We start from the raw sequence: 53,605 nt of genomic DNA on the forward strand, positions 1-53,605 counted from the left end.
CCATGGAGGGCGTTGGTACGCTGGCTCACAAGTACATCATGCATGGCTGGGGCTGGTGGCTGCACCGATCGCACCATGAGCCACACCTGGGCATGCTCGAAACCAACGACCTGTACCTGGTGGCCCTGGGGCTGATCGCCACGGCGCTGGTGGCGCTGGGCAAAAGTGGTTATGCGCCTTTGCAGTGGGTGGGCGGTGGTGTGGCAGGCTATGGGGCGCTGTATGTGCTGGCCCACGACGGCTTCTTTCACCGGCACTGGCCGCGCAAGCCGCGGCCGGTCAACCGCTACCTGAAACGCTTGCACCGCGCGCACCGCCTGCACCATGCGGTGAAGGGGCGCACGGGGAGCGTGTCGTTCGGGTTCTTCTATGCGCCGCCGCTTAAGGTGTTGAAGCAGCAATTGCGCAGCAGGCGCAGCCAATCGTGACGCATCCCTGACAGGCCCGGCACCTGCCGGGCATCGGGTGACGTCAGTTCACTGGTTCGCCCTTGGGCTCTTCCGCCACATGCCCGCGGCTCACCCACCAGCCAAACCCGGCCGCGGTAAAGAACATGATCAAGCTGTACAACGCAGCCGGCACCGCCATGGTCGCGTTGTTCAGCAGCGAAGGGCTCAACGCCAGGGCAATCGCCAAGGTCCCGTTATGGATGCCAATCTCCATACCAATGGCAATCGCCTGGCGCTTGGGAATGTTCAACAGCCGCGGCACCCAATAGCCCACTGCCAGGCTCAGCAGGTTGAACAGCAGCGCCGCCAGGCCCACCACCGGTGCGTACTCGACCACCGTCTGCCAGTCCTTGGCCAATGCCAGGACGATAGTGAAGGCCAGGAACAGCGCAGCCACCAGCTTCATCGGTTTTTCCATGCGCGCAGCGAATGCCGGGGCGAAATGGCGAATCAGCATGCCCAGCGCCACCGGCAGCAAGACGATGGCGAACACCTGCATGACCTTGGCGAACTGCAGTGGAATAGCCTGGTCCGAGGCCATGAACCAGCTCAGCGACAGGTTCACCAGCAACGGCATGGTCAGGATCGCGATCAGTGAGTTGACCGCCGTCAGGGTGATGTTCAACGCCACGTCACCGTGGGCCAGATGGCTGAACAGGTTGGCCGTGGTACCGCCCGGCGAAGCAGCCAGCAGCATCAGCCCCACTGCCAGGGCTGATTCCAGGCCAAAGCCATTGGCGATCAGAAAGCACACCAGCGGCAACAGCAGGATCTGGCACACCAGGCCCACCACCACGGGCTTTGGGTACTTCACCACGCGAGCGAAGTCAGCCAGGGTCAGTGACAACCCAAGGCCAAGCATGATGATGCCCAGGGCAAGCGGCAGAAACGCAGTGAGCAGGGGCGAGGCAGTCATGAGGGCGTTCTCGGGCGAAGGATCTGAAGCAGTGTAGGTCGGCCCTGATTGATAGCTAATTGCAAAGGGCCAGCTCTTGGTAACCGTTTGTTACCACGTGCAGCAGCTGGCGAGGCTGCATGCCGCATTGCAGCAGGCATGCAGGCGAAGTAGCATTCCGTTTTTACCTTAGGATTAGCCTGATATGCCGTTCCAGCAAGGTCTGCTTGCCACCCCGGTGCCGGCCCACGCCCGTCACCTGTTCTTCACCCTGCAGTCGCCCGAGGCGTTGCCTGCCGCGCTGGATGCCTTGCTGCCGCAGGTCGATGGCGAACAGTTGCTGCTCGGCGTAGGCGCCCCGCTGGCCAAGGCCCTGGGCCTTGAAATACCAGGCTTGCGCCCATTCCCACTGCTGGATGCCGCAGTGGAGAACCCCAGCACTCAACACGCCCTGTGGCTGTGGCTGCGTGGCGACGAACGTGGCGACCTGCTGCTGCGCGCCCAGGCCCTGGAGCAGGCGCTGGCACCGGCCCTGCAACTGGCCGACAGCGTTGATGGCTTCCTGCACAGGGGTGGCCATGACCTTACCGGTTACGAAGACGGCACCGAAAACCCGGTGGACGAAGATGCCGTACAAGCGGCCATTGCCGCCGATGGCTCCAGTTTTGCCGCGTTCCAGCTGTGGAAGCACGACCTGGAATACTTCAAGTCGCTGCCCCAGGCTGACCAGGACAACATCATCGGCCGCCGCCTGAGCGACAACGAAGAGCTCGACGACGCCCCCGAGTCCGCGCACGTCAAGCGCACCGCCCAGGAAAGCTTTGAACCCGAGGCGTTCATGGTCCGTCGCTCGGTAGCCTGGGCCGACCAACGCGGCGCCGGCCTGGCTTTCGTCGCTCTGGGCAAAAGCTTCGAGGCATTCGAAGTGCAGTTGCGGCGCATGAGTGGCCTGGAAGACGGCATCATCGACGGACTGTACCGCTTTAGCCGCCCGCTGACGGGTGGCTACTACTGGTGCCCGCCGATGGGCGAGACGGGTGTTGATCTGAGCCTGTTGCTGCGGGCCTGATCACTAAACATCCAGATACAGAAACACCCACAGGCGAGTGACAGAGCGGCTAGCCTTGAAAGTTTCCGGTTCATGACGGGAGATTTTCCGTGTACGCACGTCGTGATGTCCTACGCGCAGGTGCAGCATTGGGGTTGCTGGCTGCTGCCAGCCCTTGGCTGCGCGCTGCCGTGCCGGCTGGTTTGCTAGCCCGTAAAATACCGTCCACCGGCGAAGCGTTGCCGGTGATCGGTGCCGGTACTTCCGGCAGTTTCGAGGTAGTAAGCGGTTCACCCCAATACCTTCAGCTCAAAACCGTGCTGAAGGCGTTCTTCGAAGGCGGCGGCCGGGTGATCGACACCTCGCCCAACTACGGGGGGGCCGACCGCATTCTCGGCCAGTTGCTGGAAGAGGGCGGCTGGCACCGCCAGTGCTTCATTGCCACCAAAATCGCCGCCAATAGCCGGGCTGAAGCCCAGGCGCAGTGGTTCGGCAGCCTCAAGAGCCTGCGTACCGACAAGGTGGACTTGCTGCAGATTCACAACCTGCGTGACTGGCAGACCCAGCTGCCTTATGCCCGCGAGTTGAAGCAGCAGGGCGGGACACGTTATGTCGGCATCACCCATTACCTGAACAGTGGCCACGACGACGTCGCCCGTATCGTGCGCAGCGAGCCGCTGGACTTCATCCAGATCAACTACGCGGTCAACGCCCCCGACGCCGCCCGTGAACTGCTGCCACTGTGCCAGGACAAGGGTGTTGCGGTACTGATCAACCGGGCCTTCGACGATGGCCGGCTGTTCGCCCGGGTCAAGGGCCAGGCCTTGCCGGGCTGGGCCGCCGAAGCAGGCATCGGCAGCTGGGCACAGCTATTTCTCAAGTTCGCCATCAGCCACCCGGCAGTGACCACGGTCATACCTGCTACCAGTCGGCCTGACCGACAGCTCGATCAGCTCAAGGCCGGGCATGGGCCAATGCTCACCCAGGCGCAGCAACAGGCGCTGATCAAGCAGTTTGCCTGACACCATGCAAGCCTGGCGGCGGCGCCTGGACCAAGCGCTGAACATCCAGCCTGGTGAGGGGGCGGCGGTAGTCGCCGGCTTGTTGCTGTTCTACCTGTTGTTCACCGGTTACTTCATGCTGCGCCCGGTGCGCGAGACCATGGGCGTTGCCGGTGGCGTGGAAAACCTGCAGTGGTTGTTCACCGGCACCTTCATTGCCACGTTGGCGTGCCTGCCGCTGTTTGGCTGGCTAGCATCCAAGGTGCAGCGCAGGCACATCCTGCCTTGGACCTATGGCTTTTTCGTCAGCAACCTGTTGCTGTTCGCGGCACTGTTGGCCGGTAACCCTGACGATCTGTGGACCGCCCGGGCTTTCTACATCTGGCTGTCGGTGTTCAATTTGCTGACGATCTCGCTGGCCTGGAGCGTGCTCGCCGATCTGTTCTCCACCGCCCAAGGCAAGCGGCTGTTCGGCCTGCTGGCAGCCGGGGCCAGCCTGGGCGGGCTCAGTGGCCCCGTGCTTGGCACCTTGCTGGTGGCGCCGCTCGGACATGCCGGGTTGCTGGTGCTGGCGGCGGTATTTCTGCTGGGCAGTATCGGCGCGACACTGTTCCTGCAACGCTGGCGAGCACGCCAACCCATTGCGATGCAAACCAAACACCAGGACGCGCGGCCACTGGGTGGCAACCCGTTTACCGGCGCCACCGCCGTCCTGCGCTCGCCCTATCTGCTAGGCATCGCTTTGTTCGTGGTATTGCTGGCCAGCGTCAGCACATTCTTGTACTTTGAGCAGGCGCGTATTGTCAGCGAAACCTTCACTGACCGCACCCGGCAGACACAGGTATTCGGGCTGATCGACACGGTTGTGCAGGCCCTGGCCATCCTTACCCAGGTCTTTCTTACCGGGCGCCTGGCCCGTCGGCTGGGGGTCGGTGTGTTGCTGGTTGCAGTGCCGCTGGTAATGGCTGCCGGTTTCTTGTGGCTGGCACTGGCCCCGGTTTTCGCCCTGTTCGTGGTGGTAATGGTGGTACGTCGGGCGGGTGAATACGCATTGGTACGGCCGGGGCGGGAGATGCTGTTCACCGTGCTGCCCGCCGAGGACAAGTACAAAGCCAAGAACTTCATCGACACGGTGGTCTACCGCGGCGGCGATGCCCTGAGCGGCTGGGTCAAGCGTGCACTGGACGTGATGGGCGAGCACCCGCAATTGGCAATGCTCATCGGCGCGCTGCTTGCCGTGGGCTGGGCCGCGACGGGTGGCTGGCTGGGCCGGCGCCAGGCGCGCATGGAGAGCCCGCCGCACCACTGACAAGCGCACCCAATATGGCAATGTCGTTGAACGCCACCGGCCCGAACCTCTCGTAATAAAGCGAATCTGCCGATATCGCCGGGACTTGCATTTAGGCTGTGTTGGCCGACAATGACCGCGCCCTTTGCAGCCACTCGGAAACACCTGCTCCATGATGCTGATCAAGCAATTCCCCAACATTTCCCTGGATGACACGCTGTTCGTCTTTGCCCTCGAGGCGGAGGCTGGCGATGTCTTTACCGAGGTGAACACCGTGTTCACCGGCATTGGCAAGGTCAATGCCGCGATCGCCCTGACCAAGGCGATCGCAACGCGCAGGCCCAGGCTCATCGTCAACCTGGGCTCGGCTGGCAGCCAGCGTCATGGCAAGGGCGAAGTCGTGTGCTGTAACCGCTTCGTACAACGCGACATGGATGTGACCGCGCTGGGCTTTGCCCGCTATGAAACGCCCTTGTCCGATACCCCGGTGGTACTCGAGCATGGGGCGGTAATTCCCGGCCTGGCTGTGGAAACCTGTGGCAGCGGTGACAGCTTCGAGATCAACCATGGCGACGCACCTTATGACGTGGTCGACATGGAAGCCTACGTGCTGGCATTGATCGCGCGTGACGAAAGTATTCCGTTTCTGTGCCTGAAATACATTTCCGATGACGCCGGCAGCGATGCCGCGGGGGATTGGGCGGTGCAAGTGCACCTGGCGGCCGAAGCGTTCAAGCGGGTGCTGTTCAGCCAGGCGTGACGGTTGCCGCAGGGCAGGGCAGCTAAACCTTTGTCGCCCGGCGCAGTCACTTCTGGTATCAGCAGGCAACCCTGGGAGCACCCTCATGGCTCGGGCAATCTGGAAAGGCGCCATCAGTTTTGGCCTTGTGCACATCCCCGTGGCACTCAATACCGCCGTGCGCACCGAGCGTGTGGACTTCGACTGGCTGGACAAGCGCAGCATGGAGCCGGTCGGCTACAAGCGGGTGAACAAGGTGACCGGTAAGGAAATCGACAAGGACAATATCGTCAAGGGCGTAGAGTTCGAGAAGGGCCGCTATGTGGTGATCAGTGAGGAGGAGATCCGCAAGGCCCGGCCCGAAGCGACCCAGACGATCGATATCTTTTCCTTTGTAGAAGCGGGCGATATTCCGCTGCAGCATTTCGATACGCCGTACTACCTGACCCCGGACCGCCGTGGCGGCAAGGTGTACGCCTTGCTGCGCGAGACGCTGGAAAAGACCGGCAAGGTGGCACTGGCCACTGTGGTACTGCATACCCGGCAGCACCTGGCGCTGCTGCGGCCGCTGGAGGATGCGCTGGTGATGATCACCTTGCGCTGGCCTGAAGAGGTGCGCGGGCTGGAAACGCTGGAGCTGGATTCCAGTGTGACCGACAGCAAGGTGGAGAAGCGCGAGCTGGAGATGGCCAAGCGCCTGGTAGAAGACATGAGCGGGCCCTGGAAGCCTGAGGATTATCATGACGCCTTCCGCCAGACGATCATGGACCTGGTGGAAGAGAAGGCCAGCAAGGGCAAGATCGAGGCGGTGGAGAAGGGCGACGCAGGGGGGAGCGAGAAAGGTGCGGACATCCTCGACCTGACCGAACTGCTCAAGCGCAGCCTGGGTGGCAAGAAACCGGTAAAGAAAACGCGCAAGGCTTCATGAACACCGCCGAAATCCATTGATTTCAAGGCTGCGCCTGCAACCCGGCCAGGTAATCACCAAACCCCTCGCGGGCGCGGCTATCGCGCCGGCTGCTGGTGGCCACGCTATGCCTGGCGGTCCAGATGATCTGTGCGCCACTGGCCTGCAGGTCGCTGACCAATTGCACATCTTCATGCGCCGCCAGGGGCTGGAAGCCACCCACACGCTCATAAGCATCGGCACATACCCCCAGGTTCGCGCCGTGCACATGCCGATGCCCTTCGCACGCCTGGTAGCGGCTCTGGTACAGCTTGCGCAGCGCGGCGGTCTGCCAGGGTTGCCAGTACTCGACATGCACGGTGCCGCAAACCACCTCGGCGCTACAGGCCAGCTGCGACAGCAGCCAGTGCGCCGGGACCCGGCTGTCCGCATCGGTGCATGCCAGCCACGTGGCGCCACGCTCGACCATGTGCGCCGCCCCCACACGACGTGCCATGCCGACATTACCGGCATCCACCTCCAGCATGTGTACAGCGAAACGCCGCGCCACGGCAGCGCTGCCGTCGCTGCAGCGGTCCAGTACCACCAGCACTTCCACGTGCAGCCCCGTTTGCTGCGCCTGCTGGGCAGCCACCAGCACCGCCCGCAGGCATCGCCCAAGGCGGCGGGCTTCGTTATGCGCAGGGATGACAACGGCGATCATGGGCACGTCTCATCGAGATCGACGACGCTTGGCTGGCATGACCAGCACTCCAGCAAAAAGTCCGCCTCCTCATGCCGGAACTGCTGATGCAACGGCAAATGCCGGGTCAATAGGCGGTGCACTTCGCGACCGTCCTGAGGGCAACCCGGGATAGGGTGCTTCCAGTGGCAGGCCAGTAGCGTGCCGTCGTAGCCAAGGCTGGCCACCGATTGTTCGATCACTTGCAGCCAGTCAGTGGGATCAAGGTAATAGCCCACCTCGCTGAGCACGATCAGGTCAAAGCGCCCGCCCGGCCAGTCCCCCGGTAGCCGGGCCCGCTCGACCGTAGCATTGTGCACGTGAGCCAGGCGTTCGCGGGCCAGGCCTACGGCTGTCGGGTCCAGGTCTTGGCACAGCAGTTCGGCGCAACGCTCGGCCAGCAGCGCACTGAGCTCACCATTCGCGCAGGCAGGCTCGAACACACGCTGATAGCACTGCCGTGGCAGGCTGGCCATCACCAGCTCGCGTTTGCGCTTCTCATACCAGCGGGTGCGGAAGGCCCAAGGGTCTTCATTGGTGGCGTATAGCTCGGCAAAATACTGTGGATCAAGGCTCATGACAGCTCCATTCAAAGGAACACCAGTTCGAAAGGTTGCAGAAGGCAATCCAGCAGGTGTGGCGGTAGCACCGGCGGCTGCTCGCCGTCCGGCTGCAACTGGCTGACGTGGGCGGCCAAAGCCTTGCGCTTGCGTGCCAGACGGCTTTCATCGAGCTGCATGCGGTGCGCACGGGGCCATGGCAGGCGCGGGTCGTCAGGCTCAGCCCAGTGCCAGGCCCAGACTGGTACCTCAGCCAATTGCACCCCACGGCTTGCCGCCGCATGCGCAGCGGCGCGGCCAACGGCCTCGTGATCGCAATGGCCGTCACTGCGCCAGGTGGCCATCAGCAGGTCATCGGGGCGCAGTAACTGCGTGAGGTGACTGACCAGAAACGCTTCTTCGCGCGGCAACTGGCCGTCCTTCAGATGGAGCCTGCGCCAGTCCAGGCGCTCAAGGTCCAGGTCGAGCTGTTGCAGGGCCTGTCTGCTTTCCTGGGGGCGCTGGCGGCGCAAGCGATGTTCGGTCCAATGGCTGGAGCCGGGGTGGCTGCCTTCGCCGTCGGTGGCGGAGATCAGCACCAGCTCATCCTCGCGCCCCTTGAAACCTGCCAGCAGGCCGCCGGCCATGAGAATTTCGTCATCCGGATGCGGCGCAATCAATACCAGCCGGCGCCCCGGCGGGCACAGTTGGCGTGAGTCGAGCCAGGTCGCACGCGCCAGGTGCGCGCTTTGCTGCCAGGCGGCCCACGGCGTGCCATCCGCGGACTGGATGAGGTTCTGGCTCATAGCTGCCACACCCCGGCTGGCAAACGGGCCAACTGCTGGCCGAGCATCGCCAGATCGCGCTCGGCATGGCTTTGGCGCAGGAACACCGGCAGGTCGGCGCTCAGCCGGGCAAAATGACTGCAGCGACAGAACGGCGAGGCCCCCAAGGCACGCCCGACGTGGCTGATGACCTGCTCTACGGCCTGTTCTACCTGGGCGCGGGTGCGGCGAACTTCGAAACTGGCATCCACTCCGGGGTGCTGATCGATCCAGGCAGCACACTCACGCAGTGACGCCCGGGCGCCCTGCAACGCAGCATCCACAGCGCCCAGATGCGCATCGGCATGCGGGTCTGGGCGGGGTTTGCGGCAATGTTCACGCAGGTAATCCGCCAGCGCCTCGGCCGCGCCGTACCAGCAGGCGGCGATACCCGCACCGCCTTGCCAGAAGCCAGGGCGCGAAAGGTATTGGCCTGGCGTGCCGATGAGCGTGCCTGGGGTATCGTTGAACGCCACCTCGACACTGGCGGTAGTGGCCATGCCAACGGCCTGCCAGTGTTCGATGTTCAGGCCCTGGCTTGGCTGCGACAGCTCGATTGCCACCAATTGCGGCTGCTCGGCCTCATCCCAGGCGGTAATCAGCGCGCGATCGATCTGCAAGGCACCGGAACACCAGGCTTTGGTGCCGTTCAGGCGCACCTGGTCGCCTTCACGCGCAGTGATGAGGACCCGTGCATCGGGCGGCTCTGCCGCCCACACGCCCCAGATGCCGTCGTTGGCGTGGTGCGCTGCGCCGCATTCCGCCAGGATCGCCAACGCATCGGTATGGCCCTCATAGAGCTTGGCCAACGCCAGGTCGCAACCGGCCACCCGTGCCAAGGTCTGCCAGCGCAGCAAAGTGTTGCCTTGCCCCGGCAGCGGTAGCAGGTCGAGGTGATCAGCTTGCAGCGCCTGGATCAGTTGCGGCAATTGGCTGTCGAGGTTGAGCGGTAACTGGCGTTCGCCAAAGGTGCGTAACAGGCGGTCAAGGGTGGTCAGGTTGAAGTCCTGAACGATGCTCATGGGCGGGCCTCCCGGTTCGTGTCCAATCGCTGTGGCGTCATCATTCGAGCCCTAGCTGCTTGCGCATGCGCGCGGTGATCGACTGGCGTACCTTGCCCATGTCGGCCCAAGGGTCGTCGACCTCCGCCAGGCGCTCGCGCAGGTTGGTGATGTTCCATTGATTGGCGCTTTTTATTTGCGCCAGTTCCTCACGCCAGACAGGTACCGATACAGGCAGCCCGTCACGGGCACGCAGTGAATAGGCGCACGCCGTGGTGGCGCCCTTGCCATTGCGCAGGTAGTCGATGAAGATGCGTCCCACGCGATTTTTCGGCCCCGACACCGCGCTCAGGCGCTCCGGGAACAGCTTGGCCAGGTAATTGACGATGGCGTGGCTGAAGTCCTTGACCTCGTCCCACCCGGTTCGCCGGGTCAAGGGCACGACCACGTGAATACCCTTGCCACCACTGGTTTTCAGAAACACCTTCAGGCCCAGCTCGTCCAGCAGGGTGAGGGTCAGTTGGGTCGCCTCCACCATTGCCTTCCAGGGCAGCGCGGGGTCAGGGTCCAGGTCGAGCACGAAACGGTCCGGTTTGTCGAAGTCCTTGTCCGTGGCGTTCCAGGTGTGCAGCTCCAGCATGTTCATCTGCACCGCGCCCAGCAGCGTGTCCGGGCGATTGATGACCATCGCCGCCTGGCCTGCCTCGGCCTTTTCATGGCTGATTAGGTTGGGTATGTGCAGCTGGCCCGCGTTTTTCTGGAAGAACAGCTCGCCGCCCAGGCCGTCCGGGGCGCGCACCAATGCCACCGGGCGGTGCTTGAGCTGGGGCAGGATCCACTGGCTGATGCCGGCGTAATACTCGGCGACCTCGCGCTTGGTCACCCCAGTGGTGGGATCAATGACCCGGTCGGGGTGGGTCAGGCGAAGTTCACCCAGGTTTTCAGACGCCTTGGCCTGCTTGTTGTGGTTGGATACAGTCGTTGCGGGCATGGCGCGCTCCAGGTCAATGGCGGTTGCCGCCTTGTCATCGCGCAGTCCGTGGAACACCGAGTGGCGCACGATGCCGTCACGGGTCATTTGGGCATAGGCGACTTCGGCCAACAGCTGCGGCCGCAGCCAGTGCACACCACGCGCCTGGGCACCGGCAGGCGGCGAGGGCAGGGCTGGCCTGGCGATTTCCAGGGGCTTGAGCCGCGCGTGGATGCTGGCCAGTGTCGTGGTATTGAAGCCGGTACCTACCTTCCCGGCATAGCGCAGCTCGCCACTTTCGTTGTCGTGCAGGGCCAACAGCAGGGCACCAAAGCCGCTGCGGCTGCCTTTGGGGTCGGTGTAGCCGACGATCACGAATTCCTGGCGTTGCTTGCACTTGAGCTTGATCCAGTCTGGGCTGCGGCGGCCGCTGTAAACACTGTCAGCTCGCTTGCCGATCAGACCTTCCAGCTTCAGCCGGCAGGCACTGTCGAGCAGTGACCCGACAGGTTGGTCGAAGTCGGCGGAATACTTGATGACGTCGGAATGGTTGTGTTCAAGCAGTTGGCGCAATGTATCGCGGCGGTTCTGCAGCGGTAGCTGTCGCAGGTCCTGACCGCCCAGAAATGGCAGGTCGAACAGGTAATAAGTGATGTGTTCGTCGTGCTCGGTATCGAAGGCGTTCTGCAACGCCTGGAAGTCAGCCATGCCATTCTCATCAGCCACCACCATTTCGCCGTCGAGCCAGGCCGAGTCGATACTGAGTGCGCGCAGGGCAGCAACCTGCCGGGGCATCTTGCTGCTCCAGTCATGGCCGTTGCGGGTGAACAGGCGGATGTCCTGGCCCTCGATACGGGCGAGGAGACGGTAGCCATCGAACTTGACTTCGTAGCGCCAGTCGCCGCTGGGTGGAGAATCCACTAGCGTGGCCAGCTGCGGCGGCAGCTGCGCTGGCAACGGTGCAGTCTGAGCTTTGCCAGGGCGTTTACGGCTGCTGCGCGGTGTAGCGGCTTTTTTCGCAGCGGGTTTGCGTGGCACCAGCGTGCGCTCGCTGAGCACACTGTCGGGCAGGGCCTCGACAATGCTGTACTCCGCTTCGCTGCGCGCCTGGGCGTCGTGCGACTTGACCAGCATCCATTGCTCTTTCTTGCCGGCCAAGTGGGTGCGGAACAGGTTCCACACGCCGCCAAGCTTCTCACCTTGCAGGCGGAAACGCAGCTTGCCTTTGGCGTAGCCTTCATGGGCATCGCCTTCAGGCTCCCAAGTGCCACGGTCCCAGACGATCACGTCCCCTGCACCATAGTGGCCTTCCGGGATATGGCCCTCGAAATTGGCGTAGTCCAGCGGGTGGTCCTCCACATGCACTGCCAGGCGGCGCACCTTGGGGTCCAGCGAAGGGCCTTTGGGGATTGCCCAGCTTTTCAAGGTGCCATCGAGTTCCAGGCGGAAGTCGTAGTGCAAGTGACTGGCGTCGTGTTTCTGGATGCAGAACTGCAGCGCATGAGCCCGCTTGCCACGGGTGCGTTTGCCGGCGGGCTCGGGTGTGGCGTTGAAGTTGCGCTTGCGCGCGTATTCCTGCAGGGGCTTGGCCATGGCGGGCTCCGGGCAGATCACAGTCTCTAAGGTGGGAGGCGTCGGCCGAGGCGGTAGTTCAAAAAACTCTGAATCTTCCCTGAGCTGGCGCAGTCGACCGAATGAAGCCAACTGATGGAGAACGCACATGACCCGACCCGATGAACCTCAGCCGTACACCCCCAGCGAAATCGATGACACCGAAGACCGCATGGGCAGCGTGCATGAGCTGGATTTCGACGAACGCCTGGATGAGCGTGAAGGGCGTGTGGGCGACGAACGACCGGCCGCCGAGGTCGCCCGTGAGTTTCCCCCCCGACGCGTGGCGCAGAGTGGCATGACCGGCGGCGAGGCGCTGAGTGACAGCCTGCATGAGGACAATGCTACCGATGACGATTTGAGCCCGGACACGCTGCTTGACGAAACCGGTGCCCGCGATCCCCACGAGCCGGGCGGCAGAGGCGGTCCGGCAGACCAACGCCTGCGGCAGGTGGATGCCGATGAGATTGGTGGCGGCATTGGCCTGGACGAGGCCGAACTGGCCCGATCCGCGCCGCTGGATGGGGTGCCCTGGACCGATGATGATGACGACGAGGAGAGCAAGCCATGAACGATCAACGCTGCGCGTGCACGCACTGTTCCTGCACGGTGGATGCCAATGCCATGGAACGCGACGGTAAGGCATATTGCTGCGAGGCCTGCGCCACCGGCCACCGCAAGGGTGAGCCATGCCGGATGCAGGACTGCCATTGTGGTGAAAAGCCGGGCGAGAATGCGGTGGACAATGCGCTGGATGAAACCTATCCGGCGAGTGACCCCATTTCGCCCTGAGGCCGATAGGCGGGCTGCCCTTTCACCCGGGCGCCAGTCATTGGGGCCTCGGGTGTTGCGTTGCCTGCTTCGCGGGTAAACCCGCTCCTACATTTACGGCGCATGGCTTGCGCGGGGTTGGTTTCTTGGCGCGCGCCCCCGTAGGAGCGGGTTCACCCGCGAACACCGGCGCAGCCGGTGCCACGCAACGCGTCGCATTTGTCACCTCCAGCGCACATGGCCCCTTTCAGGTCTGGGCAGGCTTGTCGCGCCGGCGCATGGCCTTGGCGCGCTTTTCCAGGATCAGGTAGGTCACCACCGCCAACAGCAGCGGAATCAGGTAGTACAGCGTGCGGTAGCCGAGCAGGGCAGCCACCAGCGTGCCTTGGGCCATCTGCCCATGCAGCAGGGCCAGAAACACCGCCTCCAGCACGCCCAGCCCCGCAGGGATGTGCGCAACCACCCCAGCCACACAACTGATCAGCAGGATGCCGAGAATCGACGGGTAGAAGGCTTCGCCCGGTAGCAACCAGAAGATCAGCAGCGCCATCAGCGCCCAGTTGCTGGCACCCAGCACCACCTGGCAAAGCGCCAGACGCAGCGAGGGCAGCGTCACTTCGTGGTCGCGCCAGCACCAGGTGCGCTTCTTGGCAAAACCACAGGCCAGCAGGTAGCCTCCAGCAATCGCCAGCAGCAGCAAGCCGATCAGGCGCAGGCCTGTAGTGCCTACCGCCCAGTTGCCGGGCATCTCGACCAGGCCCAGGGCGAAGACGGTGCCGGCCAGCAGCATGTAACCCATCCAGTTGGTCAACAGGCCCAAGGTGAGGATTCGCGTAATGGTCGCGGTATCCAGGCCCAGTCGGCCATAGAGCCGGTAGCGCAAGGCAACCCCGCCTACCCAGGTAGTGAAGTTGAGGTTGAAGGCATAACACACGAACGCGACTGGCAATACCTGACGGGCAGGTAGTGTATGGCCGGTGTAAGCCCGGGCGAGCAGGTCGTAACTGGCAAACGCGAAATAGCTGCACAACGCGATCGCCAAGCCGATGACAAGGGTGCCAGGTTTGTAGGCCAGCAAAGACTGGCGCACTTCATTCCAGTCCAGATTGCGCGCCAGCAGGTACAACAGCACAGGGATCAGGATCAGGAACGCAAGCGTAAACAAGCGTTTGCCCCAGGTTTGCCAGTTTTTGCCCGCCATCAGGAATTGCCCTCGTGCAGTTTGCCCTGGGGTTCGGCGTCCGGCTGCAGCGAGCGTAATCGCTGCCGGTGCGCAGGGAACCAACCCGCAATGCGCGGGAAGTGACGGATCACGTGGAAACACACGAAGATCAACGGTGCTCGCCACCAGTAGCCGCGAATCATCCGCTCCAAGGTAACCGGTTTGCATTGCTCGCTGGCCAGTGCTTGCAAATGCTGGTGCAGTTGCTGGTTGAAGGCTCGATCACGAATGAACAGGTTGGCCTCCAGGTTGAACGACAGGCTCAGAGGATCGAGGTTGCTGGAGCCAACGGTGGCCCACTGGTCGTCTACCAGTGCCACCTTGCCGTGCAACGGCCGCTGGCAGTACTCATGAATCATCACGCCGTCGCGCAGCAGGTAGTTGTACAGCAGGCGCGACAGCGCACGTACCCAGCGCATGTCAGGCTGGCCCTGCAAAATCAAGTGAACCTCCACGCCACGCCGGGCCGCGTTACGCAACTCTCGCATCAACCGATAGCCTGGAAAGAAGTACGCATTGGCGACCACGATGCGTTGCCTGGCCTTGCGAAAAGCCTGAAGGTAGTACGCTTCTATATCGTTACTGCGCATCCCGTTGTCGCGCTCGATCAACACCGCGTCGCTCCCCCCGGCAGGCTCGGTAACCGGGCGCACCGCACTGGGGGGCTGCAACACGGGGGACATCAGGCGCTTGCTGGAGGCATGTACCTGCGCCACCACCGGGCCGGTGACCTCCACGGCATAGTCCTGCTTGGCCATGGCACCAAAGTCACCCAAATGGTCGGCGCTGTAGTTGATACCGCCGATGAAGGCCCGCTCGCCATCGACCACCACGATCTTGCGGTGCAAACGGCGGAACAGGTTAGTGCGCATGCCTAACAACCGGGGTTGTGGATCGAACGCGTGAAAGCTTACGCCCGCATCGGTCATCGCTGAAATGAATGCAGCCGGCAGGTCGGCTGTGCCGTAGCCGTCCGCAGCCACTTCCACGCGCACACCACGCCGGGCAGCGTCGATCAACACCTGCTGCAATTGCTGGCCCACCTTGTCGTCGAAGATGATGAAGGTTTCCAGCAGTATTTCTTCCCGCGCCTTGGCCATGGCCTCGAACACGCGGGGGTAGTACTGCTCGCCATTGATCAGCAACTGCACGCTGTTGCCCTCTACCCAAGGTCGGTTCACAGGTTGATCTCCGCAGCCAGTGGTACGTGGTCGGACAGATGCGACCACGGGTATTTCGACAGCACCTGGGCAGCGCCCGGCATGGCGTTACGCACGTAGATGCGGTCCAGACGCAACAACGGCAGGCGCGCCGGGAAACTGCGCGCCGGGGTGCCGAAGGCCTCCGTCAGGTGTTCGCTCAGCACCGCGTCCGCCTTCAGCCGCCAGTCGTTGAAATCGCCGGCGATGATGACCGGCGCTGTGGGCGGCAGGCTGGCCAGCAGGTCCAGCATCAGCTTCACCTGGCTCTGCCGGTGGGCTTCCCGCAGGCCCAGGTGTACGCATACCGCATGCACCTCGTCATGGCCCGGCACCTCCAGCTGGCAATGCAGCAGGCCACGCTGTTCATTGCCCTGCACCGAGACATCCAGGTTGTCGAAGCGGCTGATGGGGAATTTCGACAGCAGTGCGTTGCCGTGATCGCCATGTGGATATACGGCATTGCGACCGTAGGCGAACTGCGGCCACATGCTGTCGGCCAGAAACTCGTACTGCGGTGTTTCTGGCCAGGCAGGGTGGCGCAAGGCGTGCTGCTGATGACTGCCGTGCACCTCTTGCAGAAACACCAGGTCGGCGCCGGTGGCGCGCACCGCCTCGCGCAACTCGGGCAAGATGAAGCGCCGGTTGAAGAAGGTGAAGCCTTTGTGCACGTTCAGCGTCAACACATTGAGCCGGCGTACAGCGGTCACCTTGTCGATGATGCAGCGTGGGGTGGGCAGGGTCTTGTTCACAAGGCCACCTCCGGCACCATGCCAGGCTCAGTCATCAGCTCATGGTCCAACGACAGCTTTTGCAGCAAGCGCCTGGCGTCGTATGGCGCGTGAACCTTCTGGTCGTTGTCGAAGTAGCAGTATACATCCCGTGTCGCACGCCGAGGCGGCGGCCCCGGCACGATCAGACGGGCATCGTCCGCCTGGTTACCTTCACTCCATTGCTGGATACGTTGTTTCCAGCGCCGTAGCGCGCGTGCGGTATATCCGCTGCTGTACAGCTCCACATCCCCGTGCAGGCGCATGTAGACGAAGTCGGCGGTCACATCTTCGACACAGGGCCACTTGCCGGCGCTGTCGGCAACCACCAGCGCCACGCGATGCTTGCGTAACAGCTTGATGAAGGCTTCGCAGAGAAAGCTCTCGTGGCGGATTTCCACGGCGTGACGCAAGCGTGCATTGCCCTTGATGGCAAGGCTGCCATTGCCCTTGAGGCGTTCAGCGCAGCCCTGGGCGCGTTCGCGGGCCGCTTTGCGGGTGTGTGGCAGCAGCTCGAAAAACCGGGCGAAACGGTCTTCATCGAACTTCATGTTAGGAGGGAACTGCCACAGGAACGGCCCGAGCTTTTCGCCCAACAGCAGCGGCCCGGAGGCAAAAAAGTTGGCCACTGGCTCTTCGATGTCCTTCAGCCGCCGCACATGGGTGATATAGCGAGGCCCCTTGACCGCGAACACGAAGCCGTCCGGTGTTTGTTCACGCCAGCCCAGATAACGCTCGGGCGTTTGCAGGCTGTAGAACGAGCCATTGATCTCGATGCTGTTCACCGCCCGTGAAGCGAATGCCAGTTCATCGTCCTGCTTCAGGCCTTTGGGGTAGAAATCCTTGCGCCAGGGGCCATAGCGCCACCCGGAGATACCGATGCGAATATCGCTCACGCTGCCGTCCTCACTGCCGGTTCCTTGTTCGGTCGCTCTGAAGGTGCGACCGGCAAAGGCCGGCGAGGGTTCACAACGCTTGACCAACGGAAATGCTGACGCCGAGTTGAACTTTGCAGCGGCTGGCGTCTCCACCGCATACCCGCCTCATGGCAGGGTGCCAGGATGAAATTCGACCGCCTCGCCCTCTGGCAGATTGCCGGGCAGGGCGACGATGTGCTGTAGAACAAGCAATGACCTGCCACCCGTGGAGGCAAGCATGGCCAGACATATCATCCACTTCACCGGACCGATCAATTCGTCTACCTGCGGCAACCTGATCAGTACCTGCTCGCGGGCATTGCAACAGGGTGCCGAAACGCTGCAACTGAACATCGCCACCATGGGCGGCGAGTGCAGCTATGGGTTTACCCTTTACAACTTTCTGCGGGCGTTACCCGTAGAGGTGCATACCCACAACCTGGGCACGGTGGAATCCATGGGCAATATCCTCTTCCTGGCCGGGGAGCGACGTACGGCTTGCAGTTTCAGCAAGTTTCTTTTCCACCCGTTTCATTGGACCTTGCATGGCTCGGTAGACCATTCGCGGATGTCCGAGTATGCAATGAGCCTGGATTACGACTTGCGTCTGTATGCGCAGATCGTGGCCGAGCGCACGAAAGGCGCGGCCGAGGTTCTGGATGTACCGCGCTATCTAATGGCCTATCCAAGGATACTGGCGCCGCGGGAGGCGCTGGAAAACGGAATGATCCATGCAATCGACGAGATGCCGATCGCGTCAGACGCCGTTCAGTGGAGTGTGCACGCCTAGCTTACCGAACGGACGCCGCAGTGCCGGGGGCACAAGCCAGCAAGGAGCGGATCAGGGACTTGATCTCGCCCTTTACCGTAGCCACCTGGTGAGGTGAGCAAAGTGGCAATCGGAAATTTCGTGCCACAGCGATAAAACAGGCTCTCGAAACCGAGGCAGGGGCACACATTCGGCCACTGGCACCAAAGGTTCGACAAAATTTTGAATCTTCCGGTCACGGCCAGATCAATCAAAATGTCATCCATGGAGAAGAGGAGGCCCCCTGCGATGCCTAGCCCACAGCTGTACATAATTGATTACAAACTGCATGACCAGTCGCGCAGCTTCATCATTCGCCTGGAACGTCTGGATAATGCCGAGGCCTGGCATTGGGCAAGTTGTGATGCGGGCATCGGCATCATTCCCAAGTTCGGTCGCGAGAAGATCAGGAAAGTCAGTCGGCCGATGGCCGAGCGTTACGGCATTACCGCCGTGAGCTGGCGGATTTCGGGGAGCAAGCCCAACCAGTCGGTGGGCGATCCGGCGGCGATGGTTTAATAGCTCGCTCGCAACCGGTAGAAGAAACTGCAGGAGCGGACGTGCCCGCTCCTGCAGGGTACGCTGATACTCATAGTGTCAGGCGCCAGACTCAGGGTCGCTGGCCGGGACGCCGGGCCGGTTTTCCTCATCATCAGTCACATTGGGGTCGGTATCCGGGTCGTCTGCCCGATCATTGCGTCGATCCGGCTCCAGCTCCGGCCAGTCATCTTCAACATTGCCGCCACCCATTCGCAGTAGGGAATCCATGGTGCAGTCCTCGTTCATGATCCTCATAAACTAAGAGCGACAGGTGCACGCCAGAGGTCCACTGAGCATTGGCAGTCGCTGACCAACGGTTTCAAATGCCTGAATACTTCACGGCAGCCACGTAGGTGCATTGATCCCAAGTGCCTTGAGCTGCTACCGGCCTCTTCGCGGGTGAACCCGCTCCTACAAGGGCGCTGTGCAGTACCGGGCAAAGGCGGCTTGCCCGGGAAGAGGCCAGTAGATTCAACCCATCATGCTGGCTTTTTCAGCACCAAGGTCAGGATGTCATAGCTGGCCACCAGTTCACCCAACTGATTGGTTACCTCCACATCCCATGCCACCACCCCCTGCGGCTGCCCCAGCGGGCTGGTCTTGCCCTGGTCGATCTTGCGCTTGCAGGTCAGGCGCGCCTGAATGGTATCGCCAATGCCCACCGGGTTGATGAAACGCAGGGTGTCCAGCCCATAGTTGGCCAGCACCGGGCCGGCACCGGGCGACACGAACAGCCCGGCCGCTGCCGACAGTACGAAGTAACCGTGGGCAATGCGTTTACCGAACTGCGACGCCTTGGCGGCGATTTCGTCGAAGTGCATATAGAAATGGTCGCCGGAGAGGCAGCCGAAATTGACCAGGTCAGCTTCCGTCACGGTGCGGCGATGGGTGAGCAGCGACTCGCCGACACGCAGCTGCTCGAAGTAGCGACGGAACGGGTGTACTTCGGTTTCGATCACTTCGCCGCCGCGCACGTACTCGCCGGTGACCGCCGTGAGCATGCTCGGCGAGCCTTGTACTGCCGCGCGCTGCAGGTAGTGCTTGACCGCACGCAGGCCACCCAGCTCTTCACCACCACCGGCGCGGCCCGGGCCACCGTGCTTGAGCTGCGGCAGTGGCGAGCCGTGACCGGTGGACTCTTTGGCGGCCTGGCTATCGAGCACCAGCAGTCGGCCATGCCAGGCAGCAGCCACCGGGATAGCCTTGGCGGCCACGCTGCGGTCGGCGGTGACCAGGGTCGCCACCAGGCTGCCTTTGCCACGGGCAGCCAGTGCCAAGGCCTCGTCGAGGTCGTCATAGGCCATCAGCGTACTGACCGGGCCGAACGCTTCGATGTCGTGGGCGCCGCCCTCGGCATGTGGGTCGCGGGCCTGCAACAAGGTTGGCGCAAAGAACGCGCCTTCAGCCACGCCTTCGCCACGCGGGGCAAAGCCATCGCTGGCGCCAAACAGTTGATCACAACTCTGCAGCAGGCTGCGCACCCGCTCGCCAACGTCGCGCTGCTGGTCATGGGAGGCCAGGGCCCCCATGCGCACACCTTCCAGCGACGGGTCGCCAACCACGACCTTGCTCAGGCGCTCGCGCAGGCGGGTGGCAACGGCATCCAGGTGCCTGGCCGGAACGATCGCCCGGCGGATGGCGGTGCATTTCTGCCCGGCTTTAGTGGTCATTTCACGCACCACTTCCTTGATGTACAGGTCGAACTCTTCGCTGTCCGGTGTCACGTCCGGGCCGAGGATGGCGCAGTTGAGCGAGTCGGCCTCGGCAGTGAACGGCACCGAGTTGCGAATCAGGTTGGGCGTCACGCGCAATTTGGCAGCGGTATCGGCAGAACCAGTGAAAGTCACCACGTCCTGGCCTTGCAGGCGGTCGAGCAGGTCGCCGGTGCTGCCTATCACAAGCTGCAGGCTGCCTTCGGGCAGCAGGCCTGAGGCATTCATCAGGCGTACCACGGCCTCGGTCAAATAGCTGGTCGAGGTCGCCGGCTTGACGATGCAGGGCATACCGGCGAGGAACGTCGGGGCAAATTTTTCCAGCATGCCCCAGATGGGGAAGTTGAACGCGTTGATGTGCACCGCAACGCCTGCCCGTGGCACCAGGATGTGACTGCCGGCGAAATGGCCTTGTTTGCCCAACGGTATGGCTGGGCCTTCGTGCACCAGGTTACCCGACGGCAGCTCGCGGCTGCCGATGCCGGCATAGGAGAACAGCGTGGCGTTGCCGCCTTCGATGTCGATCCAGCTGTCGGCCCGGGTGGCGCCGCTGTGGTGCGACAGGGCGTAGAGCTGCTCCTTGCGTTCGGCCAGGTACAGGGCCAGGGCTTTGAGGCGTTGGGCACGCTGTTGGAAATCCATGCCCATCAGCGAGGCAAGGCCACGTGCACGCGCGTAGTCCACAGCTTCGGCGAAGTCTGGGCGCTCTTCATGGCTGTAGGCCAACACGTGGCCGTCGAGGGCGCTGCGCAGGGCCTGGGCGCCGTGCTGGCCGAGCCAACGGCCGGCGATGAAACTTTGCAGAGTAGGGGCGGCAGACATGCTGTTCTCCGTGCTGTTCAAAAAGAGGGGGGCGCTGTTACCACAGCGCCAGGGTGTAGCCGATGATCAGGCGGTTTTCGTCCACGGCGTTGGTCAGGCCGTTGCCGGAGCGGAAGGTGACATTGCGCCAGCGCAGGCTGACGTCTTTAAGCGGGCCGCTCTGAATGACATAAGCGATGTCGGTGTCGCGCTCGCGCTCGCGGCCATTGGTCACGGTGGCAGTTTCGGCGTGGCGACCGTCGGTGTAGCGGGTCATGAAACTCAGGCCGGGGATGCCCATGGCAACGAAGTCGTAGTCGTAGCGTACTTGCCAAGAGTCCAGCCCGGCGCGGGTGAAGGTGTTGTAGGTGACCAGGTTGACGGTGAACGGGTCGCCGCCGTTGACGAACGGGAAGGCGCTGTCACCGGACATCTGCTGCCAGGTGGCGGTGAACTTGTGCGCCCGCACGCCCAGGGTAAACATGGCGTTGAAGTTACGGTTGTCGATGTTGCCGGCACGCTCGGCACCGTCGTTGCGGCTGTCGAAGTAGCGCAGGTCGCTGCGCAGGCTCACACCTTCTGCCAGTGGGCGGGTGTCGATCAGACCGACGAATTGCTGACGGTAGATGTCCTGGAGCTTGGCGTAGTAATAGCTGACCGTGGTTTGCGGCGTGATGGCGTAGCTGCCACCACCAAAGTCCAGGTGGTCACTGCTGGCAGCGCCATAGCCGATGTCGTCGCGACCAGAGGAATCGCGCAGATTGGCCTTGGTCAGGCGCCCGGCATTGAAGGTGAGGCCATCGAGGTCCTGACTGGTGAGCAGCCCCCCCTGGAAGGTGGACGCCAGCAGGCGGGTGTCGTTGTACACCACCACCGGCAGGATCGGCTGCAAGGTGCCCAGGCGCAAGGTGCTCTTGGACACACGAACCTTGCCGGTCAGGCCCAGCTCACTGTACTCGTCGACCGGTTCGTGGCTGTTCGGGCCAAACGGCAGCAGGCCGGTGTTGCGACGATCGCGGCTGGAGTCGAGCTTGATGCCCAACTGCCCCAGCGCGTCCACGCCAAAGCCGACCGGGCCCTCGGTAAAACCCGATTCCAGCTTGGCGGTAAAGCCCTGGCCCCATTCCTCGGCCTTGGCCTGTGGGGCGTTGCTTTGGCGGAAATCGCGGTTGAGGTAGTGGTTGCGCAGCTCCAGGCGAGCATGGCTGTCGCCGATGAAGTCGGCCAGCGCGGGCATGGGCAGGGCGAGGGTGGCCAGCCAGGCGGCTGACAGGAAGTGTGTGCGGTTCATTGTTGTTGTTTTACCCGACATGTCTGTTCGTCCTTGAAGTCAGTGTTTGCTGGCGCCAGCCGCACCGATACCGGTCATGGAGCGGATGAACTGGCCCAGGTAGCGGCCACGCTCTTCAACGGCACGTTCGGAGCTGTCGGTAACCGAGAACACCCAGGCACTGAGGAAGGCCAGGCTCATGGAGAACAGTGCCGGGTTGCTGTAGGGGAACAACGCCGTTTCGTTGTGCAGCACGTTGACCCACACCGCCGGGCCCAGCACCACCAACAGCACCGCCGAGACCAGCCCGGCCATGCTGCCGCACACCGCGCCGCGGGTGGTCAGGCCTTTCCAGAACATCGAAAGGAGCAGCACCGGGAAGTTGACCGAAGCGGCCACCGCCAGCACCAGGCCGGACAGGAAGGCAATGTTCTGCGACTCGAACATCAGGCCCAGGATCACTGCCAGCAGGCCTATGACCAGCGTGGCGATGCGCGACACGCGCATTTCCTCTTGCTCGGTGGCCTTGCCTTTGCGCATCACGCAGGCATACAGGTCGTGGGACACTGCCGAAGCCCCGGACAGCGCCAGGCCGGCAACCACCGCCAGAATGGTGGCGAAGGCCACGGCAGAGATGAAGCCGAGGAACAGGTTGCCACCCACGGCCTGGGCCAGGTGCACGGCGACCATGTTGCCACCACCGATGATTGCGCCGGAGGCGTCGCGGTAGGACGGCTCGGTGCCGACCATGACGATGGCGCCAAAGCCGACAATGATCAGCAGCAGGTAGAAGTAACCAATGAAACCGGTGGCATAGAACACGCTCTTGCGTGCTTCCTTGGCATCACTGACAGTGAAGAAGCGCATCAGGATATGCGGCAGGCCAGCGGTGCCGAACATCATGCCCAAACCGAGGGAAATGGCGTCCACCGGGTTGGACAACAAGCCCCCTGGGGCCATGATCGCCTGGCCCTTGGCATGCACGGCCACGGCGCTGGCAAACATGGCCTCGGTGCTGAAGCCGAAGTGCTTGAGCACCATGAAAGCCATGAAACTGGTGCCCGACAGCAGCATTACCGCCTTGATGATCTGCACCCAGGTGGTGGCGAGCATGCCACCGAAGGTGACATAGGCAACCATCAGCACGCCGACCAGCATCACGGCGTACAGGTAGCTGATGCCGAACAGCAACTCGATCAGCTTGCCGGCACCGACCATTTGCGCCACCAGGTACATCAGCGCCACCACCAGGGTGCCGAAAGCCGAGGTCAAGCGCACCGGGGTTTGCGCCAGCCGGTAGCTGACCACGTCGGCGAAGGTGTACTTGCCCAGGTTGCGCAGCCGCTCGGCAATCAGGAACAGGATGATCGGCCAGCCTGCCAGGACACCGAGGGCATACAACAGGCCGTCATAGCCGTTCATGAACATCATCGCGGAAATGCCCAGGAACGAAGCGGCACTGATCATGTCCCCAGCGATCGCCAGGCCGTTCTGCATGCCGGTCAGGCCCCCGCCGGCGGTGTAGAAGTCGCTGGCCGAGCGGGTCCGCAGGGCAGCCCAGCGGGTGACCAGCAGGGTGAAGCAGACAAACACCATGAACATCGAAATGGCTGTCCAGTTCATTGTGCGCACTCCTGCTTGACCTTGTCGTTGAGCGGATCGAGCACGTTGTTGGCGCGGTGCACGTAGATGCCGGTCAGGGCAAAGGACAGCAGCACCATCAGCACGCCCACCAGCATGCCGACAGTGGTTACGCCGCCGCTGAGGGACTGGCCGAGGGTGCTGGGCGAGAACGCGACCAGCAGGACGAAGCCGTAGTAGACCACCAGCATGGCCAGGGTCAGGCTGCCGTTCAGGCGGCGTTTGCGCCGCACCAGGTGCTGGAAGTCGGGGTGGTTGGCGATGCTTTCTATGCGTTCGGGTGTCATGGCAAGCGATCTCTTGGTTTTGTAATTGTTTTGTTGAGGTCACGCGGGGTATTGCGTTGTTGTTCAGGCCCTCTTCGCAGGAAGGATGCTGCCCCAAGGCCTTGCGCAGGCCCCGTAGGAGCGGGTTTACCCGCGAAGCAGTCGACTCGGTCTACAGCTGGTCGAAGTCAAGCACCACCTTGTCGCTCACCGGGTAGGTCTGGCACGACAGCACATACCCGGCCGCCACTTCGTAATCTTCGAGGGCATGGTTGCTGTCCATTTCCACTTCGCCCTCGATCACCCGGCACTTGCAGGTTGAGCACACGCCGGCCTTGCACGAGTACGGCAGTTCGGCGCCAATGGCGTTGCCGGCGTCCAGCACGTTCTGGGTGTTGCGCGGCAGGTCGAAGCTCAGTGCCCGGCCGTCGCTGATTACGGTGATATGGCTAAGCGCCGAATCCGCCTGGCGTGCCGCCTCACGGGCTTCACGGCGGGCCTCGCTGCCGGCGGCGGCGAACAACTCGAAGTGAATGCGTTCCTTGGCCATGCCGTTGGCCTGCAGGCTGTCACGCACGGTCTCGGTCATCGCCTGCGGGCCGCAGATGAATGCCGCGTCCAGGCCGGCAACGTCCAGCCAGCGCGAAAACAGTTGGCCGCATTTGTCAGCGTCGATGCGGCCGTTGTACAGGTCGACGTCCTGCTGTTCGCGGCTGAACACGAAAATCAGGTTCAAACGGTCGAGGTAACGGTTTTTCAGGTCTTCGAGCTTGTCGCGGAACAGCGCCCCCGAACTGGAGCGGTTGCCGTACAGCAAGGTGAAACGGCTGTGCGGCTCGCTGGCCAGCGTGGTGGCGATGATCGACAGTATCGGGGTGATGCCGCTGCCGGCGGCCACCCCCAGATAGTTGCCCTGGCGAGCCGGGTCCAGAGGCACGAAGAAGCTCCCCGATGGCGGCATCACTTCCAGCTGCTGGCCGGCCTTGAGCACTTCATTGGCAAATGCCGAGAAGCGCCCGCCCGGCACGCGCTTGACGGCCACGCGCAGCTCGCCGTCCTGCACGGCGCTGCAGATGGAGTAGGAGCGGCGGACTTCTTCGTTGTCCAGCTGGGTACGCATGACCAGGTACTGGCCCTGAGTGAAGCGGAACTGGTCCTGCAGGTGCTCGGGCACATCGAAGGCAATCGATACCGCATCACGGGTCTCATTGCGCACTTGCTTGATGGTCAGGCTGTGAAACTGGCTCATGGTGGTCTCCACGGCTCAAATGCATTTGAAATAGTCGAATGGCTCCAGGCACTCGCGGCAGCGGTACAGCGCCTTGCAGGCCGTGGAGCCGAACTGGCTGAGCAATTCGGTAAGGGCGCTGCCGCATTGCGGGCAGCACACCTGGGGCGCTTCGCCGAGCAGGCTGCGCTTGCTGGCGCTGCCTTGCGGCGGCGCAATGCCATAAGCGCGCAGGCGCTCGCGGCCCAGTTCGCTGATCCAGTCGGTGCTCCAGGCCGGGGTGAGCCGGCGCTCCAGGTCTGGCGCGGTGAAACCGGCCTGTTCCAGCGCCTGACGGATATCCCCTTCGATGACTTCGGTGGCCGGGCAGCCAGAGTAGGTCGGGGTAACCACCAGGTGCAGGTGGCCGGCGCGCCAATCGACATCGCGCACGATCCCCAGGTCGACCACGCTGACTACCGGCACTTCAGGGTCCATGACCTGGCCCAATACCGCCCAGGCCCGGGCCAGGTCGTCACCTTGCTGTGCCCGCGCGCCGCGGTCACCGGCAATCAGTTCACCAGGTTGCATCGGGGTAGGCCCTTGGCAGGAACTGCATTTCGGCCAGCAGCAGGCCCAGATGCTCGGTGTGCAGGCCTTTGCGGCCGTCCAGGTAGAAGTGGCTCGCGGCCTTGGGCAGCGGCAGTTCGACCGAAGCAAAGGTCTCAGTGACCTGCTTCAGCCAGGTGGCCCCGACGGTCGCTGGGTCGGCGGCAATACCGCATTCGGCCAAACGCACTTCGTTGTCGCTGCCAGCGGCGAGTTCGACGGTGAAGCGCCACAGTGCCGGGATAGCGGCCAGCATGCGCTGGCGGCTGGCATCGGTACCACCACCCAGACGTTGTACCCACTCGCTGGACCGGCGCAGGTGGTAGGTGACTTCCTTCAGGGCCTTGGCGGCAATACCGGCGATTCGCGCGTCGCTGGACTCGACCAGCCCCCGCAGCACGGCGAAGTGCCAGGCGTCGTAGAGGAACTGTTTGGTCATGGTCACGGCAAAATCACCGTTGGGCTGCTCGACCAGCAACAGGTTGCGGTAGGCGCGCTCGTCACGGCGGAACGCCAGGGCATCGGCATCCCGGCCATCGTCGAGCAGCTCGGCGGCATACTCCAGCCAGTTGCGGGCCTGGCCGACCAGATCGAGGCCGACGTTCATCAGGGCCAGCTCTTCCTCGATGGCCGGGGCGCGGCCACACCATTCACAGAGGCGCTGGCCCTGGACCAGGGCGCTGTCACCGAGCAACAGCAGGTAGGGGATAAGGGCTTCTTTATGCATGGCCCACCTCACATGTGTCCGACTTCGTCGGGCAGTTCGTAGAAGCTGGCATGGCGATAGACCTTGTCGTCCGAAGGGGCGAACAGCGGGTCTTTCTCGTCGGGAGAGGAGGCGGTGATCAGCGCCGAAGGCACCACCCACAGGCTCACACCTTCGCTACGGCGGGTGTAGAGCTCGCGGGCATTCTCGATGGCCATGGCGGCATCGGCGGCGTGCACGCTGCCGACATGCTTGTGGTTAAGGCCGTGCTTGCTGCGCACGAACACTTCGTAGAGGGTCCAGACAGACATTTTCGATCTCCGCATCAATCGCCGCTCAGGCGGCGTTCTTGTTCTGTTGCTTGCGCGCATAGGCCACGGCAGCCTCGCGTACCCAGGCGCCGTCCTCGATGGCCTTGCGCCGGGTGGCGACACGTTCCAGGTTGCACGGGCCATTGCCCTTGATCACTTCGTAGAACTCGTCCCACTGGATTTCGCCGAAGTCGTAGTGGCCGCGCTCGGCGTTCCACTTCAGCTCAGGGTCAGGCGCAGTGCAGCCAAGCAGTTCCAGCTGCGGCACGGTCTGGTCGATGAAGCGCTGGCGCAGTTCGTCGTTGGTCTGGCGCTTGATCTTCCAGGCCATCGACTGGGCGCTGTTGGGCGAGTGTTCATCGCTCGGGCCGAACATCATCAGCGCCGGCCACCACAGGCGGTTGATGGCGTCCTGAACCATGTCGCGCTGGGCTTGGGTGCCCTGGCGCATCATGGTCAGGAGCATTTCGTAGCCCTGGCGCTGGTGGAAGCTCTCTTCCTTGCAGATCCGGATCATCGCGCGGGAGTAGGGGCCGTAAGAGGTGCGCTGCAGTACCACCTGGTTGACGATGGCGGCGCCGTCCACCAGCCAGCCCACAGCGCCCATGTCGGCCCAGCTGAGGGTGGGGTAGTTGAAGATGCTCGAGTACTTGGCCTTGCCGCTGTGCAGTTTGGCGATCTCTTCGTCGCGGTCCGCCCCCAGGGTTTCCATGGCGCTGTACAGGTACAGGCCATGGCCGGCTTCGTCCTGGATCTTGGCCATCAGCTGCAGTTTGCGCTTGAGGCTGGGGGCACGGGTGACCCAGTTGCCTTCGGGCAGCATGCCGACGATTTCAGAGTGGGCGTGCTGGGAGATCTGCCGGATCAGGGTCTGGCGGTAGGCCTCGGGCATCCAGTTCTTGGCTTCGATCTTGATTTCGGCGTCGATCTTTTCCTGGAAGTTGCGTTCTTCGGGGGACATCTCTTCCAGCGACTTGATGCGCTTGACTCCGGTTTCCACTAGCTGTGCGTACATGTGCTGCGACTCCTGCTAAGGCATGAGTCATTTGTAAGCGATACAAAACATAACGTCAAACACATTTATGTGTATCAAGTAAGATTTGTGTATCACGTTGACAGGCAAGAGGGCTGTCGGGCAGCAGCGTGTGCCCGGCAGCACGCAGGCAAAAAAAGGCCCCGGACAATGCCGGGGCCGAAATGGCAGCCGAATGGGTCAGCTGGCCAACCGTTTGTCGAACACGTGGCACGCCTTGCCTTCGGAGCGCTTGAGCGTGCCGCAGGGCTGCAGGTGCACGTGGGTGCTGATACCGATGTAAGTCTTGATCTGTTTGCTCAACTCCCCGACAACCAGCTTGCGCTGGCCTTCGTCAAGGTGCTGGCACTCTGCACGCAGCTCCACGTGCACCTGGACACTGTCCAGATTTCCATTGCGATACAGATGAATCTCATAAAGCTCAGAAAGCTGTTTTATTTTTAGCACCTGTTCCTCGATCTGAGTCGGGAACACATTGACCCCGCGAATGATCAGCATGTCGTCACTGCGACCGGTGATCTTGCCGATCCGCCGCATCGGCCGAGCGGTGCCGGGCAGCAGCCGGGTGAGGTCGCGGGTGCGATAACGCACCATCGGCAATGCCTCCTTGCTCAGCGAGGTGAATACCAGCTCGCCCAGTTGGCCATCCGGCAGCACCTCGCCGGTGGCAGGGTCGATGATCTCGGGATAGAAGTGGTCTTCCCAGATGGTCGGGCCGTCCTTGGTCTCTATGCACTCCATTGCCACCCCGGGCCCCATGATTTCCGAAAGGCCGTAGATATCGAGGGCATTGATGCCCAGACGCTGCTCGATCGAGCGGCGCAGCTCGTCGGTCCACGGCTCGGCACCAAAAATGCCCAGGCGCAGCTTGAGGTCGTGCGGGTCGATGCCCTGACGCTCGATTTTATCAGCCAGGTTGAGCATGTAGGACGGGGTGACCATGATGATGTCGGGCTGGAAGTCGCGAATCAGTTGCACCTGCTTTTCGGTCTGTCCACCGGACATGGGGATCACGGTGCAGCCCAGGCGTTCGGCACCGTAGTGCGCGCCGAGCCCACCGGTGAACAGCCCGTAGCCGTAGGACACATGCACCTTGTCACCTTTGCGCCCGCCGGCCGCACGAATCGAACGGGCAACCACATTGGCCCAGGTGTCGATATCGTTCTGGGTGTAGCCGACCACCGTCGGCTTGCCGGTGGTGCCACTGGAGGCATGCAGGCGCACCACTTCTTCCTGGGGCACGGCAAACATGCCGTAGGGGTAGTTGTCGCGCAGGTCGTTCTTGCCGGTGAAGGGGAACTTCGCCAGGTCCTCCAGGCACTTGAGGTCATCAGGGTGGATGCCGTACTCGGCAAAGCGCTGGCGGTACAACGGCACATTGTCGTAGGCGTGCTTCAGGCTCCAGCGCAGACGCTCCAGCTGGTGCTGGCGCAGGGCATCGACGCTGGCGGTTTCCATCGGGTCCAGCAGGGCACGATCGGCATCATGGTACATGTTCATGGCTTCACTCGAATTGTTCTTGTACGCCGCGCGGCAGCGGTTGCAGGCCACGCGGTGAGTGTCATGGAGGCAGCATATACGGCTGCGTTCAGTTCGGTAACAAGCGCAGGGTCTGAGCCGCTCAGAGGCGCTCGATGATCATGGCAATGCCTTGGCCTACGCCGATGCACATGGTGCACAGGGCGTAGCGGCCGGCCGTTTCTTCAAGCTCGTGCAAGGCAGTGGTCACCAATCGAGCACCGCTCATGCCCAGTGGATGGCCCAAGGCGATGGCGCCGCCGTTGCGGTTGACTCGTGGGTCGTCGTCGGCCAGGCCCAGCTCGCGCAACACGGCCAGCCCTTGGGCGGCAAAGGCCTCATTGAGTTCGATGACATCCATGTCAGCCAGTGCCAGGCCGCTGAGCGCCAGCACCTTGCGGGTCGCAGGCACCGGACCGATGCCCATCAGCCTGGGTTCGACCCCGGCCACAGCCATGCCGACGATGCGCCCGCGCGCTTTCAGGCCATGGCGGCGGGCCGCGGCGCTGCTGGCCAGCAGCAGGGCGCACGCGCCGTCATTCACGCCGGAGGCATTACCCGCCGTTACGCTGCCGCCTTCACGAAACGGCGTGCCGAGCCGAGCCAACTGCTCCAGGGTCGTGTCGCCGCGCGGGTGCTCGTCATGCTCGACCACTTTGGCAGGGCCTTTGCGTTGCGGGATTTCGACCGGCACGATTTCCCTCGCCAGGCGGCCGCGGGCCTGAGCTGCTGCGGCCTTGTGCTGGCTGCGCAGGGCAAAGGCATCCTGGTCGGCGCGCGAGATGCCGAACTGCTCAGCCACGTTTTCTGCGGTTTCCGGCATCGAATCGATGCCGTAGGCAGTCTTCATCAGTGGGTTGACGAAACGCCAGCCGATCGTGGTGTCGAACAGCTCGGCCGCACGCCCGAATGCCTGTTCCGACTTACCCATCACAAACGGCGCACGCGACATGGATTCCACACCGCCGGCCAGCATGAGCCCTGCTTCACCACAGCGCAGGGCACGTGCCGCATTGCCGATGGCATCCAGGCCGGAACCGCACAGGCGGTTGATCGTGGTCCCTGGTACTTCGACTGGCAGCCCGGCCAGCAGGCTCGCCATGTGAGCCACGTTGCGGTTGTCTTCGCCGGCCTGGTTGGCACAGCCGAAGATGACGTCATCAATGGCTTTCCAGTCCAGTTCGGGGTGGCGCTGGATCAAGGCTTTGAGCGGGATGGCCGCCAGGTCGTCGGCGCGCACGCTGCTCAGGGCCCCGGCATAGCGGCCAATGGGGGTGCGCACGGCGTCGATGATCAAGGCATCGGCGTGGGTCGGTTCATTCATCTTGCGTCTCCTGCGCCAGCACGGTGCCGCGCACTTTGTAGGATTTGCCATGGAACATCGCCACCAATTCACCGCGCTGGTTGTCGATGCGCACGTCATACAGGCCGGTGCGGCCTTTGCGGCTGACTTCACTGGCGTGGGCGGTGAGCACGTCATCGCGCAGCGCCGGGGCCAGGTAGTCGATGCTGCAGCCCAGCGCCACCGTGGCCTGGTCGTAGCTGTTGCAGGCGAAGGCAAACGCCGAATCGGCCAACGCGAACAGGAAACCGCCATGGCAGGTGCCATGCCCCTGGATCATGTCGGCACGCACCGGCATGCGCAGGCTGGCCCGACCTGGGCCGGCATCCAGCAGGGTAATGCCCAGGCCCTGAGTGGCCGGGTCACGGGCGTACAGGGCGTCGGCACAGGCTTGTGCCAGTTGCACTTCAGTCATGCAGGGTGCCTCCTTTGGCTTCGCAGCGGCGTAACAACAGGGAAGGGCGGTAGCGGCTCTCGCCGTAGCTGCGCTGCAGGTTGTCGAGCACGCGCAGGGTATGGGCAATACCTATGTTTGCCGCCCAGGCCAGCGGGCCGCAGGGGTAATTGACGCCGGCGCGCATGGCCAGGTCGATGTCGGCGGCGCTGCCGACGCCCTGCAGCACGGCATCGGCGGCCTCGTTGGCGAGCATTGCCACGGTACGCAGTACCACCAGGCCCGGCAGGTCGGCGATGCCGGTCACTTTCAAGCCTGCGCGCTGCAGCAGGGCTACAGCCTGGTCACGGGCGCTGTCAGTGGTATCGGCGGACCAGCTGATGGCAAGGCGGGTGGCGCTGCTGTAGTCCAGCGCAAGGTCGAGCAGCACCAGGTTGCGCAGCCCGTCCTCACGGGCACGTTGGCTGGCCAGCCGGCCGTCGGACAGGGCCAGGGTGGCGTCGCCCACCTGGATCAGGCCACTACCGGCGCGCTGGGTCACGGCAATGCCGCTTTGGCGCAGGCGCTCGACCAGCGGCTGCATCACCCCCAGGTTGCCCTCGACAACGCAGGCCGCTGCACCGGCGGAGCTGTGCAGTTCGGCCGGCTGCGGGCGCTCGACGCCTTCGGCATAGTGATAGAAGCCTTGGCCGGTCTTGCGACCCAGGCGACCGGCGTCCACCAGTTCCTTCTGCACCAGCGAAGGCTGGAAACGGAAATCGCCATAGAAAGCATCGAATACGGAACAGGTGACCGCGTAATTGACGTCATGGCCAATCAGGTCGGTCAGCTCGAACGCCCCCATGCGGAAGCCACCCGCGTCACGCATTAGCGCATCCAGGCTGGCGCAATCGGCGGCACCTTCCTGCATCAGGCGCAGGCTTTCGGCATAGAACGGCCGCGCTACCCGGTTGACGATGAAACCGGGTGTAGAGCGCGCATGGACCGGCTGCTTGCCCCAGGCCTGGGCAGTGGCGTAGATGCGTGCGGCCACTGTCGGGTCGGTTGCCAGGCCCGACACCACCTCGACCAGCGCCATCAGCGGTGCCGGGTTGAAGAAATGCATACCGACCACGTGCTGCGGGCGTTCAAGGCCCGCCGCAAGGCTGGTGATGGACAGTGACGAAGTATTGCTGGCAAGGATACAGTCGACTGCGCAAAGGGTTTCGAGCTGACTGAACAGCGCCTGCTTCACCTGCAAATTTTCGACGATGGCTTCAATCACCAGGCCGGCATCAGCCAAGGCCTCGAGTGTCTCGACCGGGCACAGGCGGGCATTGATCGCTTCGCGTTCAGCGGGCAGCAACTTTCCTTTGTCCACCAGCCGGGCCAGTTGGCGATCGATACCCGTCACCGCCTGGGCGGCAGCCCCCGGGCGGTTGTCGTAGAGCTTGACGGGGTGGCCGGCCTGGGCCGCGACCTGGGCAATACCGGCGCCCATGGCGCCGGCACCGATCACCGCCACCTGCGCATTGCTTGCGAGTGCGCCCATGTTCAGCGCCCCTTGAAGGCTGGCGAGCGTTTGTTCATGAAGGCGCTCACGCCTTCGCGGTAGTCCTCGCTGCGCCCGGCCAGGCGCTGCAGGTCGCGCTCCAGCTCCAGCTGCTCCTCAAAACCGTTGTCGAAACTGGCATTGAGGCTGCGCTTGATCAGTGCCAGGCCGTAGGTAGGCTGGGCAGCGAGCTGGCGGGCGAGGGTGAGGGCTTCGTCACGCAGCGCGGCATCATCCACCACGCGATGGATCAGCCCCCATTGCTCGGCCTGTTCGGCGCCAAGGCGCTCGCCCAGCATGGCCAGCGCCTTGGCCCGGGCCATGCCGACCAAGCGCGGCAGCAGCCAGGTACCGCCGGAATCCGGCACCAGGCCGATCTTGCAGAAGGCCTGGATGAAGCTGGCCGAGCGTGCGGCCAGCACCAGGTCGCAGGCCAAGGGAATGTTGGCACCGGCTCCGGCAGCCACGCCGTTGACCGCGCAGATCACCGGCAATGGCAGGTCGCGCAGGGTGCGCACCAGCGGGTTGTAGAACTTGTCGATCGATTGGCCCAGGTCTGGCATCTCGGCGCCTGGGGCAACGTTGCGGTCGGACAGGTCCTGGCCGGCGCAGAAGCCTCGGCCTTCAGCCGTCAGCAGCAGCACCCGTGCTTCACTGCTCTGGCGCACTTGCTTTAGCGCTTCGCGCACCTCCAGGTGCATGGCCGTATTGAAGCTGTTCAGCTGCTCGGGGCGGTTCAATGAAAGGAAGGCGACGCCGTCCTCGATGGAAAACAGGATGTGCTGGAAAGGCATGACAGGCTCGCTCCGTCAGTCGAGAGAATGAAGTTCAGCGCCCCTGGAAACGGGCCTGGCGCTTTTCCTGGAAGGCGCGGATGCCTTCATCGCGGTCGGCGGTGCCAGCCAGCAGAGTGAACGCATGACGCTCGAAGCGCAGACCGCTGGCCAGGTCGGTATCACCGGCCTTCAGTAGCGCCTCCTTGGCCAGGCGCACGGCCAGCGGCGCTTTGGCGGCGATGCTGCGGGCAACCTGCATGGCGCGCTCTACGGTGAGTTCGGGCTGGGTAATTTCGCTGACCAGGCCGGCCTGCTGGGCGCGATGGGCAGTGATGGGCTCCCCCGTCAGCACCATCTGCATGGCCAACGGCTTACCGACGGCGCGCAACAGGCGCTGGGTGCCGCCAGCACCGGGGATGATGCCCAGGTTGATTTCCGGCTGGCCGAAACGGGCGTCGGTACTGGCGATGAGGATGTCGGCGCACATTGCCAGTTCGCAGCCGCCACCCAGGGCATAGCCGTTGACTGCGGCAATCAGCGGCTTGGCGAATGCAGCGATGCTTTGCCAATGCGCTACGCGGGGGTCATTAAGGATGCCGACCAGGTCGCGATCGGCCATCTCGCCAATGTCGGCGCCTGCGGCGAAAGCCCTGGCACTGCCCGTAATCACTACAGTTCGGACACGCTCGTCGTCCCCGGCAGCCTGCAACGCAGCAGCCAGTTGTGCCAGTAACTCGGTGCTCAGGGCGTTCAAGGCCTCGGGCCGTTGCAGGGTAATGAGCTGAACGCCGTGTTCGGGCGCCTGCACATCGATATATCGCGGCATCTCGGGTTCCTCTGGCTGCACGCACGGCACATCGCGGGGCCGGCATTTCTTGGAATTGTTTGCAGGGGCGTAATGCGGGATCACGACCAGGTGAGGCCAGTATATGCTCTATATGATACATATAGGCAACATCCAAAATACGTTTCCGTATCTTATTGCGTGTTCTCCAGCGATCACCGCTCCACCGCAATATCTGCAGATTAATCGTTTGTCCTGTGTATTTACGGGTATTTTCAGCTGATTTTTGTCTGACAGCATTAGATCAACACAAGCGATACACGATTGACGATCAAACAGCTTCTGATACAAGATCGACTGACATTTCAAATCATTTCAGGAGTGATGCGATGCCTTGCTATCGACTGGACGGCCTGACGCCCGTGGTTCACCCGACAGCCTACGTACACCCCAGCGCAGTCCTGATCGGCGACGTCATCGTCGGCCCCCGCTGCTACATTGGCCCACTGGCATCGCTCAGGGGCGATTTCGGCCGCATCGTGCTGGAGGAGGGCGCCAACTTGCAGGACACCTGCGTGATGCATGGTTTCCCGGGGGGCGATACCGTAGTGGAGCGTAACGGGCACGTCGGCCATGGCGCGGTGCTGCACGGCTGTCGCGTGGGCGAAGATTCATTGATCGGCATGAACGCCGTGGTGATGGATGGCGCCCATGTCGCACCACGCTGCATCGTCGCGGCCACCGCCTTCGTCAAAGCTGGCTTCGAATGCGCGGCGCAGAGCCTGGTGATGGGGTCACCAGCCCAGGTCAAACGCCCACTGAGCGAGCAGGAACTGGCCTGGAAACAGCGCGGGACGGCGGAGTACCAGCACCTGGCGCGGCGCTGCATGAACAGCATGGTCGAATGCCCGCCGCTGGCCGAGGCAGAGCCTGGGCGCCCGCGCATGGAAGACACTGGGGTCAGGCCCAAGGGCCAGGCGAGCGCATGAGCCTGGCAGTGACACGCAATGGCCAGGCGGCCCGCCGCACAGGTATAGTCGGTGCTTTATCCGCGCACAGTTCGCCCATGAGCAATCTCGCCCCACTGAACCACTTGATTACCCGCTTTCAGGAGCAGACGCCAATCCGCGCCAGTTCCCTGATCATCACGTTGTACGGCGATGCCATCGAGCCGCACGGCGGTACAGTCTGGCTCGGTAGCCTGATCAACCTGCTGGAGCCGATCGGCATCAATGAACGGTTGATCCGCACGTCGATCTTTCGCCTGACCAAAGAAGGTTGGCTCACTGCAGAAAAGGTGGGGCGACGCAGTTATTACAGCCTGACCGGCACTGGCCGTCGGCGTTTCGAAAAAGCCTTCAAGCGCGTCTACAGCCCGAGCCAGCCGGCCTGGGACGGGGCCTGGACGCTGGTGTTGCTGTCGCAACTCGAGACGGGTAAACGCAAGGCGGTGCGTGAAGAACTGGAGTGGCAGGGGTTTGGCGTCATGGCACCGAACCTGCTGGGCTGCCCACGGGCAGATCGTGCCGACCTGGCGGCCACGTTGCGTGATCTTGAAGCCAGCGACGACAGCATCGTCTTCGAAACCCACACCCAAGAGGTACTCGCGTCCAAGGCCATGCGCGCCCAGGTGCGGGAAAGCTGGCGTATCGACGAACTGGGGCAGCAATACAGCGAGTTCATCCAGCTGTTCAGGCCGCTGTGGCAAGGTTTGAAAGAGCAGCCGTTGCTCGATGCTCAAGATTGCTTCCTGGCACGCACGCTGCTGATTCACGAGTACCGCCGCCTGCTGCTGCGCGACCCGCAACTACCCGACGAGCTACTGCCAGGGGACTGGGAGGGAAGGGCCGCGCGACAGTTGTGCCGCAACCTCTATCGACTGGTGTTTGCCAAGGCCGAAGAATGGTTGAATGCAGCGCTGGAGACAGCAGATGGCCCATTGCCGGACGTGAGCGAGGGTTTCTACAAGCGTTTTGGCGGGTTGGCTTGAAAGGAATGCTCGCGTCACAGCGTCGTGGCCAACATCTACGGCGTCCGAGCAGGGTGCCTTCAGGGGCCCTTGACCTCACATTCACCGCCGCCCTGTTCCAGTGCCATGAGTGCAGGCATATCGAGAATTTCTACCAACCTGCCATGCAGGTCGACGAGACCCAGCGCCCGCAGGTGGGCGATGGATCGGCATACGGTTTCCAGGCGTAATCCCAGGTACGACGCCATGTCTTCTCGGGACATCCGCAACATGAAGCCATGGGCAGAATAACCGCGGCTGACGAAGCGCCTGGAGAGCCCTACCAGGAAGCTGGCCAGCCGCTGTTCTGCAGTAAGGTTGCACAGCATCAGCACACGCCCGTGCTCACGCACGATCTCCCGGCTCATCAAGCGATTGAGGCTTTGCTGCAGGACCGGAAAGTCACGCGCCAGGGTTTGCAAGCGGCGATAGGGGACGGGACAGACTTCGCTGTCTTCCAGAGCAATGGCGTCGCAGACATGGTGCTCTGTGGCAATGGCATCGAGGCCCAGTACATCGCCCGGCATCCAGAAGTTGATCACCACGCCTTGCCCCTCGGCGGTGTTCAGGCTGGTCTTGAAACTGCCGCAGCGGACGGCATAGAGCATGGTCAGCGGATCGTTGGCATTGAACAGCGCGGCGCCCTTGCGAATGCGAAGGCGTGGGCCTATCAACGCGCCCAGGCAGCTGTCGTCGTCAACCGGCAGGCCGGTGGGGAGGCACAGGCCGCTGACCCGGCAATCCCGGCAGTGGTTCGCCAGCGGTTTCAGGTGAATAGGGTTTGCCTTGGACGACTCGTTGGGCGAGTCGAGCCGTGTGACCTTCAGCTGGCCAGGCATCTCAGGCCTCCTTTGCACTTCGGAGGCCGCTTTGGGCCCCAGTGCCGTTACGCGCACCGTGCCCGGTGGCAACCCCGGTATGGGGCGACCAATCGGCCAGCATGTCACGCGAGTGGGGGGCATTGAGGCGGATTGTAAGTCGCTCGACAAACCGCTCGGCTTCGGCAGCCGTACTGAAACTCACCCGCCAGTGATCCATGCGCACCCAACAGCGTCCCTGCTCAGTGTTCTTCTCGACGTAAATGTTCATCAGGGCCTCCAGAGCATGTATCGGTAGACAATGCAACATGAAGGCGTCCCTGCCGGCAGCGCAGGTGAAGCTCAGGGCGTTATCACCATGGCACGCCTGCGGCGCCTGAAGTGAATGTTGGTATGGGTACAGGGTGCGCCTGCGAAGTGTCGAGACATTGATCCGCGTCAAGTTGTTGCGCCATGGGCAATGCCGTTTGTCAGAAGGTGCCTCCAGTTGATAAACATCAAATTCGCAAGACCTGGGTGGCAGATGCTTGAGCTACGTATCGCAACCTCAGAGGTGTGCCATGGAAACTCCGCAAAGACTGCTGCTGATCGCCTCCCCCCTGATGCGCCGAACCCCGGTCTATGACCGGGCTGCTGCGTTGGCCAAGGCCAAGGGGATGGCGCTGCACATCGTGGCTTTCGACTACGTGGAAGGGCTTGCCACGGCGGGCCTGGTGAATGACCAGGCGCTGGCAGTCATGCGCGAGGGTTACGTGCAGCAGCACCGTGAATGGCTGGAAACCCAGGCGACATCGATGCGGCGCAGTGGTGTCATCGTCACAACCGAGGTGGTGTGGGTACAGCAACCCTTGAACGAGATCCTGGTGCACTTGCGTGAGCAGCCGTTCGCCATGCTGATCAAGGCGTTCGAGCATGAGCCCTGGTGGATGCGCGCAATGTTCACCTCGCTGGATATCCAGTTGCTGCGTGAAACGCGAACCCCCTTGCACTTGGTACACAAGGCCAGCCACGCGTTGCCACGCAGGATTCTTGCGGCGGTGGACCTGTCCAGGCCTGAGGATCAGTTCGAAGGTTTCAACGACCAGATCATCAGCGAAGCGCTGAAACTGACATTGCAGTGCAATGCACAGATCGAGTTGCTGTATGCCTACGACTTGGGTTCCATGTACCTGGATGCAGGCGGCAGCCGGGAACATTCGTTCCTGTTCGATTCGAACCACGCCCGGACCTTGCATGACGCTCAGAGTGCTGCCTTCCAGGAGCTTGCCGAACGCAACGGGATCGCCGTCGAACACCGCCACATGCGCATAGGCGACCCGGCAAAGGCCTTGGCGATATTCATGGATAACAATGATATCGACGTGCTGGTCATGGGCAGTTATCACCACCATGGCATCGGCTGGTTCATCGGCAGTACTGCCGAGCGGGTTTTGCATCGGTTGTCCAGCAGCGTGCTGGTGATTTCTCCAGAGCGCTCCCAAGGCTGAAGCACAAGGCCCGCAAGGGCCTTGTCTTTTCAAGGCTGCAGGTCAAGTTCGTGCAGGATCTCGCTCACATCCCCGCCAGGGTAGCGTGAGGTGAAGCCTAGTGCCTTGACCAGCCGGTGCATGCCATAGTTGCTGGCCAGATCCCGGGAAACCATGCACTGAAAGCCATTGCGTCGTGCGGCTGCAATCAGGTGCTGCATCAGGCGCTTGCCCAACCCTTTGCGCTGCCAGTCTTCGCTGACCGCCACTGCGCATTCGCAACATTGGCTGCCAGGTAGGCCTGCATAACGGCTGACGCCGATCTGTTGCAATTTACCGTCCACATGAGCCAAGGCGACGTAGGCCATGCGCTGCTGATAGTCCACGGGCATGCATTGCGTGTTCAAGCTGGGCAAGCCGCCGCTGAGTCCGGCAATGAAACGAAAACGCCGTGATTCATAAGTGATTGTGCTCAGAAAACGCTTGTCCCGTTCGTGGTCCTCCTCGCGTAAGGGGCGGATCAGCACCGCCGAACCGTCCTCGAGGTTTTCGACCCAGTGTTCGCAGGTCTGTGGCTGTGCTGTTTGCTGCCCGTTCATGACGCCTCCCGTTACCCGATCATTGCCTGGTGCAGCCGTTTTAACGTGACGGGCCGGTTAGGTTCTGACAATCATCAAGTTCAGGCTGGGTAGCAGTTTTCTGATCTGCATCAAGCAACATCGATCCTGCGCGCGGAACATCGTCAGCATCACATCCACTGACGCAAGCGCGGAGGTTCACCATGGGGCAATATCGACAATTGCTGGTGCTGCTGAGCGAGGTCGATCCGCATTCCGCCGCTTTGCGCCGAGCCCTTGCCTTGGCGCAAGTCAGCGGCGCCAGCGTGCATGTGCTGGGCCTGTTCGAGCCGAGCGAGGAGCACCTTCTGCGCGAAGAGCGGCTGAACGAGGCCGATATCAAGCGCCAGTACCAGCATTATCGCGTTCAGTTGACGGGATTGGTCGAACGGCATCGGGGCAGCGGTACGACGCTGACGGTCGACAGCCTGAATGCGGAGGATATCCGCAGCCAGGCGATCGATTACATCAGTGAACTGCAGCCGGATATGGTCATCAAGGACAGCGAAGCCGCGTCGGCCCTGATGCGCATGTTCGGCACCCCACTGGATTGTGCGCTGATGCGAGGTTTCAAAGGCGTCAGCCATTTCGTGCCGGCGGCGGCCACTTCATTGCCGCGGCGTGTGCTGGTCGCCGTGGATACTGCGTTCAGCGAGACGCCTGCCGTCCAGGCGTGCTTCAATCATGGACTGATTCGTGCTGGCCAGGCGCTGGCGTTGCAGTGTGACGCGCCCCTGCATCTGCTGTCGGCCTACAACCTGGCAGGGGTATTCGCCTCGGACATGAATGTCACCCAGGCGTGGATCGACGAGATGCGTGAGGCACTGCAGGAGCCTTTCGAGGCGCTGGCCGATGCCGAAGGCGTCGCGCCGGACCGCCGACATTTCATGGAAGGAGGCCCGGTACAGGTGATCCGTGAACAGGTCGCGGCCCTGGACATCGACGCGGTGGTGATGGGCGTGGTACAGCCCAAGGGCCTGGACAAACTGTTGGGTGACACCACCGAGCGTATCGTCAGCCGCCCACCGTGCAGTGTGCTCGCCGTTCATCCCCAAATAGCCGAAAGTTGGGAGCCTTGGCCATGCAACTGACTTTTCTTGGCGGCACCGGGACCGTGACCGGCAGCAAATTCCTGTTGACCCGTGACAGCACGCGGGTATTGGTCGACTGCGGACTCTTCCAGGGGTTCAAGCAACTGCGCCTGCGCAACTGGCAGCCACTGCCCCCGGCGCTGCGTGCGCTCGATGCGGTGGTGCTGACCCATGCCCACCTTGACCACAGTGGTTATCTACCGGTGCTGGTTCGGGAAGGCTACCGCGGGCCGATCTACGCCACGCCGGCGACTTGCGCCCTGGCGGAAATCCTCTTGCTCGACAGTGCGCGGCTGCAGGAAGAGCAGGCCGACCATGCCAATCGCCACGGTTACTCCAAGCATGCACCGGCGCAACCGCTCTATACCGAGCAGGATGCCAAAAGGGTCCTGGCACTGTTTCATCCCGTAGAGTTGCACCAGGTGACCCTGATTGCCGAGGGCATGGAGCTGCTATTGCGTACCGCCGGACATATTCTGGGGGCAGCCACGGTCCAGATCAGCGCCGAAGGGCAGACCGTGCTGTTTTCGGGTGACCTCGGCCGCCCTCAGGATCCGATCATGCGTGCGCCTGAACTGGTCAGGACGACGGACGTGCTGTTGATCGAGTCTACCTATGGGGATCGCCAGCATCCGGCCGAATCGACCGAACAGTACCTGGCCAAGGTCATCAACGAAACGCTCCTGCGCCACGGCATTACCCTCGTGCCCTCGTTCGCTGTCGGCCGTGCCCAACTGCTCATGTACTACCTGTACACGCTCAAGCGCGACCGGCTGATCCCTGATATCCCGGTCTACCTGAACAGCCCGATGGCCACCGATGCCACTGTCCTGTACCAGCAGTACCGCAGTGAACACCGGCTGACAGCAGCCGAGTGCGCCGCCATGTGCAGGGGCACGCACATCGTCCGCACGGTCGACGAGTCCAGGCACCTGGACCAGCTGCGCGAGCCCGCAGTGATCATCGCCGCCAGTGGTATGGCGACCGGTGGACGGGTGCTTCACCACCTCAAGGCGCTGGCCCCCAACCCACGCAACAGCATTCTGTTCTCGGGCTTTCAAGCCGGGGGGACGCGGGGTGCCGATATCGTCGCGGGCGCCCACAGCGTGCGGTTGCACGGCGAGGACGTGCCCATCCGTGCACAGGTGCATGCGATGGAGAATCTTTCTGCGCACGCCGATGCTGATGAAATCATGGAATGGTTACGCGGGTTCACCCGGCCACCGCGTCAGACCTATGTCATTCATGGCGAGCCACACGCAGCCGACACCTTGCGGCGGCGGATCAGCCTCGAACTCGGCTGGCAGGTGTGCGTGCCTGAGCATCAGGAAACGGTTGCCATCGACCCTGTGCGCTAGGGGCTGTTTCCAACGCAGCATCAACGAGTATCAAGGCTTTTCATACAGAGCCTGGGGTGGCGCGGGAGGTATTCATGAACACACAAGCAAGGGCAAGACTCAGAGCCTGGATGCATCGTCCAAAGGGCAGCCTGGGTTGGATCGTGGCGATTCTGGTCTTGCTACTCGCCGCATCGGCCTACCACGGGCTGAGCCCGACCTGGCGCCTGCCCATGCACGATCCGGCCGTGATACTGGCCTTGCTGGCCCTGAGTGTGGCGCTAGGCTGGGCGGTGCAGCGAGGCGTGAAGCGCACTGTCGGCAGGGCCATTTTCAACGGCCAGGAGGCAGGCTGGCAGGCCAGGCTGGCGTTCCTTCGCTCGGTGGCCCGGGAGTCGAACATCCTGCTGGTGGTGCTGTTGTGCCTGGGGCTGCTGGGCACAGGCGCCTTGTGGTTGGCAGGACGCTCGGTGACGCAGATCGTGGCGAACTGCGAAGCCAACCTGCAGGCTCAAGTGGACGTACCCGAAGATGAAAAACTCACCGCACTGGTCGGCAAACCGGTGTGCACGTGCCTGGCGCAGACCTTCATGGAGCGCAACGGGGTGCTGCGCATGGCTTTGCTCGAAACGCCCATGCAGGAGGTGAGCGGCTTGAAGGTACTCACACCCGATGATGAGCAGCGCTGCCTCAAACAGTTCGACCTGCTGCCCGAGGAGCCTCAGGCAACCATGCCTTGAATAAGATGCTGGCCGCCGCGTCAGGACCGGTCATGGCGCGGCGGCTTCGGTTCAGCTCAGTACAAGCCGATGGATTACCTGGCTCGGATCATCAGGGTCGGTGGTCGTGGTAAATCCTGCTGCCTTGGCCATGTCACGCATTGCCTGGTTGGCGGCGAAATCGATCGAATACATCTGCCGAAAACCTTTTGCCCGCGCATGATCAGTCAGGTGCTTGAGCAGCAAACGGCCGAGACCATGGTGTTGCCAGCTGTCGAGAACCGTGACCGCGCATTCGCATTCATCCTTGGCATCACAAGCGGCGTAACGGGAAATGCCCACTTCTTGCAGTTCGCCGTCGACATGCGCGAGGGCGACGAAGGCCGCTTGTCGGTCCTGATCGACCGCCATCAACTGGTCGAGCATGGCTTCACCGGGCTCCTTGATCTGGCACAGGAAGCGAAAGTGCCGTGATTCAGGTGACAACCGTTCGATGAAGGCCCTTTCGCGCTGCCTGTCCTTGGCTTGCAACGGCCTGATCAGTACATGGGTGCCATTGTCCAGAGCATCGATCCAATGCTCGCCGGATGGCACCGGAAACGCGGTGGGGGCAGGTTGAGGGGAGGGGTTGACTGGAGCCATGGCGGTATCCTCACACGTCTGGAATGAACAGTGGAGATACAGTTTCGTCGCATGGCCTTGCACCGACTTGATAGTTGTCAATTGCACGGCTACCAGCCCATTAGGCGGCAGTCTCACCGGCCGTTGATCAGGAGCAAAAGGGGCAGGCAAAGGTTGCCGCAGGCAGGTTGATAAAGGTCAAGCGTGGGGTTAGCTGCAGGCTCAAGATCAAGGCGTCTCCCAGCGAGGCATAACTCATTCGAGGAGGTCGCCATGTCCGAAGCAGCCAAGAAAGTACCTGATACTCCCACAGCCGCCCAGCCTGCCAAGGCTTCGCCGCCCAGCGCCGAAACATCGGATCAGTGGCGGCCATTCCAGCAGTTACGGCGCCAGATCGACAGCCTGTTCGAGGATTTCGGGCGCCGGCCTTTACGCACACCGTTCAGCCACACGCCGTTTGACGTAGAGCCGTTCTGGCGTCGCGACCTTTTCAGCCATGGCATGCCGGCGATGGATATCAGCGAACTGGCCGAAGAATTTCGCATCAGTGCCGAATTGCCAGGCGTGGACGACAAGGACATCGAAATCAAGCTGGTCAATGGGAATGTGGTGATTCGCGGAGAGAAGCAGGAAGAACGCGACGAAAAGCGCAAGGAGTATCACCTGTCAGAACGGCACTACGGCAGCTTCGAGCGGGTTTTCCAATTGCCCCGCGAAGTCGATGCTGAAAAAATCAATGCAGAGTTCGCCAACGGTGTACTGCGGGTACATCTGCCAAAGCGTGCCGAAGCCATTCACCCGGAAAAAGTGATTCCGATCAAGAGTAGCGAGTGAACGACGTTCGGGAACGCTTCAGGAGCAAGGACGCTCCGGCTTCTATTTGGCTTTCCAGTACTTCTGCATTTCCAGGAAGAGAAACGAAGCGGTCCAGGTGATCAGCACCAGGCCAGTCAATGCCTGCAGGCCAGTAAGGTATTTGAGGTGCCCGTCAGGGGTGATGTCGCCGAAACCAATGGTGGTATAGGTGGTGAAGGAAAAGTACACGCAGTCCAGGAAACTCCCGTCGAAATTGCCGCTGAGCGTGCCCCAGCCGTCGGCATGGGCCATCAGGTAATACACCAGGGCAAAGCACCAGACCTCAAGCGCATGGGCCAGCAGTGCGCCGAACACGCCCGCTACGATGCGAAACCGGCTCCAGAGCTTGAGGCGGGGTAGCCAGTCATTCAGGCGCAGCAGGCATTCGTAGTGAATGATCACCACCAGTATCACGACCAGCATGTTGATCAGCGTGACAGTGAACATCGCGAAGGTACTCTTGCCCTGTGTGGCGGTTCATTTCAAGTTGTCGACCAACGCATGGATGGTAGCTCATTGGCCTGCGGCAGTAACGGCGGGAACGCTTCGAGCCAGATCGCGCGCATCAATCCTTGGCAAACCCGAGCCACGATGCGCGCCTGGAGTCGGTAGAGGACAGTGATGGCCGCCCCGATGACGGCGCATCGGTTCAGCCGTAAAGTGGCGCTATGGCGCCTGGGGGCCTTGATATTTATCAAGAACGAACCAGCGCCGGCTTCGATAATGACAATCGCATACACCCCAAACGCCGCGCTGGGAGGTGCCCATGACGCCGTATCGCCGGATTCTGCTCATCATGACCGAGGCCCAAGCCAATACAGCGCTGTCCTGGGCCATGGCATTGTCTGCGGCGTCGGGTGCAAGTTTACAAGTACTGGGCATCCATGAGTCGGGTGAACTGCGCCTGCGTCATGAATTGCAGGAGGACCCGGTACCTTCGGTCTCATTCGTGCACTTCAGCACCGAACTCAAAGCGCTGCTCGATGAGCAGCAGTTCGTGGGGGCTCGGCCAGGTTTCGAGGCCGTAGAAGCCTCCAATCCGCGTGATCAACTGCCAGCCTGCATTGCCCGCTACGCACCTGACCTGGTGATCAAGGACTGCCCGGGCCACTCCCTGCTCGAGCAGATCGCCCGGACCTCGCTAGACCAAGCGTTGCTGCATGGGTGCGAGACGCCGTTGTTGTTCGTGCCGGCGAATGCCCCAGCCATCCCCCGCAACATTCTGGTCGCAGTGGATGTCGCCAACCCGTCGCCACACAAGGATGCCCTCAACCATGCCCTGATCGCGGCAGGTCAGCAACTGGCTGCTCAATGCAAGGGCCAGTTGCACCTGCTCTCGGCTTACGACCTGCCCATCGCCATGCTGGCCAACCCTGACCTTGCCGGCCCCTGGGCGAACCAGTTACGTGAGTCACTGCAGTTGCCTTTCGATGCGTTGGCCGATGCACATGGCGTTGCCCACACGCACCGGTATTTCAGCGAAGGCGCGCCCCTGCGGGTGATCAAGACCTACATCGCCACGCTGAAGATCGATGCAGTGGTTGTCGGCGTCGTGCAGGCCAGGCATTGGGCCAAGGTGATCGGCGATACCACCGAGCGGCTTCTCAGCCATGCGCCGTGCAGCATCCTGACGATCAGGTCTGCGCCGGTCAGCTGACTTTATTGTTTCGCTTCTATCGTTTCTGCAGCAGGCTTGGACGCGGGCACCGCATGCTGGGAAGTGTCATGAGGTCGCTCTCTAGCGTTAAGATGGAATCTGTTTTTGTCTCTAATACGACAATGGAGCGCTGAGATGTTTGTTGATATGGCTGCCTTCACGCCGTGGTCGGCATTGGCAGGCGGGGCACTGATCGGTTTGGCCGCTGGGCTGTTCGCCGTTGCGAACGGGCGCATCGCGGGCATCAGCGGTTTGCTCGGTTCTCTGCTGCAAAGTGGCGGGGAAGGGCGGGGCGAAAAAGTGTGCTTCTTGTTGGGACTCATTGCCGCGCCACTTTTATGGCAACTGTTCTCGGCAATGCCTCCGGTTCATTTCAGTATGGCGCCTTGGCTGCTTATGGTCGCGGGAGTTCTGGTAGGCCTCGGTACTCGCTATGGCGGTGGCTGCACCAGTGGCCATGGCGTTTGTGGCCTGTCACGCCTGTCGCCCCGTTCGGCAGTGGCGACACTGTGCTTCATGGCCGCCGGCTTTGCCACGGTCTTCGTGGTCAGGCATCTTTTTTCAGGAGCGTGAAATGAAGCGGATCAGTGGCTTCATTGCAGGGTTGCTATTCGGCATGGGGATATTGCTATCCGGCATGGCAAACCCCGCCAAGGTGTTAGGGTTTCTCGACATTGCCGGGCAGTGGGACCCGTCGCTGGCACTGGTCATGGTGGGTGCGATAGGTGCCGCACTGTTGCCTATGACCTGGGCGCGGCGTCACACCACGGCTGCGCTGGGAGGTAAGATACAGCTGCCTGCCAGGCGTGACATCGACCGTCGACTTGTCGGTGGGAGCCTGGTCTTTGGCATAGGCTGGGGGTTGGCCGGCGTTTGTCCGGGGCCGGCGTTGGTGTTGCTCGCCGGGGGGTACTGGCAAGCCTGGCTGTTCGTGATCGCGATGCTCGTCGGTATGGGATTGTTCAATGTTGCGGAAAACTTTCGCAGTCGTCAGGGCAGGGTTTGACGATACACAACGAAGTTTTGATCGAACTGATCACCCGGCACTTACTGAGTGTAACTCTACTAAATGAATATTTAGCATAGTTATAATTGAACACCATCATTTAAAGGGCAGGGTACTTTATCTTTTCCAAGGTTTGAAGCCTCTTACGTATGCCTCATTTCAGGAGAAATCACTGAGTGCCGCCCCCTCAGAGAGCCCGTAATGCTCGTACGACGCTGCGACACAGTGCAGAAAGGCGTGATCTGGTCATCTTGATGTGTAGCCCTGGGGAGCTTCGTACCAGTGCTCGATATTTGGAAAATGCGTGGGCTGAGTACGATTTACGTCGTACAGCAACGAGCTCGTGATGCTTTGCATATCACCAGATAATGAAGGGTATTGGCGTGAGGATAAGGCTATGAATGATGCTCCTTGCAATGAGGCACTGAGCCAGAAAATAGCTCTAGCAAGGGATCTTCGCCGCCAGCATTCAAGGAACCTGAGCGCGGCCAAGGCGGTGCTCGTTACGGCCTCATAAATGCTATCGGCATGTGTCGCTGATCTGCCATGACGGCGGCAGTTCTGTCAGCTATGGATGACAGACCGATAAATCTACAAGCACGGCGATCACACTGGGCCGCAGCATGACGTCATTGCGCCTCTAAACCAGATGCTTCGATTTCCTCCCAACACTGAAGGTTTGAACAGCGATATTTGGCCGCTCGATCAGCAAGTTCACTCGAGCAGAACGATAACCTGATTTCACAACGCCATAGCAGGATTTGATCTTGGGTATATTTCACCTGTCGCCGATCCGGCGTAGTCACTGGAAGTCAAATCCCGAAGACATCCCGAGCGTTCAGAGCTGAGTTTGTTGTAACGTAGCTCATCGTAGTCGCTGTCCGATTGCATGACGCTGTGATCGTTTATGATCAGGGTGACCATGCTGAGGTCGCTGTCCTGGCTTCAAATCTGTCCATCCACGGCCCAGATAGCCCTGCATGAAGTTGCCCATAATGCATATTATGTTAAACGACAGGCTATGTCATAGATGTTCATGAGTTACCTAAGCTGCTGATTCGACAAATCCGTCTCTGACATCCACTCTTTCAACGGGCCATGTCCTTTGCGTTCATGGCGAATCATAGAATGAGGTGGCTGCCGATGAAGCTGATTCAGTGCCGTTTCTCTTCAGGTCAGCGTGTACCGCTGCTCGTGCAGGCTGGTAACGCCGCGCCGTTGCCCATACTTGTCCCGTTCATCTACGTTCAACTCAAGCTAAGGTACCGCGCTTACAACACTACTGCGGCACATCTGCGCGCGATCCAGGCTTTCTACATCTATGCCAAAAGCCGTGACCTCAATATTGATGACGCCATCTTGGCCTGCCACTTCGAGTCGATTCTGGCTTTACTGGACGGTTACGCCATCTGGCTCCAAAGCGGCCGTCAAGCCGACAACCTGGTCGCCCGAATCGGCAAAGCTGAAGCGGCACCTTTTCCGCAGATCGATACGCGTACCCGTGACCAGTACCTGCGGTTGCTGAAGCAGTACCTGTCCTGGTGCGTCACCCGTTACATGCCGCGGGCCCGCCAGAACTCAACCACCCTGGCTAACATCGAAGTTGTATTTGCAGATGTCGCCGACGTCATTGAGCGGCGCTTTGAGAGCCATATAATCAATGCTCGGCCAAACCGCACTCGTTACCGAAGCCTGACAGATACCCAACTCCAGATCATTCGCACACTGATTCGCCCGGGCGCCGCGGAGAATCCGTTTCCGGAACGACTGCAGTTGCGCAATTGGCTAATGATTGAACTGCTGCTGGAGACCGGTATCCGTCGCGGAGAGCTTCTGAAGCTCTACACCACGGATATCAATCAGGGTTCTCAGCATGCCTATGTCAGCATCAATGATCGCGAGCATGACCCAGGCGACCCGCGCGCTGAAGAGCCTGCGCTGAAATCCCACGGGCGGACGGTAGGTATCTCCGCGCAGTTGTATGAGGTCTACGAGCGCTATATCCAGGGCGAACGGCGCCCCCTGCGTGACGGCAAACCAATGAAATTGCTGTACCGCTATTTGTTCATCTCTGACCGAGGCCGCCCGCTGTCGATCCGCGCGTTGTCTAACGTCCTTGATCGGCTATTTCTGACCATTGAACTGGCTCATCCGGGTTTGTTGCCTACACTCTCTGCGCATGACTTTCGCCACACCTTCGCCGACCGTTTCTTGGCTTACCTAGTCGAGCAGCGTGGGCTCGACCTGGAGCGCGCCACGGACGAACTCCGGCGAGTCTGCGGTTGGGCTGAGACTTCGGCGATGCCACGTCGTTATGCAAGTCGTTATCTAGCCGAGTCGGCCAACCGCCATAACGCTCAACGTGCCTCGGCAGCTTGGGGCCGACTTGACAGCTAAGGAGGTTCGTCGTGGCTAAATCAGCCGATCACGAACAAGCATCACCCTCCTCCTCTCCTCCAGCCTACGTGTTCAAGGGACCGGCTCATGTTGCGATTCGAACTCGCACCAATGACCAACCAAGGTACGTCGATACTAGATTGAACGTCTGGACGTGGTATGACGGTGGCATTGCAATGACAATTGATTGGACCGTACTTCAATTGAACTCAGAGCTCATCGAAATTGGCAAGGGCTTCATGGCCTATGCACTTGAGAAATACGCGCCTCGAACAGCGGCAATGTTCGCAGACTCCCTTCGCTTTTTATCTAATACGAACCTAGCGACTGGGCTTCCTTGGGAGCCCATTGAACTAACGTCAGCTCTTGAAGAGTTAAAAAAATCTAGAAGAGCATTGGTGGGATTTCGAGGGTTTTATCGTTGGGCAAACAATAGAGGAATTAATGGCTTCGACACGAGATCTTACCTAAAAGTCAAGAATACAATATCGGATCGGGTTGAACCGTATGCAAGAATTTTTCTCTCGCAGTCTAGCTTAGAGCTTGATGAAGAAATTCGGTTGCTAAAGCGCATTGGACGAGATTTATCATTTTGCTCTTGGGAGGAAATCCAGCTTAATATGGCGCTTCACTTGGGTTTCGAACTCGCACCAAGATCCATTCAATTTCATTCGCTAGACATTGTCGATTTTGAGTTAATTGAAAGTTCTGATCACGAGACCTACTATACTCTATGGCTCCCCATGGCCAAAAAGATCGGCCAGCGCATGCCTGAGCGACGCCCTCGCAAAATAACCAACCTCCTTGGGGCGAAAATCTCACGGCACATTTCAGAAATTCAACGCCGTTTTGGTAGCGGCTGCGAACCGTTATTTGTCAGTCGTCGTGGAAGGCGCCTTTCGGTTAATGAAATAGGTCAAGGCCTCAAACATGAGCTACGTGAAGCAGGGATAGAAAAGCCAAATCAGGTATCCATGCTGCTGCGTCATCACCTCGGACAAGGCCTGGCTGATCAGGGCACCCCAATGGATATGATTGCCGAACTACTCGGCCATAACAGAACTGTAGCGGCGCGTGCTTATGTAACAGCAACTCCAAACATTGCCAGGATTAAAGAGAAAGCACTTGGAAAGAGCCCTTCCTATCGGCGCATTATGCATAGTTTATTAACCGGGGAAATTGTCCCGCGCCGGGATACAGTCTCAGAAAGAGCCGTCCGCAGTGTCATCGATACACAATACATCGGAGACATCGGTGCGTGCGCCCTCCCAGTGCATACGCACTGCCCTTACAATCCTGTCTATGCCTGCTACACCTGCAAAAAATTTCACCCCTTTGCAGATGGCCGTCATGAACAAGTGAGAGAAGCGCTCCAACTAGAAGCTCAGCGATTCATTGATCTGGCAGAACAAGCCGGAGACCTCATCCACAACCGGCCCCTCGCTCAGCATCAGATCACCATCCTGGCGGTAAGCGCTACGATTGAGCGCTGTCGGCAGCACACAGAGGATGACGCAGATGGCGCTGTCTAAGGCGAAGCAGAACCTTGAAAGCTTTATTACACAAGAACAGGCTATTTTTCGGTTATTACCGATTTCAACTCCGTGGTCGGAAGCATTTTGGAGAGTCGAAAATTGGCTACCGCAAAGGGATCCTGGCAAACATACACTTACTTTCGAGACCCACCGACATTCACTCGAGAAGACAGGTTATCCTGCCCCGAACAAAGGGCCGCTCCCCTTAGCATTTCAAGAATTCAGTAAGGCCTTGATTGTATATCTGCAACGCACGCGAAATCTGAAGTTTTCAATGGTGGTTGCATACAACATTGCCGTCCGCCGACTCTATAATCCATTATTTGAGCGCGGCGTATCTGCCCCCGCACTATTGACACAGGGCGATTTCGAACGTGTTGTAGGTTTCCTCCGTGAGAGTGGCTACAAAAATTTTTATGACGCAATTTCACATCTACAAGTAATCGCCGATACGATTGATAGTCTGCAGTTAACCGAGATAGCTATCCATTTTGAGCATGATGCGAGACCAGAGAAGCGCCGCCACAATTATATTTCATTGCATGATCCCGATCGTGCGACAAAGCAGCGGAAGTCTAATGACCGGCTGCCTTCTCGCGAGGCGATGGAAGCGTATGCCCTGTGCTCGAATAACCCCTTCAGTGAGGGCGAGGAAATCTTGCTGCGTGTGATCGATTTATTGATCGCAACAGGACAACGGGGTAATGAGGTTGCGGTGATACCTTTTGATTGCTGGATTGAAAGGAATATAAAAGATACTGATGGCAATATTGTAGTTGATGCCCACGGCAAACCTATTATTGAGTGCGGAATAAGATATTTTGCAGAAAAGCAATTCCAATCTCGAGTGCATTGGCTAGCAGAGAGCGATATTCCCCTAGCTAAGCGTGCCATTGAGCGATTAAAAGCACTGACTTCTGAACAGAGGGAGATTGCGGCGAGGCAAGAAAACAACCCAGGGCGTATATGGAGATATTCGCAAGACGAGATTTTGACGGACGATCAGGTCATGGAGTGGCTGGGATTCAGTAACGAACAAGAGTACGGAAGAAATCTCTATCTGTATCTGACCCGAAATGGGATTTTCCCCCAAGATGGCGCAACCTCGTCGAAGGCGGGAAAGATAAAACGGCACAGATATTTAGCAGGTGACATTGAGCGCCTTATAGCTCCAAAACTCAAGGAGCACGTGGCACTTACGGAGTACAATGCAGGCAAATATACTATTTTACTCAAGACCAGCGAAACACTCGCTATCGCTTTTGATGGTCAGTTTCGTTTCGGGGGGCGCGATGAGAATGTGTTTCGAGCGATTCCGCGGCGTGTTACGCTTATTGATATCAATCGAGCCTTGGGAGCTGAACCTAGGTATCCGTCGATATTTACGCGTCGCTCATTACTCGAAGCAGATGGATCGCCAATTCGTTTGACCAGCCACCAACCACGCCACTGGCGCAATACCATCTATCAGCTAACAGGGATGAGCGACGTCCAGCAAGCTCTGGCGCTGGGCAGGAAGAATTTAAAGCAAAATAAGTATTATCAGCATACGACTATTGAAGAGGATGTCGCTGAGCATCAGGAATTCTTAACGTTTAATAGTTATCGTGACCGCATTGACTTTCTTCATACAGAAATTAGAAGGGGGACGATGCAAGGGGCTCTGACCGATAGCTATCACGCACTCTTACAGAGCAAGGGTATAACTACCGCTGAAGCTTTTTTGACTATCCACGCCACGGCATTGCATGTGACTCCATTTGGTGGTTGTGTCCACGACTTCTCACAGGCTCCCTGCCCTAAGCACCTGCAATGCTGGAATGACTGTTCACATCTCCACCTGCTAGGAACACCATCAGAGAAGAATAATCTTCAACAGCAAGCGGATCGGCTAGCGGAATCCATCATCATCATGCGCGAAGCTGGTAGTGGTGAAGCTGGCAGTGACGTCTGGCTAGAGGATCAGGAGCACAAGCTTAAAAATTTGCAGAAAGCACTTGCAACTGATCTTGGGAAGGGGGTACGCCAGGTTTTTCCTTCAGGTCGACCTATCACCGCTTCCAAGGATACCCATCGGCGAAGCTCAGTTTCAGAGGAGTAAAGCATATGGTAAAGAAGAAATTGTTGAGAGGAGCTATTCTATATGAGGCTATTGATGCCCTCCTCTCCGAGATGATCAGTTTGGGATTTGAAGAGCGAATAAAGCATCTGCAGGCCGAAAATGCTGAATTGGTCAAGCAGCGCGACAAACTCTTTGAGGCACTATTTGTTATTTCAAATATTTGCTTGGCGAAAGGATTAGATCTAGAGGAGGTTCTCATTCCACTGCGCAAGGAACTCGACAAGCACTCTCTAAAAGCTACGAATTACTGAGCGATACTGTAAGCGATTTTGTGTATTTGGCCGCGCTATTCAGAGTAACCATTTTTCTGGCCTGTAGCTGCTGCAAAATGCCGGGTCTGATATCCGAGTAGGCTTTTCATCTGTATAGTTATGTCTTCCTGAAGCCCCCACTCAAAAGCTTTTTTATCTAGCTTATGCTCTTTAAATAGCCGCTCAGCTCTTTTTGAGGGTGAATGGATTTTTAGTTGAGCCTCCTGGACCTTAACTACGCTCCTTAGTGCTTTTGCCTTACTGCGACTCAAACACGGAAAGCTGATCAACCTATCCACAAGATATATGGCTCTCCTCGCTTGCAAAGGACTTAAAGACTCACTCGATAATTCGTTGCCAACTAGTTTTTCAGTGTCAAGGTCCCCATACCAAAGCTCCAGCGCGAGTTGTTTCAAAAGCTCAACAGAAGCGTTGCTTAGAGGGCTCCTATAAAATTCTCTGAAAAGGGAGAGAAATTCCCCATCTGTTTTGCACCCTACCCCCATAATTCCTCCAATGTTTGGCTTAGGCCTTTTTGTATATGTCTCTAAATTTTATGCGCCTTTTCTTTTGGATTTGGCCTTCGCAGTACTTATGACCATTAGCCAGTCCATATACGTACGCTAGATGCTTGTCGTGATGATCCTGCGCCTCGCTCAGACTAATTAGATCTTCCATTTTCCAGTTCGAACTTAGATTTAACCAACCAGGGCTTACTAGCTGGACGCTATAGATCACTGTTCGGACACCAATATCTTGTCTCAGGAATTCCTCAAACAGATGGATGTCCGCAATTAGTAGCATTCTACGCATTGGCAGCTCAGCATCTGGCTCAAGGCAGGATACATATAGCCACGGACAATGAAGAGCCTGCTCAATGTAGCGCCATACCTGGACCCCCTCCCCAGAGAGCGTAGCGACGTCAAATCCGCTTATCTCAGCCTGCTTGTGCGTTCTGAACATGGCCATCGCCGTCCAAAATGA

General features: G+C 60.7%; 54 protein-coding genes and 3 pseudogenes (1 of these 57 running past the window's edge). 24 read left to right on the forward strand and 33 right to left on the reverse strand.

The window, feature by feature from the left end; all coding sequences use genetic code 11:
- Positions 1 to 428 carry the 3' portion of a sterol desaturase family protein gene (locus tag ACF8RA_RS06540; protein ID WP_004374446.1) on the forward strand. 40 nt of this gene lie to the left of the window's left edge, so 428 of the gene's 468 nt are visible here — the last part of the coding sequence; its start codon lies off the left edge, out of view; the stop codon is at positions 426 to 428.
- Positions 429 to 471: 43 nt separating this feature from the next.
- Here the strand turns inward: ACF8RA_RS06540 and ACF8RA_RS06545 are convergent, their stop codons facing one another.
- Entirely contained in the window at positions 472 to 1,365 is an 894-nt protein-coding gene (locus tag ACF8RA_RS06545; protein WP_392518941.1) for a bile acid:sodium symporter family protein, read from the reverse strand.
- A 184-nt stretch (positions 1,366 to 1,549) separates the two neighbouring features.
- On the opposite strand from ACF8RA_RS06545, the gene ACF8RA_RS06550 reads away from it, so the two are divergent.
- The 5 genes from ACF8RA_RS06550 to ACF8RA_RS06570 all read left to right on the forward strand — a co-directional run bounded on the left by ACF8RA_RS06550 (position 1,550) and on the right by ACF8RA_RS06570 (position 6,348).
- Positions 1,550 to 2,413 (forward strand): Dyp-type peroxidase, encoded by an 864-nt coding sequence (locus ACF8RA_RS06550; RefSeq protein ID WP_209966142.1) that lies wholly within the window; start codon positions 1,550 to 1,552, stop codon positions 2,411 to 2,413.
- An 89-nt stretch (positions 2,414 to 2,502) separates the two neighbouring features.
- Positions 2,503 to 3,414, forward strand: coding sequence for an aldo/keto reductase (locus ACF8RA_RS06555; RefSeq protein ID WP_392518942.1), 912 nt, complete (start codon positions 2,503 to 2,505; stop codon positions 3,412 to 3,414).
- 4 nt (positions 3,415 to 3,418) lie between these two features.
- A complete protein-coding gene (locus ACF8RA_RS06560; protein WP_392461334.1) occupies positions 3,419 to 4,702 on the forward strand; it encodes an NTP/NDP exchange transporter in 1,284 nt (427 codons plus the stop codon).
- Positions 4,703 to 4,853: 151 nt separating this feature from the next.
- On the forward strand, positions 4,854 to 5,441 hold the full coding sequence (locus ACF8RA_RS06565; RefSeq protein ID WP_392518944.1) for a nucleosidase: 588 nt from the start codon (positions 4,854 to 4,856) through the stop codon (positions 5,439 to 5,441).
- Positions 5,442 to 5,526: 85 nt separating this feature from the next.
- Positions 5,527 to 6,348 carry a Ku protein gene (locus ACF8RA_RS06570; RefSeq protein ID WP_176684238.1) on the forward strand — a complete coding sequence of 274 codons (822 nt, stop codon included), beginning with the start codon at positions 5,527 to 5,529 and terminating at the stop codon, positions 6,346 to 6,348.
- 22 nt (positions 6,349 to 6,370) lie between these two features.
- Here the strand turns inward: ACF8RA_RS06570 and ACF8RA_RS06575 are convergent, their stop codons facing one another.
- The 5 genes from ACF8RA_RS06575 to ligD are packed head-to-tail and all read right to left on the reverse strand — an operon-like array spanning position 6,371 to position 11,975.
- Positions 6,371 to 7,030 carry a glycosyltransferase family 2 protein gene (locus tag ACF8RA_RS06575; RefSeq protein ID WP_176684237.1) on the reverse strand — a complete coding sequence of 220 codons (660 nt, stop codon included), beginning with the start codon at positions 7,028 to 7,030 and terminating at the stop codon, positions 6,371 to 6,373.
- The gene (locus ACF8RA_RS06580) at positions 7,027 to 7,626 is read right to left on the reverse strand and encodes a class I SAM-dependent methyltransferase (protein WP_392461340.1); all 600 of its coding nucleotides are present in this window, start codon (positions 7,624 to 7,626) and stop codon (positions 7,027 to 7,029) included. Before ACF8RA_RS06580 ends, ACF8RA_RS06575 begins: the two co-directional genes overlap by 4 nt.
- Before the next feature lie 11 nt (positions 7,627 to 7,637).
- On the reverse strand, positions 7,638 to 8,393 hold the full coding sequence (locus ACF8RA_RS06585) for a PIG-L deacetylase family protein (RefSeq protein ID WP_392461341.1): 756 nt from the start codon (positions 8,391 to 8,393) through the stop codon (positions 7,638 to 7,640).
- Positions 8,390 to 9,433, reverse strand: coding sequence for an acyl-CoA dehydrogenase (locus ACF8RA_RS06590; RefSeq protein ID WP_392518945.1), 1,044 nt, complete (start codon positions 9,431 to 9,433; stop codon positions 8,390 to 8,392). The genes ACF8RA_RS06585 and ACF8RA_RS06590 overlap by 4 nt, the downstream gene beginning before the upstream one ends.
- Before the next feature lie 40 nt (positions 9,434 to 9,473).
- A complete protein-coding gene (ligD, locus tag ACF8RA_RS06595) occupies positions 9,474 to 11,975 on the reverse strand; it encodes a DNA ligase D (protein WP_392518946.1) in 2,502 nt (833 codons plus the stop codon).
- 127 nt (positions 11,976 to 12,102) lie between these two features.
- Between ligD and ACF8RA_RS06600 the strand changes: the two genes are divergently transcribed.
- Together ACF8RA_RS06600 and ACF8RA_RS06605 are read left to right on the forward strand one after the other, a co-directional pair.
- The gene (locus ACF8RA_RS06600) at positions 12,103 to 12,564 is read left to right on the forward strand and encodes a phosphotransferase system, HPr-related protein (protein WP_392518947.1); all 462 of its coding nucleotides are present in this window, start codon (positions 12,103 to 12,105) and stop codon (positions 12,562 to 12,564) included.
- On the forward strand, positions 12,561 to 12,785 hold the full coding sequence (locus tag ACF8RA_RS06605; protein ID WP_392515180.1) for a metallothionein: 225 nt from the start codon (positions 12,561 to 12,563) through the stop codon (positions 12,783 to 12,785). The genes ACF8RA_RS06600 and ACF8RA_RS06605 overlap by 4 nt, the downstream gene beginning before the upstream one ends.
- 226 nt (positions 12,786 to 13,011) lie before the next feature.
- Here the strand turns inward: ACF8RA_RS06605 and ACF8RA_RS06610 are convergent, their stop codons facing one another.
- The 4 genes from ACF8RA_RS06610 to ACF8RA_RS06625 are packed head-to-tail and all read right to left on the reverse strand — an operon-like array spanning position 13,012 to position 16,986.
- Positions 13,012 to 13,965, reverse strand: a complete 954-nt coding sequence (locus ACF8RA_RS06610) for a lysylphosphatidylglycerol synthase domain-containing protein (protein ID WP_176684230.1) — start codon at positions 13,963 to 13,965, stop codon at positions 13,012 to 13,014.
- On the reverse strand, positions 13,965 to 15,167 hold the full coding sequence (clsB, locus tag ACF8RA_RS06615) for a cardiolipin synthase ClsB (RefSeq protein WP_176684229.1): 1,203 nt from the start codon (positions 15,165 to 15,167) through the stop codon (positions 13,965 to 13,967). The genes ACF8RA_RS06610 and clsB overlap by 1 nt, the downstream gene beginning before the upstream one ends.
- The gene (locus tag ACF8RA_RS06620; RefSeq protein WP_176684228.1) at positions 15,164 to 15,937 is read right to left on the reverse strand and encodes an endonuclease/exonuclease/phosphatase family protein; all 774 of its coding nucleotides are present in this window, start codon (positions 15,935 to 15,937) and stop codon (positions 15,164 to 15,166) included. Before ACF8RA_RS06620 ends, clsB begins: the two co-directional genes overlap by 4 nt.
- Positions 15,934 to 16,986 carry a DUF72 domain-containing protein gene (locus ACF8RA_RS06625; protein ID WP_339533449.1) on the reverse strand — a complete coding sequence of 351 codons (1,053 nt, stop codon included), beginning with the start codon at positions 16,984 to 16,986 and terminating at the stop codon, positions 15,934 to 15,936. The genes ACF8RA_RS06620 and ACF8RA_RS06625 overlap by 4 nt, the downstream gene beginning before the upstream one ends.
- Positions 16,987 to 17,110: 124 nt before the next feature.
- Between ACF8RA_RS06625 and ACF8RA_RS06630 the strand changes: the two genes are divergently transcribed.
- Positions 17,111 to 17,662 carry an ATP-dependent Clp protease proteolytic subunit gene (locus ACF8RA_RS06630; RefSeq protein WP_209966113.1) on the forward strand — a complete coding sequence of 184 codons (552 nt, stop codon included), beginning with the start codon at positions 17,111 to 17,113 and terminating at the stop codon, positions 17,660 to 17,662.
- 1 nt (position 17,663) lies between these two features.
- Here the strand turns inward: ACF8RA_RS06630 and ACF8RA_RS06635 are convergent.
- Positions 17,664 to 17,785, reverse strand: a pseudogene (locus ACF8RA_RS06635) (DNA mismatch repair protein MutT); the annotation flags it as partial.
- 144 nt (positions 17,786 to 17,929) lie between these two features.
- On the opposite strand from ACF8RA_RS06635, the gene ACF8RA_RS06640 reads away from it, so the two are divergent.
- Positions 17,930 to 18,199: a DUF6555 family protein gene (locus ACF8RA_RS06640; protein ID WP_392518948.1), complete on the forward strand. Its 270-nt coding sequence runs from the start codon at positions 17,930 to 17,932 to the stop codon at positions 18,197 to 18,199.
- Positions 18,200 to 18,277: 78 nt separating this feature from the next.
- On the opposite strand, the gene ACF8RA_RS06645 is transcribed toward ACF8RA_RS06640, so the two are convergent.
- The 16 genes and pseudogenes from ACF8RA_RS06645 to paaF form a co-directional block, all read right to left on the reverse strand.
- Positions 18,278 to 18,448 carry a hypothetical protein gene (locus ACF8RA_RS06645; RefSeq protein ID WP_155295227.1) on the reverse strand — a complete coding sequence of 57 codons (171 nt, stop codon included), beginning with the start codon at positions 18,446 to 18,448 and terminating at the stop codon, positions 18,278 to 18,280.
- A gap of 251 nt (positions 18,449 to 18,699) precedes the next feature.
- Positions 18,700 to 20,754: a phenylacetic acid degradation bifunctional protein PaaZ gene (gene paaZ / locus ACF8RA_RS06650; protein WP_392488590.1), complete on the reverse strand. Its 2,055-nt coding sequence runs from the start codon at positions 20,752 to 20,754 to the stop codon at positions 18,700 to 18,702.
- A gap of 37 nt (positions 20,755 to 20,791) precedes the next feature.
- Positions 20,792 to 22,024, reverse strand: a complete 1,233-nt coding sequence (locus tag ACF8RA_RS06655; protein ID WP_392518949.1) for an OprD family porin — start codon at positions 22,022 to 22,024, stop codon at positions 20,792 to 20,794.
- Positions 22,025 to 22,063: 39 nt separating this feature from the next.
- A pseudogene (locus ACF8RA_RS06660) lies at positions 22,064 to 23,632 on the reverse strand (cation acetate symporter); the annotation flags it as partial.
- Positions 23,623 to 23,931 carry a DUF485 domain-containing protein gene (locus ACF8RA_RS06665; RefSeq protein ID WP_004374508.1) on the reverse strand — a complete coding sequence of 103 codons (309 nt, stop codon included), beginning with the start codon at positions 23,929 to 23,931 and terminating at the stop codon, positions 23,623 to 23,625. The gene ACF8RA_RS06665 and the pseudogene ACF8RA_RS06660, both read right to left, overlap by 10 nt.
- Positions 23,932 to 24,082: 151 nt before the next feature.
- On the reverse strand, positions 24,083 to 25,159 hold the full coding sequence (gene paaE / locus ACF8RA_RS06670) for a 1,2-phenylacetyl-CoA epoxidase subunit PaaE (RefSeq protein ID WP_392518950.1): 1,077 nt from the start codon (positions 25,157 to 25,159) through the stop codon (positions 24,083 to 24,085).
- Between the two features lie 15 nt (positions 25,160 to 25,174).
- Complete coding sequence (gene paaD / locus ACF8RA_RS06675) at positions 25,175 to 25,708, reverse strand: 1,2-phenylacetyl-CoA epoxidase subunit PaaD (RefSeq protein ID WP_176684221.1); 534 nt, start codon at positions 25,706 to 25,708, stop codon at positions 25,175 to 25,177.
- Positions 25,695 to 26,453: a 1,2-phenylacetyl-CoA epoxidase subunit PaaC gene (gene paaC / locus ACF8RA_RS06680; protein WP_176684220.1), complete on the reverse strand. Its 759-nt coding sequence runs from the start codon at positions 26,451 to 26,453 to the stop codon at positions 25,695 to 25,697. Before paaC ends, paaD begins: the two co-directional genes overlap by 14 nt.
- A gap of 8 nt (positions 26,454 to 26,461) precedes the next feature.
- Positions 26,462 to 26,743: a 1,2-phenylacetyl-CoA epoxidase subunit PaaB gene (paaB, locus tag ACF8RA_RS06685; protein ID WP_004374528.1), complete on the reverse strand. Its 282-nt coding sequence runs from the start codon at positions 26,741 to 26,743 to the stop codon at positions 26,462 to 26,464.
- A 25-nt stretch (positions 26,744 to 26,768) separates the two neighbouring features.
- A complete protein-coding gene (gene paaA, locus ACF8RA_RS06690; protein WP_010954157.1) occupies positions 26,769 to 27,758 on the reverse strand; it encodes a 1,2-phenylacetyl-CoA epoxidase subunit PaaA in 990 nt (329 codons plus the stop codon).
- Positions 27,759 to 27,956: 198 nt separating this feature from the next.
- A complete protein-coding gene (gene paaK, locus ACF8RA_RS06695; protein ID WP_392518952.1) occupies positions 27,957 to 29,276 on the reverse strand; it encodes a phenylacetate--CoA ligase PaaK in 1,320 nt (439 codons plus the stop codon).
- 121 nt (positions 29,277 to 29,397) lie between these two features.
- Positions 29,398 to 30,618: a 3-oxoadipyl-CoA thiolase gene (pcaF, locus tag ACF8RA_RS06700; protein ID WP_176684218.1), complete on the reverse strand. Its 1,221-nt coding sequence runs from the start codon at positions 30,616 to 30,618 to the stop codon at positions 29,398 to 29,400.
- Positions 30,611 to 31,051, reverse strand: a complete 441-nt coding sequence (gene paaI / locus ACF8RA_RS06705; RefSeq protein ID WP_176684217.1) for a hydroxyphenylacetyl-CoA thioesterase PaaI — start codon at positions 31,049 to 31,051, stop codon at positions 30,611 to 30,613. Before paaI ends, pcaF begins: the two co-directional genes overlap by 8 nt.
- Positions 31,044 to 32,561: a 3-hydroxyacyl-CoA dehydrogenase PaaH gene (paaH, locus tag ACF8RA_RS06710; protein ID WP_176684216.1), complete on the reverse strand. Its 1,518-nt coding sequence runs from the start codon at positions 32,559 to 32,561 to the stop codon at positions 31,044 to 31,046. The genes paaI and paaH overlap by 8 nt, the downstream gene beginning before the upstream one ends.
- A gap of 2 nt (positions 32,562 to 32,563) precedes the next feature.
- Complete coding sequence (gene paaG / locus ACF8RA_RS06715) at positions 32,564 to 33,355, reverse strand: 2-(1,2-epoxy-1,2-dihydrophenyl)acetyl-CoA isomerase PaaG (RefSeq protein ID WP_176684215.1); 792 nt, start codon at positions 33,353 to 33,355, stop codon at positions 32,564 to 32,566.
- 34 nt (positions 33,356 to 33,389) lie between these two features.
- Positions 33,390 to 34,163, reverse strand: coding sequence for a 2,3-dehydroadipyl-CoA hydratase PaaF (gene paaF, locus ACF8RA_RS06720; protein ID WP_209966092.1), 774 nt, complete (start codon positions 34,161 to 34,163; stop codon positions 33,390 to 33,392).
- A gap of 347 nt (positions 34,164 to 34,510) precedes the next feature.
- Between paaF and paaY the strand changes: the two genes are divergently transcribed.
- Both paaY and paaX read left to right on the forward strand, forming a co-directional pair.
- Positions 34,511 to 35,110 carry a phenylacetic acid degradation protein PaaY gene (gene paaY / locus ACF8RA_RS06725; RefSeq protein ID WP_176684213.1) on the forward strand — a complete coding sequence of 200 codons (600 nt, stop codon included), beginning with the start codon at positions 34,511 to 34,513 and terminating at the stop codon, positions 35,108 to 35,110.
- A 77-nt stretch (positions 35,111 to 35,187) separates the two neighbouring features.
- On the forward strand, positions 35,188 to 36,111 hold the full coding sequence (gene paaX / locus ACF8RA_RS06730) for a phenylacetic acid degradation operon negative regulatory protein PaaX (RefSeq protein ID WP_176684212.1): 924 nt from the start codon (positions 35,188 to 35,190) through the stop codon (positions 36,109 to 36,111).
- Positions 36,112 to 36,170: 59 nt separating this feature from the next.
- Here the strand turns inward: paaX and ACF8RA_RS06735 are convergent, their stop codons facing one another.
- Together ACF8RA_RS06735 and ACF8RA_RS06740 are read right to left on the reverse strand one after the other, a co-directional pair.
- Positions 36,171 to 36,968 (reverse strand): helix-turn-helix domain-containing protein, encoded by a 798-nt coding sequence (locus tag ACF8RA_RS06735; protein ID WP_176684211.1) that lies wholly within the window; start codon positions 36,966 to 36,968, stop codon positions 36,171 to 36,173.
- A 1-nt stretch (position 36,969) separates the two neighbouring features.
- Complete coding sequence (locus ACF8RA_RS06740) at positions 36,970 to 37,218, reverse strand: hypothetical protein (RefSeq protein WP_392518953.1); 249 nt, start codon at positions 37,216 to 37,218, stop codon at positions 36,970 to 36,972.
- 289 nt (positions 37,219 to 37,507) lie between these two features.
- Here ACF8RA_RS06740 and ACF8RA_RS06745 point away from each other — a divergent pair, with 289 nt between their 5' ends.
- Positions 37,508 to 38,434 carry a universal stress protein gene (locus tag ACF8RA_RS06745; RefSeq protein ID WP_176684209.1) on the forward strand — a complete coding sequence of 309 codons (927 nt, stop codon included), beginning with the start codon at positions 37,508 to 37,510 and terminating at the stop codon, positions 38,432 to 38,434.
- A 29-nt stretch (positions 38,435 to 38,463) separates the two neighbouring features.
- Here the strand turns inward: ACF8RA_RS06745 and ACF8RA_RS06750 are convergent, their stop codons facing one another.
- Entirely contained in the window at positions 38,464 to 39,012 is a 549-nt protein-coding gene (locus ACF8RA_RS06750) for a GNAT family N-acetyltransferase (RefSeq protein ID WP_392518954.1), read from the reverse strand.
- Between the two features lie 182 nt (positions 39,013 to 39,194).
- Between ACF8RA_RS06750 and ACF8RA_RS06755 the strand changes: the two genes are divergently transcribed.
- From ACF8RA_RS06755 to ACF8RA_RS06765, 3 genes are all read left to right on the forward strand, one after another.
- On the forward strand, positions 39,195 to 40,121 hold the full coding sequence (locus ACF8RA_RS06755) for a universal stress protein (protein WP_176684207.1): 927 nt from the start codon (positions 39,195 to 39,197) through the stop codon (positions 40,119 to 40,121).
- Positions 40,112 to 41,479: an MBL fold metallo-hydrolase RNA specificity domain-containing protein gene (locus tag ACF8RA_RS06760; RefSeq protein WP_392488598.1), complete on the forward strand. Its 1,368-nt coding sequence runs from the start codon at positions 40,112 to 40,114 to the stop codon at positions 41,477 to 41,479. Before ACF8RA_RS06755 ends, ACF8RA_RS06760 begins: the two co-directional genes overlap by 10 nt.
- A gap of 110 nt (positions 41,480 to 41,589) precedes the next feature.
- A complete protein-coding gene (locus ACF8RA_RS06765) occupies positions 41,590 to 42,198 on the forward strand; it encodes a hypothetical protein (RefSeq protein ID WP_176684205.1) in 609 nt (202 codons plus the stop codon).
- Positions 42,199 to 42,249: 51 nt separating this feature from the next.
- Here ACF8RA_RS06765 and ACF8RA_RS06770 read toward each other — a convergent pair whose 3' ends face one another.
- Positions 42,250 to 42,819 carry a GNAT family N-acetyltransferase gene (locus ACF8RA_RS06770; protein WP_176684204.1) on the reverse strand — a complete coding sequence of 190 codons (570 nt, stop codon included), beginning with the start codon at positions 42,817 to 42,819 and terminating at the stop codon, positions 42,250 to 42,252.
- Between the two features lie 252 nt (positions 42,820 to 43,071).
- Here ACF8RA_RS06770 and ACF8RA_RS06775 point away from each other — a divergent pair, with 252 nt between their 5' ends.
- Positions 43,072 to 43,632: an Hsp20/alpha crystallin family protein gene (locus ACF8RA_RS06775; protein WP_392518955.1), complete on the forward strand. Its 561-nt coding sequence runs from the start codon at positions 43,072 to 43,074 to the stop codon at positions 43,630 to 43,632.
- Between the two features lie 42 nt (positions 43,633 to 43,674).
- On the opposite strand, the gene ACF8RA_RS06780 is transcribed toward ACF8RA_RS06775, so the two are convergent.
- Positions 43,675 to 44,100 (reverse strand): potassium channel family protein, encoded by a 426-nt coding sequence (locus tag ACF8RA_RS06780; RefSeq protein WP_176684202.1) that lies wholly within the window; start codon positions 44,098 to 44,100, stop codon positions 43,675 to 43,677.
- Positions 44,101 to 44,419: 319 nt separating this feature from the next.
- Here ACF8RA_RS06780 and ACF8RA_RS06785 point away from each other — a divergent pair, with 319 nt between their 5' ends.
- From ACF8RA_RS06785 to ACF8RA_RS06815, 7 genes are all read left to right on the forward strand, one after another.
- Positions 44,420 to 45,310, forward strand: a complete 891-nt coding sequence (locus ACF8RA_RS06785) for a universal stress protein (RefSeq protein ID WP_392518957.1) — start codon at positions 44,420 to 44,422, stop codon at positions 45,308 to 45,310.
- A 135-nt stretch (positions 45,311 to 45,445) separates the two neighbouring features.
- Positions 45,446 to 45,883 carry a YeeE/YedE family protein gene (locus ACF8RA_RS06790; RefSeq protein WP_176684200.1) on the forward strand — a complete coding sequence of 146 codons (438 nt, stop codon included), beginning with the start codon at positions 45,446 to 45,448 and terminating at the stop codon, positions 45,881 to 45,883.
- Position 45,884: 1 nt separating this feature from the next.
- Positions 45,885 to 46,316: a DUF6691 family protein gene (locus ACF8RA_RS06795; protein ID WP_176684199.1), complete on the forward strand. Its 432-nt coding sequence runs from the start codon at positions 45,885 to 45,887 to the stop codon at positions 46,314 to 46,316.
- A gap of 1,143 nt (positions 46,317 to 47,459) precedes the next feature.
- Positions 47,460 to 48,713 carry a tyrosine-type recombinase/integrase gene (locus tag ACF8RA_RS06800; protein WP_392518958.1) on the forward strand — a complete coding sequence of 418 codons (1,254 nt, stop codon included), beginning with the start codon at positions 47,460 to 47,462 and terminating at the stop codon, positions 48,711 to 48,713.
- 11 nt (positions 48,714 to 48,724) lie between these two features.
- Positions 48,725 to 50,245 carry a tyrosine-type recombinase/integrase gene (locus tag ACF8RA_RS06805; protein WP_392518959.1) on the forward strand — a complete coding sequence of 507 codons (1,521 nt, stop codon included), beginning with the start codon at positions 48,725 to 48,727 and terminating at the stop codon, positions 50,243 to 50,245.
- On the forward strand, positions 50,232 to 52,349 hold the full coding sequence (locus tag ACF8RA_RS06810; RefSeq protein WP_392518960.1) for a hypothetical protein: 2,118 nt from the start codon (positions 50,232 to 50,234) through the stop codon (positions 52,347 to 52,349). Before ACF8RA_RS06805 ends, ACF8RA_RS06810 begins: the two co-directional genes overlap by 14 nt.
- A gap of 5 nt (positions 52,350 to 52,354) precedes the next feature.
- On the forward strand, positions 52,355 to 52,621 hold the full coding sequence (locus ACF8RA_RS06815; RefSeq protein ID WP_392518961.1) for a hypothetical protein: 267 nt from the start codon (positions 52,355 to 52,357) through the stop codon (positions 52,619 to 52,621).
- A 525-nt stretch (positions 52,622 to 53,146) separates the two neighbouring features.
- Here ACF8RA_RS06815 and ACF8RA_RS06820 read toward each other — a convergent pair.
- Positions 53,147 to 53,605 (reverse strand): annotated as a pseudogene (locus ACF8RA_RS06820) (hypothetical protein); the annotation flags it as partial.

It is taken from the genome of Pseudomonas sp. FYR_5 (assembly GCF_043106315.1).
Lineage (GTDB): Bacteria > Pseudomonadota > Gammaproteobacteria > Pseudomonadales > Pseudomonadaceae > Aquipseudomonas > Aquipseudomonas putida_Y.

What these genes read in the sequence shown, in the direction of transcription:
- paaE (WP_392518950.1), bottom strand. Translation starts at nt 25,159, where the DNA reads ATGAGCCAGTTTCACAGCCTGACCATCAAGCAAGTGCGCAATGAGACC.
- ACF8RA_RS06655 (WP_392518949.1), bottom strand. Translation starts at nt 22,024, where the DNA reads ATGAACCGCACACACTTCCTGTCAGCCGCCTGGCTGGCCACCCTCGCC.
- ACF8RA_RS06790 (WP_176684200.1), top strand. Translation starts at nt 45,446, where the DNA reads ATGTTTGTTGATATGGCTGCCTTCACGCCGTGGTCGGCATTGGCAGGC.
- paaX (WP_176684212.1), top strand. Translation starts at nt 35,188, where the DNA reads ATGAGCAATCTCGCCCCACTGAACCACTTGATTACCCGCTTTCAGGAG.
- ACF8RA_RS06795 (WP_176684199.1), top strand. Translation starts at nt 45,885, where the DNA reads ATGAAGCGGATCAGTGGCTTCATTGCAGGGTTGCTATTCGGCATGGGG.
- ACF8RA_RS06610 (WP_176684230.1), bottom strand. Translation starts at nt 13,965, where the DNA reads ATGGCGGGCAAAAACTGGCAAACCTGGGGCAAACGCTTGTTTACGCTT.
- paaC (WP_176684220.1), bottom strand. Translation starts at nt 26,453, where the DNA reads ATGCATAAAGAAGCCCTTATCCCCTACCTGCTGTTGCTCGGTGACAGC.
- pcaF (WP_176684218.1), bottom strand. Translation starts at nt 30,618, where the DNA reads ATGAATGAACCGACCCACGCCGATGCCTTGATCATCGACGCCGTGCGC.
- ACF8RA_RS06585 (WP_392461341.1), bottom strand. Translation starts at nt 8,393, where the DNA reads ATGAGCCAGAACCTCATCCAGTCCGCGGATGGCACGCCGTGGGCCGCC.
- ACF8RA_RS06575 (WP_176684237.1), bottom strand. Translation starts at nt 7,030, where the DNA reads ATGATCGCCGTTGTCATCCCTGCGCATAACGAAGCCCGCCGCCTTGGG.
- ACF8RA_RS06765 (WP_176684205.1), top strand. Translation starts at nt 41,590, where the DNA reads ATGCATCGTCCAAAGGGCAGCCTGGGTTGGATCGTGGCGATTCTGGTC.
- ACF8RA_RS06755 (WP_176684207.1), top strand. Translation starts at nt 39,195, where the DNA reads ATGGGGCAATATCGACAATTGCTGGTGCTGCTGAGCGAGGTCGATCCG.
- paaH (WP_176684216.1), bottom strand. Translation starts at nt 32,561, where the DNA reads ATGGGCGCACTCGCAAGCAATGCGCAGGTGGCGGTGATCGGTGCCGGC.
- ACF8RA_RS06810 (WP_392518960.1), top strand. Translation starts at nt 50,232, where the DNA reads ATGGCGCTGTCTAAGGCGAAGCAGAACCTTGAAAGCTTTATTACACAA.
- ACF8RA_RS06775 (WP_392518955.1), top strand. Translation starts at nt 43,072, where the DNA reads ATGTCCGAAGCAGCCAAGAAAGTACCTGATACTCCCACAGCCGCCCAG.
- ACF8RA_RS06570 (WP_176684238.1), top strand. Translation starts at nt 5,527, where the DNA reads ATGGCTCGGGCAATCTGGAAAGGCGCCATCAGTTTTGGCCTTGTGCAC.
- paaY (WP_176684213.1), top strand. Translation starts at nt 34,511, where the DNA reads ATGCCTTGCTATCGACTGGACGGCCTGACGCCCGTGGTTCACCCGACA.
- paaZ (WP_392488590.1), bottom strand. Translation starts at nt 20,754, where the DNA reads ATGTCTGCCGCCCCTACTCTGCAAAGTTTCATCGCCGGCCGTTGGCTC.
- ACF8RA_RS06750 (WP_392518954.1), bottom strand. Translation starts at nt 39,012, where the DNA reads ATGAACGGGCAGCAAACAGCACAGCCACAGACCTGCGAACACTGGGTC.
- ligD (WP_392518946.1), bottom strand. Translation starts at nt 11,975, where the DNA reads ATGGCCAAGCCCCTGCAGGAATACGCGCGCAAGCGCAACTTCAACGCC.
- ACF8RA_RS06645 (WP_155295227.1), bottom strand. Translation starts at nt 18,448, where the DNA reads ATGGATTCCCTACTGCGAATGGGTGGCGGCAATGTTGAAGATGACTGG.
- paaK (WP_392518952.1), bottom strand. Translation starts at nt 29,276, where the DNA reads ATGAACATGTACCATGATGCCGATCGTGCCCTGCTGGACCCGATGGAA.
- ACF8RA_RS06800 (WP_392518958.1), top strand. Translation starts at nt 47,460, where the DNA reads ATGAAGCTGATTCAGTGCCGTTTCTCTTCAGGTCAGCGTGTACCGCTG.
- ACF8RA_RS06740 (WP_392518953.1), bottom strand. Translation starts at nt 37,218, where the DNA reads ATGAACATTTACGTCGAGAAGAACACTGAGCAGGGACGCTGTTGGGTG.
- paaB (WP_004374528.1), bottom strand. Translation starts at nt 26,743, where the DNA reads ATGTCTGTCTGGACCCTCTACGAAGTGTTCGTGCGCAGCAAGCACGGC.
- ACF8RA_RS06735 (WP_176684211.1), bottom strand. Translation starts at nt 36,968, where the DNA reads ATGCCTGGCCAGCTGAAGGTCACACGGCTCGACTCGCCCAACGAGTCG.
- ACF8RA_RS06560 (WP_392461334.1), top strand. Translation starts at nt 3,419, where the DNA reads ATGCAAGCCTGGCGGCGGCGCCTGGACCAAGCGCTGAACATCCAGCCT.
- ACF8RA_RS06590 (WP_392518945.1), bottom strand. Translation starts at nt 9,433, where the DNA reads ATGAGCATCGTTCAGGACTTCAACCTGACCACCCTTGACCGCCTGTTA.
- paaD (WP_176684221.1), bottom strand. Translation starts at nt 25,708, where the DNA reads ATGCAACCTGGTGAACTGATTGCCGGTGACCGCGGCGCGCGGGCACAG.
- ACF8RA_RS06770 (WP_176684204.1), bottom strand. Translation starts at nt 42,819, where the DNA reads ATGGCTCCAGTCAACCCCTCCCCTCAACCTGCCCCCACCGCGTTTCCG.
- ACF8RA_RS06565 (WP_392518944.1), top strand. Translation starts at nt 4,854, where the DNA reads ATGATGCTGATCAAGCAATTCCCCAACATTTCCCTGGATGACACGCTG.
- paaI (WP_176684217.1), bottom strand. Translation starts at nt 31,051, where the DNA reads ATGACTGAAGTGCAACTGGCACAAGCCTGTGCCGACGCCCTGTACGCC.
- ACF8RA_RS06640 (WP_392518948.1), top strand. Translation starts at nt 17,930, where the DNA reads ATGCCTAGCCCACAGCTGTACATAATTGATTACAAACTGCATGACCAG.
- ACF8RA_RS06665 (WP_004374508.1), bottom strand. Translation starts at nt 23,931, where the DNA reads ATGACACCCGAACGCATAGAAAGCATCGCCAACCACCCCGACTTCCAG.
- paaF (WP_209966092.1), bottom strand. Translation starts at nt 34,163, where the DNA reads ATGCCGCGATATATCGATGTGCAGGCGCCCGAACACGGCGTTCAGCTC.
- ACF8RA_RS06780 (WP_176684202.1), bottom strand. Translation starts at nt 44,100, where the DNA reads ATGTTCACTGTCACGCTGATCAACATGCTGGTCGTGATACTGGTGGTG.
- ACF8RA_RS06545 (WP_392518941.1), bottom strand. Translation starts at nt 1,365, where the DNA reads ATGACTGCCTCGCCCCTGCTCACTGCGTTTCTGCCGCTTGCCCTGGGC.
- ACF8RA_RS06760 (WP_392488598.1), top strand. Translation starts at nt 40,112, where the DNA reads ATGCAACTGACTTTTCTTGGCGGCACCGGGACCGTGACCGGCAGCAAA.
- ACF8RA_RS06580 (WP_392461340.1), bottom strand. Translation starts at nt 7,626, where the DNA reads ATGAGCCTTGATCCACAGTATTTTGCCGAGCTATACGCCACCAATGAA.
- ACF8RA_RS06600 (WP_392518947.1), top strand. Translation starts at nt 12,103, where the DNA reads ATGACCCGACCCGATGAACCTCAGCCGTACACCCCCAGCGAAATCGAT.
- ACF8RA_RS06630 (WP_209966113.1), top strand. Translation starts at nt 17,111, where the DNA reads ATGGCCAGACATATCATCCACTTCACCGGACCGATCAATTCGTCTACC.
- paaG (WP_176684215.1), bottom strand. Translation starts at nt 33,355, where the DNA reads ATGCCTTTCCAGCACATCCTGTTTTCCATCGAGGACGGCGTCGCCTTC.
- ACF8RA_RS06745 (WP_176684209.1), top strand. Translation starts at nt 37,508, where the DNA reads ATGGAAACTCCGCAAAGACTGCTGCTGATCGCCTCCCCCCTGATGCGC.
- ACF8RA_RS06550 (WP_209966142.1), top strand. Translation starts at nt 1,550, where the DNA reads ATGCCGTTCCAGCAAGGTCTGCTTGCCACCCCGGTGCCGGCCCACGCC.
- paaA (WP_010954157.1), bottom strand. Translation starts at nt 27,758, where the DNA reads ATGTACGCACAGCTAGTGGAAACCGGAGTCAAGCGCATCAAGTCGCTG.
- ACF8RA_RS06785 (WP_392518957.1), top strand. Translation starts at nt 44,420, where the DNA reads ATGACGCCGTATCGCCGGATTCTGCTCATCATGACCGAGGCCCAAGCC.
- ACF8RA_RS06605 (WP_392515180.1), top strand. Translation starts at nt 12,561, where the DNA reads ATGAACGATCAACGCTGCGCGTGCACGCACTGTTCCTGCACGGTGGAT.
- ACF8RA_RS06815 (WP_392518961.1), top strand. Translation starts at nt 52,355, where the DNA reads ATGGTAAAGAAGAAATTGTTGAGAGGAGCTATTCTATATGAGGCTATT.